Origin of the sequence: Amycolatopsis sp. 195334CR, assembly GCF_017309385.1 — a bacterium.
Lineage (GTDB): Bacteria > Actinomycetota > Actinomycetes > Mycobacteriales > Pseudonocardiaceae > Amycolatopsis.
In genome coordinates, this window is the sequence record NZ_JAFJMJ010000002.1 from 940,323 (window position 1) to 997,387 (window position 57,065).

53 protein-coding genes (2 of these 53 cut by a window edge) are annotated in these 57,065 nt (G+C 70.6%); 33 read left to right on the forward strand and 20 right to left on the reverse strand.

Annotated elements, in window-relative coordinates; genetic code table 11:
• Together JYK18_RS27420 and JYK18_RS27425 are read left to right on the forward strand one after the other, a co-directional pair.
• Window positions 1-616: the end of an aminotransferase class V-fold PLP-dependent enzyme gene (locus JYK18_RS27420; RefSeq protein ID WP_206806349.1), read on the forward strand. Its footprint begins 1,109 nt before the window's first position; only the last 616 of its 1,725 coding nucleotides appear in the window; its start codon lies beyond the left edge, outside the window; the stop codon is at window positions 614-616.
• Between the two features lie 42 nt (window positions 617-658).
• Window positions 659-979: a helix-turn-helix transcriptional regulator gene (locus JYK18_RS27425; RefSeq protein WP_206806350.1), complete on the forward strand. Its 321-nt coding sequence runs from the start codon at window positions 659-661 to the stop codon at window positions 977-979.
• Between the two features lie 3 nt (window positions 980-982).
• On the opposite strand, the gene JYK18_RS27430 is transcribed toward JYK18_RS27425, so the two are convergent.
• The gene (locus tag JYK18_RS27430) at window positions 983-2,029 is read right to left on the reverse strand and encodes a potassium channel family protein (RefSeq protein ID WP_206806351.1); all 1,047 of its coding nucleotides are present in this window, start codon (window positions 2,027-2,029) and stop codon (window positions 983-985) included.
• A gap of 183 nt (window positions 2,030-2,212) precedes the next feature.
• Here JYK18_RS27430 and JYK18_RS27435 point away from each other — a divergent pair, with 183 nt between their 5' ends.
• Both JYK18_RS27435 and JYK18_RS27440 read left to right on the forward strand, forming a co-directional pair.
• Window positions 2,213-3,289 (forward strand): dihydrofolate reductase family protein, encoded by a 1,077-nt coding sequence (locus JYK18_RS27435; RefSeq protein WP_206806352.1) that lies wholly within the window; start codon window positions 2,213-2,215, stop codon window positions 3,287-3,289.
• A 17-nt stretch (window positions 3,290-3,306) separates the two neighbouring features.
• Window positions 3,307-4,257, forward strand: coding sequence for a DNA polymerase domain-containing protein (locus tag JYK18_RS27440; protein WP_206806353.1), 951 nt, complete (start codon window positions 3,307-3,309; stop codon window positions 4,255-4,257).
• Here JYK18_RS27440 and JYK18_RS27445 read toward each other — a convergent pair.
• Genes JYK18_RS27445 through JYK18_RS27455 form a run of 3 tightly spaced genes read right to left on the reverse strand, consistent with a single transcriptional unit; the run spans window position 4,254 to window position 9,252 of the window.
• Entirely contained in the window at window positions 4,254-5,324 is a 1,071-nt protein-coding gene (locus JYK18_RS27445; RefSeq protein ID WP_206806354.1) for a hypothetical protein, read from the reverse strand. The genes JYK18_RS27440 and JYK18_RS27445 overlap by 4 nt on opposite strands.
• Window positions 5,233-7,563, reverse strand: coding sequence for an NACHT domain-containing NTPase (locus JYK18_RS27450; protein ID WP_206806355.1), 2,331 nt, complete (start codon window positions 7,561-7,563; stop codon window positions 5,233-5,235). Before JYK18_RS27450 ends, JYK18_RS27445 begins: the two co-directional genes overlap by 92 nt.
• A gap of 39 nt (window positions 7,564-7,602) precedes the next feature.
• Window positions 7,603-9,252, reverse strand: a complete 1,650-nt coding sequence (locus tag JYK18_RS27455) for a UvrD-helicase domain-containing protein (RefSeq protein WP_307796086.1) — start codon at window positions 9,250-9,252, stop codon at window positions 7,603-7,605.
• A 112-nt stretch (window positions 9,253-9,364) separates the two neighbouring features.
• On the opposite strand from JYK18_RS27455, the gene JYK18_RS46950 reads away from it, so the two are divergent.
• Window positions 9,365-10,474, forward strand: a complete 1,110-nt coding sequence (locus tag JYK18_RS46950) for a hypothetical protein (RefSeq protein ID WP_242582129.1) — start codon at window positions 9,365-9,367, stop codon at window positions 10,472-10,474.
• A gap of 552 nt (window positions 10,475-11,026) precedes the next feature.
• Here JYK18_RS46950 and JYK18_RS27465 read toward each other — a convergent pair.
• Window positions 11,027-12,265, reverse strand: coding sequence for a hypothetical protein (locus JYK18_RS27465; RefSeq protein ID WP_206806357.1), 1,239 nt, complete (start codon window positions 12,263-12,265; stop codon window positions 11,027-11,029).
• A 126-nt stretch (window positions 12,266-12,391) separates the two neighbouring features.
• On the opposite strand from JYK18_RS27465, the gene JYK18_RS27470 reads away from it, so the two are divergent.
• The 3 genes from JYK18_RS27470 (at window position 12,392) to JYK18_RS27480 (ending at window position 15,479) form a co-directional block, all read left to right on the forward strand.
• Window positions 12,392-13,417, forward strand: coding sequence for a hypothetical protein (locus tag JYK18_RS27470; protein WP_242582140.1), 1,026 nt, complete (start codon window positions 12,392-12,394; stop codon window positions 13,415-13,417).
• A gap of 111 nt (window positions 13,418-13,528) precedes the next feature.
• Window positions 13,529-14,803, forward strand: coding sequence for a DUF4365 domain-containing protein (locus tag JYK18_RS27475; protein WP_277992348.1), 1,275 nt, complete (start codon window positions 13,529-13,531; stop codon window positions 14,801-14,803).
• Between the two features lie 34 nt (window positions 14,804-14,837).
• A complete protein-coding gene (locus JYK18_RS27480) occupies window positions 14,838-15,479 on the forward strand; it encodes an ATP-binding protein (RefSeq protein WP_206806359.1) in 642 nt (213 codons plus the stop codon).
• On the opposite strand, the gene JYK18_RS27485 is transcribed toward JYK18_RS27480, so the two are convergent.
• Complete coding sequence (locus JYK18_RS27485; RefSeq protein WP_206806360.1) at window positions 15,401-16,078, reverse strand: MBL fold metallo-hydrolase; 678 nt, start codon at window positions 16,076-16,078, stop codon at window positions 15,401-15,403. The two genes, JYK18_RS27480 and JYK18_RS27485, sit on opposite strands and share 79 nt — an antisense overlap.
• Before the next feature lie 191 nt (window positions 16,079-16,269).
• On the opposite strand from JYK18_RS27485, the gene uvrA reads away from it, so the two are divergent.
• Genes uvrA through JYK18_RS27500 form a run of 3 tightly spaced genes read left to right on the forward strand, consistent with a single transcriptional unit; the run spans window position 16,270 to window position 20,495 of the window.
• Window positions 16,270-19,131, forward strand: coding sequence for an excinuclease ABC subunit UvrA (gene uvrA / locus JYK18_RS27490; RefSeq protein ID WP_206806361.1), 2,862 nt, complete (start codon window positions 16,270-16,272; stop codon window positions 19,129-19,131).
• A gap of 22 nt (window positions 19,132-19,153) precedes the next feature.
• Window positions 19,154-19,609 carry an SRPBCC family protein gene (locus tag JYK18_RS27495; RefSeq protein WP_206806362.1) on the forward strand — a complete coding sequence of 152 codons (456 nt, stop codon included), beginning with the start codon at window positions 19,154-19,156 and terminating at the stop codon, window positions 19,607-19,609.
• A 13-nt stretch (window positions 19,610-19,622) separates the two neighbouring features.
• The gene (locus tag JYK18_RS27500) at window positions 19,623-20,495 is read left to right on the forward strand and encodes an alpha/beta fold hydrolase (protein ID WP_206806363.1); all 873 of its coding nucleotides are present in this window, start codon (window positions 19,623-19,625) and stop codon (window positions 20,493-20,495) included.
• Between the two features lie 71 nt (window positions 20,496-20,566).
• Here the strand turns inward: JYK18_RS27500 and JYK18_RS27505 are convergent, their stop codons facing one another.
• Window positions 20,567-21,886 (reverse strand): cation:dicarboxylate symporter family transporter, encoded by a 1,320-nt coding sequence (locus tag JYK18_RS27505; protein WP_206808155.1) that lies wholly within the window; start codon window positions 21,884-21,886, stop codon window positions 20,567-20,569.
• 193 nt (window positions 21,887-22,079) lie between these two features.
• Here JYK18_RS27505 and JYK18_RS27510 point away from each other — a divergent pair, with 193 nt between their 5' ends.
• The 4 genes from JYK18_RS27510 to JYK18_RS27525 all read left to right on the forward strand — a co-directional run bounded on the left by JYK18_RS27510 (window position 22,080) and on the right by JYK18_RS27525 (window position 25,881).
• Window positions 22,080-23,672: a sensor histidine kinase gene (locus JYK18_RS27510; protein ID WP_307796087.1), complete on the forward strand. Its 1,593-nt coding sequence runs from the start codon at window positions 22,080-22,082 to the stop codon at window positions 23,670-23,672.
• Complete coding sequence (locus tag JYK18_RS27515; protein ID WP_206806365.1) at window positions 23,669-24,340, forward strand: response regulator; 672 nt, start codon at window positions 23,669-23,671, stop codon at window positions 24,338-24,340. The genes JYK18_RS27510 and JYK18_RS27515 overlap by 4 nt, the downstream gene beginning before the upstream one ends.
• Window positions 24,341-24,421: 81 nt before the next feature.
• Window positions 24,422-24,925 (forward strand): SigE family RNA polymerase sigma factor, encoded by a 504-nt coding sequence (locus tag JYK18_RS27520; protein ID WP_206806366.1) that lies wholly within the window; start codon window positions 24,422-24,424, stop codon window positions 24,923-24,925.
• The gene (locus JYK18_RS27525) at window positions 24,922-25,881 is read left to right on the forward strand and encodes an LCP family protein (protein ID WP_206806367.1); all 960 of its coding nucleotides are present in this window, start codon (window positions 24,922-24,924) and stop codon (window positions 25,879-25,881) included. Before JYK18_RS27520 ends, JYK18_RS27525 begins: the two co-directional genes overlap by 4 nt.
• Here JYK18_RS27525 and JYK18_RS27530 read toward each other — a convergent pair whose 3' ends face one another.
• Window positions 25,882-27,240, reverse strand: a complete 1,359-nt coding sequence (locus JYK18_RS27530; protein ID WP_206806368.1) for a serine hydrolase — start codon at window positions 27,238-27,240, stop codon at window positions 25,882-25,884. It lies immediately after the preceding gene.
• Window positions 27,241-27,336: 96 nt separating this feature from the next.
• On the opposite strand from JYK18_RS27530, the gene JYK18_RS27535 reads away from it, so the two are divergent.
• Window positions 27,337-28,059: a TetR/AcrR family transcriptional regulator gene (locus JYK18_RS27535; protein WP_206806369.1), complete on the forward strand. Its 723-nt coding sequence runs from the start codon at window positions 27,337-27,339 to the stop codon at window positions 28,057-28,059.
• A 74-nt stretch (window positions 28,060-28,133) separates the two neighbouring features.
• On the opposite strand, the gene JYK18_RS27540 is transcribed toward JYK18_RS27535, so the two are convergent.
• From JYK18_RS27540 to JYK18_RS27575, 8 genes are all read right to left on the reverse strand, one after another.
• A complete protein-coding gene (locus tag JYK18_RS27540; protein ID WP_206806370.1) occupies window positions 28,134-29,528 on the reverse strand; it encodes a beta-N-acetylhexosaminidase in 1,395 nt (464 codons plus the stop codon).
• Complete coding sequence (locus JYK18_RS27545) at window positions 29,525-30,433, reverse strand: carbohydrate ABC transporter permease (RefSeq protein ID WP_206806371.1); 909 nt, start codon at window positions 30,431-30,433, stop codon at window positions 29,525-29,527. The genes JYK18_RS27540 and JYK18_RS27545 overlap by 4 nt, the downstream gene beginning before the upstream one ends.
• The gene (locus tag JYK18_RS27550; protein ID WP_206808156.1) at window positions 30,430-31,299 is read right to left on the reverse strand and encodes a carbohydrate ABC transporter permease; all 870 of its coding nucleotides are present in this window, start codon (window positions 31,297-31,299) and stop codon (window positions 30,430-30,432) included. The genes JYK18_RS27545 and JYK18_RS27550 overlap by 4 nt, the downstream gene beginning before the upstream one ends.
• Window positions 31,300-31,349: 50 nt before the next feature.
• Complete coding sequence (locus tag JYK18_RS27555) at window positions 31,350-32,645, reverse strand: extracellular solute-binding protein (RefSeq protein ID WP_206806372.1); 1,296 nt, start codon at window positions 32,643-32,645, stop codon at window positions 31,350-31,352.
• Between the two features lie 160 nt (window positions 32,646-32,805).
• Window positions 32,806-33,933: a lactonase family protein gene (locus JYK18_RS27560; RefSeq protein ID WP_206806373.1), complete on the reverse strand. Its 1,128-nt coding sequence runs from the start codon at window positions 33,931-33,933 to the stop codon at window positions 32,806-32,808.
• 52 nt (window positions 33,934-33,985) lie between these two features.
• Window positions 33,986-35,383, reverse strand: a complete 1,398-nt coding sequence (locus JYK18_RS27565) for a GntP family permease (RefSeq protein WP_206806374.1) — start codon at window positions 35,381-35,383, stop codon at window positions 33,986-33,988.
• Window positions 35,380-36,978, reverse strand: coding sequence for an amidohydrolase family protein (locus tag JYK18_RS27570; RefSeq protein WP_206806375.1), 1,599 nt, complete (start codon window positions 36,976-36,978; stop codon window positions 35,380-35,382). Before JYK18_RS27570 ends, JYK18_RS27565 begins: the two co-directional genes overlap by 4 nt.
• A gap of 10 nt (window positions 36,979-36,988) precedes the next feature.
• On the reverse strand, window positions 36,989-38,287 hold the full coding sequence (locus tag JYK18_RS27575; RefSeq protein WP_374195068.1) for an amino acid deaminase: 1,299 nt from the start codon (window positions 38,285-38,287) through the stop codon (window positions 36,989-36,991).
• Between the two features lie 153 nt (window positions 38,288-38,440).
• On the opposite strand from JYK18_RS27575, the gene JYK18_RS27580 reads away from it, so the two are divergent.
• From JYK18_RS27580 to JYK18_RS27590, 3 genes are read left to right on the forward strand one after another with little or no spacing between them, the layout of a single operon-like run.
• Entirely contained in the window at window positions 38,441-39,385 is a 945-nt protein-coding gene (locus JYK18_RS27580) for a sugar kinase (RefSeq protein WP_242582936.1), read from the forward strand.
• Complete coding sequence (locus JYK18_RS27585; RefSeq protein WP_206806376.1) at window positions 39,382-40,143, forward strand: IclR family transcriptional regulator; 762 nt, start codon at window positions 39,382-39,384, stop codon at window positions 40,141-40,143. The genes JYK18_RS27580 and JYK18_RS27585 overlap by 4 nt, the downstream gene beginning before the upstream one ends.
• A gap of 5 nt (window positions 40,144-40,148) precedes the next feature.
• Window positions 40,149-40,535 (forward strand): RidA family protein, encoded by a 387-nt coding sequence (locus JYK18_RS27590; protein WP_206806377.1) that lies wholly within the window; start codon window positions 40,149-40,151, stop codon window positions 40,533-40,535.
• An 82-nt stretch (window positions 40,536-40,617) separates the two neighbouring features.
• On the opposite strand, the gene JYK18_RS27595 is transcribed toward JYK18_RS27590, so the two are convergent.
• From JYK18_RS27595 to JYK18_RS27605, 3 genes are read right to left on the reverse strand one after another with little or no spacing between them, the layout of a single operon-like run.
• Window positions 40,618-41,616, reverse strand: a complete 999-nt coding sequence (locus JYK18_RS27595) for a 1-aminocyclopropane-1-carboxylate deaminase (protein ID WP_206806378.1) — start codon at window positions 41,614-41,616, stop codon at window positions 40,618-40,620.
• Window positions 41,616-42,266 (reverse strand): GntR family transcriptional regulator, encoded by a 651-nt coding sequence (locus tag JYK18_RS27600; RefSeq protein ID WP_374195069.1) that lies wholly within the window; start codon window positions 42,264-42,266, stop codon window positions 41,616-41,618. The genes JYK18_RS27595 and JYK18_RS27600 overlap by 1 nt, the downstream gene beginning before the upstream one ends.
• 57 nt (window positions 42,267-42,323) lie before the next feature.
• Window positions 42,324-42,698: a DUF1844 domain-containing protein gene (locus tag JYK18_RS27605; RefSeq protein ID WP_153033748.1), complete on the reverse strand. Its 375-nt coding sequence runs from the start codon at window positions 42,696-42,698 to the stop codon at window positions 42,324-42,326.
• A gap of 223 nt (window positions 42,699-42,921) precedes the next feature.
• On the opposite strand from JYK18_RS27605, the gene infC reads away from it, so the two are divergent.
• From infC to pheT, 6 genes are all read left to right on the forward strand, one after another.
• Window positions 42,922-43,551 (forward strand): translation initiation factor IF-3, encoded by a 630-nt coding sequence (gene infC / locus JYK18_RS27610; protein ID WP_206806380.1) that lies wholly within the window; start codon window positions 42,922-42,924, stop codon window positions 43,549-43,551.
• A 73-nt stretch (window positions 43,552-43,624) separates the two neighbouring features.
• Complete coding sequence (gene rpmI, locus JYK18_RS27615; protein WP_113692815.1) at window positions 43,625-43,819, forward strand: 50S ribosomal protein L35; 195 nt, start codon at window positions 43,625-43,627, stop codon at window positions 43,817-43,819.
• A gap of 63 nt (window positions 43,820-43,882) precedes the next feature.
• Window positions 43,883-44,263, forward strand: coding sequence for a 50S ribosomal protein L20 (gene rplT, locus JYK18_RS27620; RefSeq protein ID WP_153033747.1), 381 nt, complete (start codon window positions 43,883-43,885; stop codon window positions 44,261-44,263).
• A gap of 11 nt (window positions 44,264-44,274) precedes the next feature.
• The gene (locus tag JYK18_RS27625) at window positions 44,275-45,093 is read left to right on the forward strand and encodes an RNA methyltransferase (RefSeq protein WP_307796088.1); all 819 of its coding nucleotides are present in this window, start codon (window positions 44,275-44,277) and stop codon (window positions 45,091-45,093) included.
• A 138-nt stretch (window positions 45,094-45,231) separates the two neighbouring features.
• Window positions 45,232-46,299, forward strand: coding sequence for a phenylalanine--tRNA ligase subunit alpha (gene pheS / locus JYK18_RS27630; RefSeq protein ID WP_206806381.1), 1,068 nt, complete (start codon window positions 45,232-45,234; stop codon window positions 46,297-46,299).
• Entirely contained in the window at window positions 46,299-48,827 is a 2,529-nt protein-coding gene (gene pheT, locus JYK18_RS27635) for a phenylalanine--tRNA ligase subunit beta (protein ID WP_206806382.1), read from the forward strand. Before pheS ends, pheT begins: the two co-directional genes overlap by 1 nt.
• A gap of 394 nt (window positions 48,828-49,221) precedes the next feature.
• Here pheT and JYK18_RS27640 read toward each other — a convergent pair whose 3' ends face one another.
• A complete protein-coding gene (locus JYK18_RS27640; RefSeq protein WP_206806383.1) occupies window positions 49,222-49,908 on the reverse strand; it encodes a DNA alkylation repair protein in 687 nt (228 codons plus the stop codon).
• Between the two features lie 127 nt (window positions 49,909-50,035).
• Between JYK18_RS27640 and JYK18_RS27645 the strand changes: the two genes are divergently transcribed.
• The 8 genes from JYK18_RS27645 to argH form a co-directional block, all read left to right on the forward strand.
• On the forward strand, window positions 50,036-50,506 hold the full coding sequence (locus tag JYK18_RS27645) for a helix-turn-helix domain containing protein (protein WP_206806384.1): 471 nt from the start codon (window positions 50,036-50,038) through the stop codon (window positions 50,504-50,506).
• A 562-nt stretch (window positions 50,507-51,068) separates the two neighbouring features.
• Window positions 51,069-52,097 carry an N-acetyl-gamma-glutamyl-phosphate reductase gene (argC, locus tag JYK18_RS27650; RefSeq protein ID WP_206806385.1) on the forward strand — a complete coding sequence of 343 codons (1,029 nt, stop codon included), beginning with the start codon at window positions 51,069-51,071 and terminating at the stop codon, window positions 52,095-52,097.
• Window positions 52,094-53,245, forward strand: coding sequence for a bifunctional glutamate N-acetyltransferase/amino-acid acetyltransferase ArgJ (gene argJ / locus JYK18_RS27655; protein WP_206806386.1), 1,152 nt, complete (start codon window positions 52,094-52,096; stop codon window positions 53,243-53,245). The genes argC and argJ overlap by 4 nt, the downstream gene beginning before the upstream one ends.
• On the forward strand, window positions 53,242-54,162 hold the full coding sequence (argB, locus tag JYK18_RS27660; RefSeq protein WP_206806387.1) for an acetylglutamate kinase: 921 nt from the start codon (window positions 53,242-53,244) through the stop codon (window positions 54,160-54,162). The genes argJ and argB overlap by 4 nt, the downstream gene beginning before the upstream one ends.
• Window positions 54,159-55,352, forward strand: coding sequence for an acetylornithine transaminase (locus JYK18_RS27665; protein WP_206806388.1), 1,194 nt, complete (start codon window positions 54,159-54,161; stop codon window positions 55,350-55,352). The genes argB and JYK18_RS27665 overlap by 4 nt, the downstream gene beginning before the upstream one ends.
• Before the next feature lie 6 nt (window positions 55,353-55,358).
• Window positions 55,359-56,288, forward strand: coding sequence for an ornithine carbamoyltransferase (gene argF, locus JYK18_RS27670; RefSeq protein ID WP_206806389.1), 930 nt, complete (start codon window positions 55,359-55,361; stop codon window positions 56,286-56,288).
• A complete protein-coding gene (locus JYK18_RS27675; protein ID WP_153033737.1) occupies window positions 56,285-56,779 on the forward strand; it encodes an arginine repressor in 495 nt (164 codons plus the stop codon). The genes argF and JYK18_RS27675 overlap by 4 nt, the downstream gene beginning before the upstream one ends.
• Before the next feature lie 42 nt (window positions 56,780-56,821).
• On the forward strand, window positions 56,822-57,065 hold the beginning of the coding sequence (gene argH, locus JYK18_RS27680; RefSeq protein WP_206806390.1) for an argininosuccinate lyase. It continues 1,172 nt past the right edge of the window; only the first 244 of its 1,416 coding nucleotides appear in the window; it begins with the start codon at window positions 56,822-56,824; its stop codon lies off the right edge, out of view.

Sequence of the window (57,065 nt, forward strand, 5' to 3'; positions counted from 1 at the left end):
GGTGGGCGGTCCGCCATCGCGGGTCGCGGGTGAGGTGGACGACGTGCTCTCGGCGCTGATCCCGGCGGTGGACGGGCTCGCCGCGATGCTGGGGCCGGGCAACGAGGTGGTGCTGCACGACCTGTCACGGCTGCCGGATTCGATCGTGGCGATCGCGGGCGGGCTGACCGGCCGGGACGCCGGCGGGCCGATGACCGACCTGCTGCTCGGCCTGGTGCGCCGCGGTACCACGCAGGACCTGATCAACTACGAGACGCACGGCCCGGATGGGCGGCCGATCCGGTCGTCGACGATGTTCCTGCGCGACGCGAGCGGCACCGCGGTCGGCTGCCTGTGCGTGAACAGCGAAACCACCGGCGCCGAGGACACCGCGGCGGTCCGGCGGGAGAGCTTCCCGCCGGACGTCGACAGCCTGCAGCGGTTCCTGATCGAGCGGGCGGTGGAGAAGGTGGCCATCCCGGTCGAGCTGATGAAGAAGCCGCACAAGGCCGCGGTGGTGCGCGAGCTGGACGAGGCGGGGTTCTTCCTGATCAAGGACTCGGTGGACTTCCTGGCCGCCGAGCTGGAGGTGACCAGGTACACGATCTACAACTACCTCAACGAAACCCGCAAATGAGCCACGGTGGCGTGTGACCTTTCGGTCACGTATCCTGGTCCGATGACCGACGACGACCGGGTGTTCAAGGCACTGGCCGACCCGACGCGCCGGTTCCTGCTCGACCTGCTCTTCGCCCGCGACGGGCGCACGCTCACCGAGCTGGAGTCGGAGCTGGAGATGTCGCGGTTCGGTGTGATGAAGCACCTCAAGGTGCTCGAAGAGGCGAACCTGGTGCTGACCAAGCGGTCCGGCCGGGAGAAACTGCACTTCCTCAACGCGGTGCCGATCCGGCTGATCCACAACCGCTGGATCGACAAGTACACCGAGCAGCAGATCTCCGCACTGGCCGAGCTCAAGGCCGACCTGGAGACCAACTCCTGAGCGCTAGTCGCTCCCGATCCCGGTGCGCTGTCCGCGCAAGGCGGCACGCAACTGGCTCGCGCTGATCCGGTTCCGGCTCACGAAGTAGAGCACCGTTCCCGCCGGCAGCGCGGTGTCCCACGACGGGCTGACCAGCAGGCTGTCCGGGGTCCGCGCGGCCAGCACCGTCGCGTTGTGCTGGCGCCCCAAGGCCGTCTGGCAGTCGCCGAACGCGGTGGCGTCGGGGAGCCGCAGCGAGTACGTGTTCCCGTTGCCGCCGTGGGTCATCAGTTCCTCGTAGACCTGCGTGATCCCGGGGTCCTGCAGTTCCTCGGTCAGCATGTGCGGGTTGTGCCACTGCACGCAGTGGAGCGCATCGCTGACGTACCGGAAGTGCGCCGCCCGGTCGAGGTCGCGCAGGGCGACCACCACGTGCGCGCCGGTCTTCAGGTGGTCGACCGTGACCGCCACGGCCAGCGCCTCGTTGTCGTCGCGGGCGTCGATGAGCACGGCCCGAGCCCGGTGCACGCACGCCCGGCGCAGCACGCTCTCCGCGGTGAGGTCGCCGCGGACGAATTCGACCGTGCGCTCCGGCAGCGGGTTCGCCTCCACCTCCGGCCACGCCGCGAGCACCAGCCGGAGCGAGGCGTCGGAGTGCAGTTCGTCGAGGATGCGCTCGGTGCGGCCGGGCGTGTAGCCGAGCACCACCACGTGGCCGTCCACCTCCAGCGTGCCGGATCCGTGCATGCGGCGGCCCCTCCGTTTCTCGATCATCGACGCCAGCTGGGCGAACAGCGTGGTCAGCGTGGCGATCCCGCCGATGATCACGTACCCGCCGACCACGTGGCCCCAGGTGGACTCGGGGTAGAAGTCGCCGTAGCCGACCGTCGACGCGGTGACCACGAACCACCACCAGAAGTTGGCGGGGTGCACCAGGTCGCTGCCCGCCGGTTCGGCCAGCACCATCAACGGCCAGCTGGTGGCGAAGACGAAGAGCACCACGGCCAGCGGCGGCAGCCCGACGCGGGAACCGAGGACGCGGCGGATGAGCCGGATCAGGAACACGGGCATCCGATACCTCCCCTTCGCCTTGTTCCGCCAGGTTCCGGACACCGTAACCGCGCACTGCTCCATTCGTGGCGCGAATGGCGTCACGGGGTCATCACATCCCAGCCGCGGGTTGACGCCGTGCACGTGGCGGCCTATGGTCAACGCAATCGTTGATAAACAAGTTGGTTGACAAAGGAGCTCGAGATGACCGGTACCACGATCACCGCCCAGCCCGGCACCCCGTTCATCGAGGTGGTCCGCGAGTTCGACGCGCCGCCGGCGCTGCTCTTCCGCGCCTCGACGGACCCGGAGCTGGTGGCCCAGTGGCTGGGGCCGCGCGAGGTCGAGATCCGCGTGTTCGAACACGACGCGCGGCCCGGCGGGCGCTACCGGTACGTGCACGTCGACCGCGAGGGCGAGCACTACTTCAACGGCGTCTTCCACACCGTCGTGGCGGACGAGACCATCGTCCGCACCTTCGAGTACGAGGGCTGGCCCGGCAACGTCAGCCTGGAGTCGTCCACCTTCGAAAGCCTCGACGGCGGCCGCACCCGGCTGTCCATGCGCAGCGTCTACCCGACCGTCGAAGCCCGCGACAGCATGGTGGAAAGCGGGATGGAGCACGGCATCCGCGACTCGATGGACCGCCTCGCCGCGCTGGTGGGCCCGGCCAGGGGGCAGGTCGTGGTGGACATCTCCCTGTCGCTGGACGGCTACGTCACCGGTCCGGACGCCAACGAGCAGCAGGGCCTCGGCGTCGGCGGCGACGACCTGCACCTGTGGGCGATGGGCGAGCGCGCGAACGAGCGGGACAAGGAGGTGCTCGACGCCTCCTACGCCCGGTCCGGCGCGGTGATCATGGGCAGGCGGCTGTTCGACATCATCGACGGGCCGAACGGCTGGAACGACGAGGTCGGCTACGGCGCCGAACGCGACCAGAGCGACGCGCCGCCGGTGGTCGTGCTCACCCATTCGGTGCCGGAGAAGGTGCGCCTGTCGCGCCGGTTCATCTTCGTCACCGACGGTCTGGAGAGCGCGCTGGAGCAGGCGCACGCGGTCGCGGGCGGCAAGGACGTGGTGATCATGGGCGGCGGCGAGACCTGCGGCGCGTTCCTGGACGCCGGGTTGGTGGACGAGCTGGTGCTGCACGTGGCGCCGGTGGTGCTCGGCGGCGGCACGCGCCTGTTCCCGGACGGCACGCACCTGCGGCTCGACCGGGTCGGCTCGGTTTCCACCCCGGCCGCCGAGCATCTGACCTATCGTGTGCGCAGGAGTTCCTGACCGGACGAGGTGGGCCGATGGCTGCGGAGGAAGAGCGCGACGGGGTGCCGCTGACCAACCTGGATCAGCCGCTCTTCGACGGGTCCGGGGCGACCAAACGGGACCTCGTCGACTACCTCGACGCCGTGGCGGACCGGATCATCCCCGGGTTGCGCGGCAGGCCGCTGTCGGTGGTGCGGGTGCTGCGCGGGCGGGCGCCGTTCATGCAGAAGAACGTTCCGAAGAACACGCCGGAGTGGGTGAAGACCGTGGCGCTGTGGGCGGACAGTTCGAAGCGCGAGGTCTCCTACGCCCTGTGCGACGACCGGCCGACGCTGCTGTGGTTCGCCAACCAGCGCGCGGTGGAGTACCACCCGCTGCTCAGCCTCGCCGAGCGGCGCGTCCACCCGACGCACCTGGTGCTGGACCTGGACCCGCCGGCCGGGGACAACTTCGACGTGGTGGTCCGGGCGGCGTTCCTGGTCCGGGAGGCGCTGGCGAACGACGGCCTGCGCGGGGTGGTGAAGACCAGCGGTTCGAAGGGTGTGCACATCTTCGTACCGTTGGCCTCGGACCAGGCCATCGACGACGTCGCCGCCGCGACCCGCGCACTGGCGGCCCGCGCCGAGCGCATCGACCCGGTGCTCGCCACCACGGCCTTCATCCGCGAAGACCGGGAGGGCAAGGTCTTCCTGGACTCCACCCGCGCCGGCGGCGCGACGGTCGTCGCCGCGTACAGCCCGCGCCTGCGGGAGGGCACCACGGTCTCGTTCCCGGTTTCCTGGGACGACCTGGATCGCGTGAAGCCCGCGGATTTCACCGTCCACACCGCACTGAACCTGCTCGGTGATGCCGACCCGTGGGCAGCGCAAATGCCTGAGCCGCAAAGCCTTCCGGCGGATCTGGTGGAGGAGGGCCACACGATTCCGATCGCCCGAGTGCAGGCCATGCACGAGGGAAAGCGAAGGGCCCGCGCCCGCCGCACCTAGTCGGGAAGGCGCTCGGTGCTGCTGACCGTAACGGTGCTGGAGACTCCGAGCGCGCTCCCGTTGTAGGCATTGCCGCTGTGCGTGACGATCAGGTCCTGCTTCGGGCCCAACCGCCCGAGATCGAGCCGGTGCCCGGTGCGCTGCAGGTTCAGGTAGCGCAGGGACGGGAGCTCGGCGAGCGGGCTGAGATCGTCGATCCACTCGCAGTCGATCACCGCCAGCGTGCGGAGCTTCTCCAGCCCGGCCAGCGGTTTCAGGCTGTCGATGGTGAGCCCCTGCAGTTGGAGGCTGCGCAACTCGCGCATTTCCCTGAGCGGTTTCAGGTCGCGCACACCGCCGCACCAGCGCAGGGTGAGTGAGCGCAGGCTGGACGCCGCCAGGTGGGCACCGGAGATGGTGAGTTCCGGGCAGTCCATGAAGGTCAGCTTGGTCAGCGAAGGCAGGTCGTCCAGACCGGCCAGAGTGGACAGATCGCTGCACGCGTCGAGGTGCAGCCCCCGAAGCTGGTCGTGCGCGCCGAGGTCGGCGAGCACGCGCATCGCGTGACAGCGCCGGATCCCGAAAGTCTGGAGCTTCGTCAGCTCGGCGAGCAGGGTCTTCGCTTCCCGCAGCGTGTAGTTCTCCCCGCTGAGCTTCTCGAGGCGCCCGCATTCCAGCAGCGCGTCGATTCCGGTCACCCCCAGGCACGACTCCAGTGCGATGGACCGCAGGGCGGGCATGCTCGCTATCGCGCTGATGTCGCTCAATTTCGGCGCGTTCCGGACCTGGAGTTCCGCGATGCGCTGGTGGCCGCGGAGGAACGCGAACGATTCAAGCCCTGGGTTGTCGGTGAGCCACAGCGCCCTCAGCTTCTCGTTGGTGGCGAGGAGGTGCTCCTCGCTTTCGCTCAACGAACCGGTGAAGTCGCCCGAAAAACTGACGAGGTGGGGAACGAGCGGAACTCCGGGCAGCACCCTGGGATCGGCGACGCGCAGGTCACCGTCCAGCAGCGGGGCGGCGGCCATCACCTTGCCGGCGTAGTGCTCCGGGTTGAAATAGCTCCACATCCGGACCAGTTCCCGTTCCACCGGCCCGCGTCCGTCGCGGGCAAGGGCGGCGAGCACGGGCAACGCACGCGGTCCCGCCACCAGACCTGCCGTCTGCACGGTCGCCGCGGCCTCTGCCTCGCTCAGCCGACCGGAGGTCCGGAGCAGGGGAAGTACTTCGTTGCCCATGGCTGCGAGGGTGCGAGCCTCGTCCGCGGTGCGCGGGGGGGATCACCTCGCGAAGGCGGGCGATGATCTCCTCGTGCAGGGCGGGACTCAGCTGGGTCGTGGTTTCCAGGCAGGCGATCGTCAGCAACTGCAACCCCTTGCGGCGCTTGGCGGGCAACCCGGGTTTCCGGCTGGCCGCCAGGATTTCGCTGAGCAGCTGTTCCCGCTCACGCTGCCGCGCGTGCCCGACCGCCATGATGATCACTTCGCGGTACGAGTCCTCGTGAGCGTGGTTCACCAGCATTTCGATCGAGTCGGTGTCCACGATCCGCTTGGCGGCCAGGTATTCCTGGAACGTCTTGTGCACGAAGTCGACCTGGCCCGCGCTGAATTCGCGGAGCAGCCCCGAGCGCAGGAGCAGGTGCGAGTAGACGTGCCCCGCGTCGAGGTCCTTGCCCGGCATCTGGCGCAGGCAGGCCGTCAGCCGGTTGACGACCCGCTCCCGGGAGGCGTTGGTCAGCTGGTTGAGCGTGTACCAGTGCGCGAGGTCTTCCAGCAGAAGCAGTTTCTCAGACGGGCTGAGCACCACGCGGGTCTCGTCGGGGATCCGCCGTTCGGTGTCCCGGCGGCTGAGCAACATGTCGAGCGCGGTGCGGTACAGGTCCATCCGGCCGCGGGGCAGCTGCGACCGCCGGTCGTGGTTGAGGGCGCAGACCAGCGCGCAGAGCAGGGGATTCGTGACCAGCATCCGCAGCGCCTGGTTGCCGTCGATGGCCGCGAGCAGTGAACCCTGGTAGGCGGTGAGGTCGGACTGGTCGCCTGGCGGGGAGTCCACGCGAATCGCGTCGTGCCAGTGCCGGACGAAGGCGCCGATGTGCGACCGCGACATCGGCTGCAGCGCGGCCGCGGTGAAGCCCTCGCCGTCCAGCCAGCCGTCGGCGATCGCCGGTGGCCGGGAGGTCACCACGTACCGCGACTTGGGGAACGCGCCGACGAGGTCGGAAAGCCACTCCTGGACCATGCCGCGTCGCTGCTCCGGCACCTCGTCCACGCCGTCGACGAGCACCAGTCCCCGGCCCGAGGACAGCACGTCCCACGCCCACCGCTGGGGCATGTGGTCCTTGAGCTGCCAGGCGACCGTCGACAGCAACTCGCCCGGGGTGGGCAGGTCCTTGTCGGCGTACCGGCGCAACTGCACGAAGAACGGAACGAGACCGTTCCAGGACGACAGCGAGGATTCCAGTGAGCCCTGGGCGCATTTCACCGCGAGCCACCGCAGCAGGGTCGTCTTGCCCGACCCCGCCTCACCGCGGATCAGCGTCCGCGGGCTCCCGGCCAGCGCCGCTTCCACGGTTTCGTCGTCCTCGTCGTCGCTGTCACCGGTCGAAGTCATGAGACCGACGTACGCCACGCTCAGCGGATACCGCCGGGTCGGCCGCGAAGTGGTCACGCCGAACAGCTCGACCTGGTCGAGCTTGCGCGAAACCTCGCGCAGGTATTCGAGTTCGAACTCGGCGGTGTTGTCGGTGGGAGACAGCGCCCCGCGTTCGGGCATCCGGTCGAGGATCTCGCGCAGGTGGTCGATGATCTCGTTGTCGCGTTCCAGCAGTTCGCTCAACGCCCGGCCCTGGAAGCTGGGCAGGGTCGAGATCACCTCGGTCAGGTAGGCGATCACCTCCCGCAGCACGAGGTCGAAGAAGCCCTCGCCGGCTTCGCTCAGCCCCAGTTGCCTGCGGACCGTGGCGGCGGACGGCGCGACGAGGCGTTCGACCGCGGTCGACGAGACGCCCGCGCCCAGCACGCGCACATCGGACAGGTCCGCCGCGTCGATCGCCTGAGCCACGCCGTTCAGCGCGGCGGTCCGCTCGTTGTCGTCCAGACGACGGAACTCGGCGAGTACGAGTGGCTGAAGGCGCTCGGCCACCGTTTCCGCCAGCTGCTCGAGCTGCCGGACGAGCCTGCGTTGCGGCACCAGGCCGAGATGGCGTGCTTCCACGAGCTCGACCAGGCTCAACTTGCGTTCGGCGTCCGACCGCCGGGTCCGCAGCCAGGCCCCGCCGGCCGACTTGGCGATCGAGGTGCCGATCCGGAGCAATGTCGCCTCGACGCTCACGCACTCTCCTCGTCGTTGCCAACCCGTCGCCGGGCGAGTCTATCGATCGCGCTGGTGCCGTTTCAGCCATTGGGGAGTGCAGCAGAATTCGCAGGGTTCGAGCTCTCCCGGATTCACCGAAGCCCAGGCGATCGGGACCTTGTCGTGCACGTTCTTGCCCTGCCGGTGAGACCGGTCCTGCCCCTTCTTCAGCCAGTCGCACCGCGGATCGTTGTGGTAGGCGTTGCCGCCTTGCGTGCGGTAGCCGTGGGGGAGCGTGCCGAGGGGCGGTTTCTTGCAGGTCGCACACCACTCGATCGGCATTTCGTGCACGCATTCGCGCTCGGCGGGTTCCTCGGCGGGGGAGTCCTCGGTGACGACCGCCCACCAGAGGAAATCCCGGGCGCGCGTCGCCGCGACGAGGCGTTGCCGGTTGCGCAACTGTTCCTGCTCGTCGTCGGCCGCTTCGTCCGTGACTTCGACGACCAGCACGGCTTGGAAGTCCAAGCCCTTGGCGCGGTGGACCGTGCCCACCTTCAGCGTGTCGTCCGCTTCACCGCGGTACTTGTCGAGCTGGGTCATCGGAATTCCGGCTTCGCGCAACGGTTTGGTGCACAGCGACAGATCCTGGTGGTGGAAGACCACGACCGCGGTCCGGCCCAGCGGCACGGGAAGCTCATCGAGCCGCGCACGCAGGGCGGCGCCGACGTCCGCCCTCGGCCCGCGCCAGGTCAGGCTGGTCCCGCCCGAGTTGACCGATTCGACGTCCAGCAGGGCGACGCCGTTGGCGCCGTCGAGATCGTCGACCTGGTTGTTCGCGTCGAAGCGCTGCGCGAACTCCAGCACCCCGGCACGGTTGCGGTAGTTGATCCGCAGGACTTCACCGCGGCCCTGAATGGGGATCCCGGCGTCGGAAAGCCGCCAGCCGCCCGGGTAGACCTGTTGCTGCCCGTCGCCGACGAGCAGCAGCCGGTCCGGACCGTCACCGGCGAGCTGTCGCAGGAACCGCAGCCCGGCCAGGGTGATGTCCTGGACCTCGTCCACCGCCACCGCCGCATAGGGTTCGGCCAAGGGGCGCTCAGCCAGTTCGGCCGTCGCGATGCCGACCATGTCGTTGTAGTCGTGTATCCCGCGTTCGGCCAGTTTTTCTTGGTAGGCGAGGTAAAGCTGCCAGATGAGTTCCTTTTGCCCGGCGGTGAGGCGCCCGCGGCCCCGCCGCGAAACACCCACGTATTCGTCGAATGACGTGATGCCGCGGCCCTTGATGACCCGGTCCACCTCGGTCCGGGCGTACTCCTGGCCGGGGGTCGCCCGCTCCAGTGCCTCGCGGCGCGGTCCCCACGCGCGGGAGAACGCGGTCGTGATCTGCCCGGAGTCGACGTTGAGCCGATGACCGCGGGCGCTGAGGAACCGGCTCATCCAGGCGTGCAGGTTGACGAACTCCACCCGTTCGGCGACCTCCGGTGCCAGGCGCCGGAAGGACGCTTCGATGACCGGGGGCAGGGTTTTCACGAAGGTGGTGAACAACAGGGGGCCGGTGGTGCGCCGGGCCAGGTGCCGGAGGCGGTGCAGCACGACCACGGTCTTCCCGGTGCCCGCCGGGCCGCTGATCCGGGCCGGGCCGTGGTACCGCCGGGTCACGATCTCCAGCTGGTGCGGGTGCAGGAAGGTCAGCCAGGAGTCGAACGCCCCGGCCTGGGCCGCCGCCACCTGGTCGGCGGTGAGCTCTTCGGCGACCAGCAGCCCGTCGGGCTCGGGTGCGCGTTCCGGCGGGCGGACCTCGAGCGCGGCGTAGTCGGGAAGGCGCTGTGCCGCCTGTGCGGTGATGGTCGACCTGCCTGCGGGTCAAGTGCGCCGAGTCGCGCCGGAAGAGCTCGTCGAGCTGGGTTTCGCCGAGCTCCCAGTACGGGCGGGCGTTCCGGTGCGAAGGTGCGGTTCCCCGGCCGGTGCTGATCAGCACCAGGTGGACGGCGGTGCCGGCGACCACCTGGTGGCGGTGGTCGCGGATACCGGCCAGCCGTTCCTCCGCGTGGCGGCGGATCGCGTGCGTGGCGCTTTCGCCGGGCGGGTGGTCGGTGACCACGATGGCGTAGACCCCGGTGGGGCCGAACAGGAACGCGTCGGCCCTGGTGTCGTCGTCGGCCGGAAGGGAGCGTCGCAGGAGGAGCGACGAGCTTCGCACGAGCAGTCCTTCGAACACCCGGCGGCGCAGGGGAGAGAGGCCCGGAAGCGCTCGCTTCAGCCGCTCGGACGCCTCCTGCGCCACCAGCCTGGTGGCGTGCTTGCTCAGATTCACGCGGCCTCCCCGAACACCCCGTTCCCGCTCGGCCACGGTAGGTCGAAGATCGTTCTCCGTGGACCTTTCGGCGGAATTACCCTCCGGATGCCGCAGCCGGTGCGCCGATCCCTGCACTCGGTGCAACCGTCACCTGGGTGGGTAGTCCGCCGTCACCGGTTAGGGGGCTTTTCGGCGCTGCTCGGGGTTCGTGGTGCTGCACTTCTGATCATGAACCGATCGACGAAGTTCTCCCGCAGACTGATCACGCTGGTGGCCGGGTGCCTCCTGCTCGCAGGCGTCCCGGCGACCGCCGCCGCGGCGGCGCCGCTCCACCCGGCCGGAGCCGAGGTGCTCAAGGGGGTGAAGGTCCACGCGAAAGCCGACAAGGACAGGGTCAAGGTCAACGAGAAGGTTCGCGTCCGTGGCTCGCTGGAGATACCGGCCCGCGCGGAAACGGCCGAGACGGTCATCATCCAGAGCCTGCAGGCGGGGGTGTGGGTGGACCTGCGCTCGACCTCGTGCCGGCCGAACAGCTCGTTCTCGCTGAGCCTGTCGTTCAGCGTTTCGGCGCAGTTGACGCTGCGCGCCTACCACCCGGCCACCACGCTGTACGCGAGCGCGGTGTCGGAAACCTTCCTGCTGCTGGTCGTCTGACCGACGGGGCTGGCGGGGTCGCCTCATGGCGGCGGAAACTCATCGGCGATGTCGGCCGCGTCGTGCACGAGTTGCTCGTCCGTGCGGCCGGCGCCGCCTCGGCGACCACCACCAGCGCCCCGTCCCGCCGGGAGTCGTAGTAGCGCCCGGTGAACTCGATCCCCGCGAGCCCGACCAGCCCGCCGCCGGCGGCGACACGTTCCCCGTGCCGCCGACGTCGACCAGCGAATTGAACTCCGCGGTCTTCGCCATGCGCACGCAGGCAATGGAGATCGCGATGTCGTTGCCCTGCTCGTCAGGAATGAAGCCCTGGACGTCACCGAAGGAGTGCCGGGCTAAGTTCAGTCCGCGCCGGGCATTCTGCTTCGGTTCAACCAGTTGAACTGAAGCGTTGTGCTGTTCCGCTTTGCTACCTCCTTAACGTTCGGCTTCCGTGGCGATAGTGGACACCCCGCCGATTCCCGAAAACGCGACCACGCAAGGTCATCAACCCTCGAACAGAGCATTCGGCGGGTGCAAAACTGCACTCGGTCGACCGCGAATTCCGCGGGTTCAGTCGATCCTGATCGCGAAGATCGATCCATCCGCGGTGGCCGAGTACGACTCTCCGCTGCCGGCTTCCACGGGGCGGTCCTGTTGGGACAACCGCCTCGCGAACGCCGCTTGGGCTTCGGTGATGGTTCCGGCGCTGCCGTTGCTGAGTTGCCGGTCGATGGCGGCGTCGATCCCGTACCTGACCGTGAAACTCCGCCCGGCGAAGGTGAAAGTGACCCTGGTGCCGCGTGCCAGCCCGTATGGGGTGTCGAAGTCGGTGCGATCCCGTGACTGGCGGTCGAGGCGGTCGAGCATGACCGTCGGCGCCCATTGCTCGAGCGCCCCCAGATTGCCCCCGAAGTCCGCGAGGGTCGCCCAGGCCGCCCGCACCGACGCGGCGGCCAGTGCGGTCGGCGACCAATCCGCCACGTCGTCAGTGAGCCGGAAACCGCGGGATTGCTCGATGGTGGCCGGATCGACCACGTGCGAAAGCTCGTCTCCCTCATCGGGGTCGAGCGCGAGATAACTCATTCGATCGTTCGGGATGACGCTCGTCGCGAGGCCGGTCGGCACCCGTCCGCCGACCGAGACGCCGCCGAGTTGGGTAAGTGCCTTCGCGATCTGTTTCACCGCGTGACTCCGCGTCTTGGTCCCTTTGCACTCCAAGGTTCGAATCACGAACCGGTGCGTTGCCGAAGGATCCTGGGCGATGAGGAGGTAGTCGGGACGCGTCGTGGCCACCTTCCGCACCACCTGCCGCGCGCCGCCCGCGTAGATGACCCGATCGTCGAGCGCGGCGTCGATGTCGACGATGCTGATCGGAACTCTGGCGCCGACGGTCCGTTGGAGCCAGCGGGTGGCCAGCACCGCGCCGAACGCGATTCCCATCTCTTCCGACGTCACCCGCCGCTGATTACCCACGATTCGCCGACCGGCTTCACTCACCGTGAGCCCCGGCGGGATGGACTTGTCCGCTTCTTCGTGGTCGAAGAAACCCACGTAACGCGTGAGGGCCCATTGCGCGTAGAAGTCGAGCAGGTTGGCGTGGTAGCGCGGTTGGGTCACGTAGGACAGCTGGTGCAAAGCTTCCGCGGGCCGGAGGCGGATTCCGCCGTGCAGGCCGCGTGCTGGTGACAGGGCCTTGTCGGAGGGGACGAACTCGGCTGCTTCGGTGACCCGGTGTAGAAGTGCATCATCGCTCTGCCCGCGCAGGAGGGCAGGTGAGTCGATGATCGACAGCGCCCGGTTAAGATCCACAATTCAGTGTTTCAGCCCGCCTCGGTCTGACCAATCAGATTCACGCTATCCAGCGTGCCGGTGCTTCGGTACCGTGGTCGGTCAGGTAAGGAGCCCGGGATCGGACCTGGGCCACCGCCGACTTCCTTGGCATGGAGCGCGGGAAAGCACCTGCGCCACCGCCCCCTGTTCTCGGGACTTCTGAGGGGCGTACCTATGACCATTTACTCGCAGCACGCCAATCGCGGGAAGCAGCAGATCCTGGCCACGTACCGCGGATCGAACGGTGTCGTGTCGCTCACCGTCACCAGTGTGGAGGACGCGGCGCTCGCCGCCCCGATCGTCGACGCGCTGAACCGGATTTCCGCCTGTGCCACCGTTCCCGTCAGCGTGTGGGACGAGCGGGGCGGGCACTTTCGTAGCTACCCGGCCGGCCACCTCGCCGCGTTGACCGATCCGGGTGCCCGCCGTCACCTGATCGAGGGTGCGCACAGCCTTTGGTACGAGCAAGCCATGGCGCTCCTGCACCGCGCCCTGGCCGATCTCGACACCGCCCTCGCCGCCGTCCCGGCGCCCGTGCGGACCGCGGTCGGGGCGGAGTTGGCCGCCGAATCTCGTGCGCTGCAAGAAGAACTGGCCGAGTACACCGACGGAATCGAGCCGTCGGAACCGGAGAAGCGTCGGTTCTGGGAGTTCCAGGCTCCGCTCGTGGAGGCCATCCTCGACCCAGCTGATCGCGAAGCCCTGGACAACCTGGAGCGAGAGCTGGACCGAACCCAGCTGGCGCGCGCCATCGCCGATCTGCGCCTGCTCCTCGACGCCCACGCGGAAACATCCAACGGCGAAGCGCAGTTGCTCATCGACAGGTTCGAGATCAGCGACGACCCCTACAGCGACGGCGGATACTTCCTCAACGTCCAGGCCCCGATCCCGGACCGGCCCGCCTGGAACGTCGAGCTGTGCCGATGGGTGCCGGACAACCGGACCGACGGCGACACCGGCGAACCGGTGCTCGACTGCGCCCGGTCCGATCCACCCGCCGTCGAGGAAATCGTCGCGCTGCTGGACCGGAGTGACGGGCAGGCCGACGTGCTGGCCGCCTGGGCCGCAACCCCGGTCGGCGACGCGCTCGCCGGAACGGCTTTTGTTGTCACCCAACGATATGGAGACTGACCGACCGGCCAAAGCGCTACGGAATGGGGAAGGCGCACCCAGCCGACGCATCGAAACGAGTGACTCGGTCGCCTCGCACCACGATCCTGGAGGGCTTGTTGCCGAAGGTGCCTGACGCAGGGCGAGAACCAGCACGTCACGTTCACCCAGGCGGGTGAGGTCACCGGCGACATGGTCAAGATCCAGGTCAAGGGCGGCCGTTCGTGGCGCAGGGCCGAGGGGTACGCCGTGCCGGTCGGTGACCACGGCGGCGTCTGGGCCGATGGCAACCTCCCGGTGCTCTGCGTTGTGCACGACCCGGACACCGACGGTCTGTACTGGGCCAATGTCACCAAGCAACTGCTGTTCGCGCGGCGCCACGGCGAGGTGCTCAAGACGATCACCATCAGCCAGGACCAGAAACTGGACGACGAGTCCCTGGCGGACTTCGTCGCCGAGGTCAGAAGCTATCTGAGCCGCTATCGGGGCAACCGGATCATCCAGGCCCAGTTGGGCGACATGGCGGGCGTCGAGTTCGGTCCGTCGGACATCGTGCAGCACCACGTGAACGTGTACGGCGAGGATCTGATCTTCTGGCAGCGCCGGGGTGAGGGATTCGCCACCCTGCTCCACAGCGACCTTGACTGGCACCCGGAGTACATCGGCCCGGAAAACTTCCACCCCCAGGGCCGTCCAGGCCTGCTTCCCGGCATGTCCGTGGTGGCGGACACGATACTGAGCACAGCGGAGGCCCAGTGGCTGGCGGCTTGCTTCGACGCGGCTCAGTGGGCTCGCGAACCCGCCGTCGGCGATCCGCCGCTGAACACCAACATCGACGCCCGAGACCACTATGTGGCCAGACGAGTCGAACACCACCTTCGGATCGAACCCGACGCGTTGACCCGGTCGATCGAGAAGCTCCGCACCCAAATGGCGACCGACCACGAGCTGGCCATCCTCGCCAAGGAACTGGAGGCCGGGACATGCGCCGAAGCGCTCTCGAAACCGTGGCGGGAGATGTCGGACGAGGCACGTCGGCTCGTCACGTTCTACCTGGTCGAAGAAGTACACGCGGGCGCACCCGCGCTGCCGATCGATGAGCAGTTCCGGATCGTCTGGCGATGTCCCCGGCCGGCCGCGGAATACGGTTTCGACGCGCGGGTCGGGCGCCCGAGTACCCGCCGGTCGTCGAACCGGGAGGTCGTACCGGCTTCCCAGCTCAGGGCGGGTGACAGGATCTACTGGCTGAGCCGGCAGGGGAACGAACGCGGCCGGACCGTGTCGGCCGTCTGGGATTCCGAGGACACCCCCGGAACCGTCTGCGTGCGTTTCGATCAGCTGACGTTGGGTGACACCTTCTGGCCCGAGGAATGGTTCGCCCGGAAGGTGTCCACCAAGCCGCGGTGATGGAGGCTTCAGGCACTGACGATCGGAAGCAGCGATGACCACGAACCACCGCGGCGCCACCCTCGTGGCCACGATCGGCGCGCCCGGCGCCGGCAAGAGCACGTGGCGCACGCGCTGGTGCGAGGCAAATCCGCACGCCGTGGTGGTCAACCTCGACCGGATGCGCGCCGCCGTGTCGTGGTGTGGGTGCCTGATGAACCAGGCCGCCTCGCCCTATGCGCTGGAACTTGCCACCGTTGCGGCGAGTGCCGCGCTGGCCGCCGACAGGGTCGTGCTGTGGGACGCCACCTCAGCCGACGTCGCAGCCCGTCGGCGGCTGCTGGTGCTCGCCGCCGAGCATGGTGCGCGCACGGTCGCCGTCGTGCATCAGCCGCCGGTTGCCACCGTGCTCGCCCGCAACGCCGCTCGATCGGCGAAGCGGTGCGCCTGCGGCCACGCGCGCCGCGTCCCCACCGACGTGGTGCTCGACAAGCACGCCGCGATCGAGGCCGCCGTGCCGTCGCTCGCCGAGGAGGGGTGGCACGTGGTCACCATCGCGCAGAACCGCCGCGGCGAGGAACCGGCCTTCCCAGTCGAATGGGGGGCTCCGGTGACAGCTCACCAGCCGCGGGAACGCCACTCCTCCAGGTGCGGGCGCTGTTCGCCGAGCGTGGAGTCGTCGCCGTGGCCGGGGTAGAACCACGTCTCGTCGGGCAGCTCGTCGAAGATCCGGGACGACACGTCGTTGATCAACGACTCGAAATCCGACGGCGAGCCCGTCTTGCCGACCCCACCGGGGAACAGCGAATCCCCGGTGAAGAGGTGCGGGTGGCCCGAGGGGTCCCGGTAGAGCAGGGCGATCGAGCCCGGCGTGTGGCCCCGCAGGTGGATGACCTCCAGCTCGCACTCGCCCACGGTCAGCTTGTCCCCGTGCTCGACCAGGAAGTCGGGCGGGACCGGCAGCGGCGAGGCGTCAGCGGGGTGGGCGGCGGTGTTCGAGCCGTTGGCCCCGGCCACCGCGCCCAGCGCCTGCCAGTGGTCGGCGTGCTGGTGCGTGGTCACTACCGTGCGTAGCGCCGGGCGGTCGGGACCGTGCCCGATCAGGTCCGAGATGCGCTCCGGGTCGTTGGCCGCGTCGATCAGCAGGGCCTCCCCGCTGGACCGGCAGATCAGCAGGTACGCGTTGTTGTCCATCGGCCCGACGGACAGCTTCGTGATGGTCAGCTTCGGCAGCGTCCGGCGGGCGGCGTCGCCGCCCGGCTCGACATGGCCGGTGTAGGTGTCCACGACGTTCACGGCTCGAACTCTAGTACGAATCACCTCACCCGATCGAAACCGCCGCGCGGGGGCACGTACTCTCGAACCCGGCGCGAATTCGCAGCCCCACCAGGCGGGACCTCGAGTGTCCGAAACTGTCGGTGGTGCGACCTAGCATGACGGCGGCCGCCTCATACCCGGCCGTTCCGAATCCAGTGAAGGGACCTCGCGTGGCTGATCGCCTCGTTGTTCGCGGTGCCCGTGAGCACAACCTCCGCGGTGTCGACATCGACCTGCCGCGGGACAGCTTGATCGTGTTCACCGGCCTGTCCGGTTCGGGCAAGTCGAGCCTTGCCTTCGACACGATCTTCGCCGAGGGCCAGCGGCGTTACGTGGAGTCACTCTCGGCCTACGCCCGGCAGTTCCTCGGCCAGATGGACAAGCCCGACGTCGACTTCATCGAGGGCCTCTCGCCCGCGGTGTCGATCGACCAGAAGTCCACCTCGCGCAACCCGCGCTCGACGGTGGGCACCATCACCGAGGTCTACGACTACCTCCGCCTGCTCTACGCCCGCGCCGGCAAGCCGCACTGCCCCAAGTGCGGCGAGGCGATCAGCAAGCAGACCCCGCAGCAGATCGTCGACCAGGTGCTCGACATGGAGGCCGGGGTCCGCTTCCAGGTGCTGGCGCCGGTGGTCCGCGGCCGCAAGGGCGAGTACGTCGACCTGTTCGCCAACCTGCAGCAGCAGGGCTACTCCCGCGTGCGCGTGGACGGCGCGGTGCACTCGCTGACCGACCCGCCGAAGCTGAAGAAGCAGGAAAAGCACGAGATCGGCGTGGTGATCGACCGCCTGACCGTGAAGACCAGCGCCAAGCAGCGGCTCACCGACTCGATCGAGACCGCGCTGCGCCTGGCCGACGGGCTGGTCGAGCTGGAGTTCGTCGACCTCGACGAGAACGACCCGCATCGCATCCGCGGCTTCTCCGAGCACCTGGCCTGCCCCAACGGCCACCCGCTGGCCGTGGAGGACTTCGAGCCGCGCTCGTTCTCCTTCAACTCGCCCTACGGCGCCTGCCCCGAGTGCACCGGCATCGGCATCCGCAAGGAGGTTGACCCGGAGCTGGTGGTGCCGGACGACGAGCTCTCGCTCGGCGAGGGCGCGGTCGCGCCGTGGGCGGGCGGCCAGAGCGCCGAGTACTTCCAGCGGCTGCTCGAATCGCTGGCCGAGACCATCGGCTTCCGGATGGACACCCCGTGGCGCCGCCTGCCTGCCAGGGCGCAGAAGGCGGTGCTGCACGGCGTCAACGAGCAGGTGCACGTCCGCTACCGCAACCGCTACGGCCGCCAGCGCTCCTACTACGCCAACTTCGAGGGCGTCATCCCGTTCCTCGAACGCCGCCAGGAGCAGACCGAGTCCGAGTACATGCGCGAGCGGTACGAGGGCTACATGCGCGAGGTGCCGTGCCCGGCCTGCCAGGGCACCCGGCTCAAGCCGGAGATCCTCGCGGTCACCCTGGAGCACGGCAAGCACGGCCCGCGCTCGATCGCCGAGGTCTGCGCGCTCTCGGTGGACGAGGCCTCGGAGTTCCTCAACGGCCTGTCGCTGGGCAAGCGCGAGTCGATGATCGCCGGCGCGGTGCTCAAGGAGATCCAGGCCCGGCTGCAGTTCCTGCTCGACGTCGGGCTGGACTACCTCTCGCTGGACCGCGCCTCCGGCACGCTGTCCGGCGGCGAGGCGCAGCGCATCCGGCTGGCCACGCAGATCGGCTCCGGCCTGGTCGGCGTGCTCTACGTGCTGGACGAGCCGTCGATCGGCCTGCACCAGCGCGACAACCACCGGCTGATCGAGACGCTGACCCGGCTGCGCGACCTCGGCAACACGCTGATCGTGGTCGAGCACGACGAGGACACCATCCGCTCCAGCGACTGGGTGGTCGACATCGGCCCCGGCGCGGGCGAGCACGGTGGCCACATCGTCCACAGTGGACCGTACAAGAAGCTGCTGAAGAACAAGCAGTCGCTGACCGGGGACTACCTGTCCAAGCGCCGCGAGATCGACATCCCGGAGATCCGCCGCCCGATCGACCGCAAGCGCCAGCTCACCGTGGTCGGCGCGCGCGAGCACAACCTGCGCGGGCTGGAGGTGTCCTTCCCGCTGGGCTGCCTGGTCTCGGTCACCGGCGTCTCCGGCTCGGGCAAGTCCACCCTGGTCAACGACATCCTGGCCACCGTGCTGGCGAACAAGCTCAACGGCGCCCGCCAGGTGCCCGGGCGGCACACCCGGATCAAGGGCCTGGACAACGTGGACAAGCTGGTGCGGGTGGACCAGTCGCCGATCGGCCGCACCCCGCGGTCGAACCCGGCCACCTACACCGGTGTCTGGGACCACGTGCGCAAGCTGTTCGCGGCCACCACCGAGGCGAAGGTGCGCGGCTACCAGCCGGGCCGGTTCTCCTTCAACGTCAAGGGCGGGCGCTGCGAGGCGTGTGCCGGCGACGGCACGATCAAGATCGAGATGAACTTCCTGCCGGACGTCTACGTGCCGTGCGAGGTGTGCAAGGGCGCGCGGTACAACCGCGAGACGCTCGAGGTGCACTACAAGGGCAAGACCGTCTCGGACGTGCTGGACATGCCGATCGAGGAGGCCGCGGAGTTCTTCGAGCCGATCAAGGCGATCCACCGGCACCTGGCCACCCTGGTCGACGTCGGCCTCGGCTACGTCCGGCTCGGGCAGCCGGCGCCGACGCTGTCCGGCGGTGAGGCGCAGCGCGTCAAGCTGGCCAGCGAGCTGCAGAAGCGGTCGACCGGCAAGACGGTCTACATCCTCGACGAGCCGACCACCGGCCTGCACTTCGAGGACATCCGCAAGCTGCTCGGCGTGATCAACGGCCTGGTGGACAAGGGCAACTCGGTGATCGTGATCGAGCACAACCTGGACGTGATCAAGACCTCCGACTGGCTGATCGACATGGGCCCCGAAGGCGGGTCCGGCGGCGGCACGGTGGTCGCGCAGGGCACGCCGGAGCAGGTGGCGGCGACCGAGGGCAGCTACACCGGGGAGTTCCTCCGGGAGATCTTGCCGGTGGTCTGATCGTTCCCGCGATAATGGCCGCGTGCGGCTGAACGACTACCGCTTCCGCGACACCTGGCTGGTCGGGGCCCCCGTCCGGCCGGTGTTCGCCACCCTGGTCGATCTCGGGGCCTATCCCGAGTGGTGGCCCGACGTGCGCTCGGTGCGCCAGGTGGACGAGCAGACCGCGGAGCTGGTCTGCCGCGCGCGGCTGCCCTACGCCCTGACGATCACCATGACCAGGGCCGAGGAGAACGAGCGCGAGGGCAGGCTGCGGGTGGACCTGCGCGGTGACCTGGTGGGTTCGCTCGGCTGCCTGCTCTCCACCCAGGACGGCGCCACCCGGCTGGACATCACCCAGCACGTGGTGGCGGCGAAACCGCTGCTGCGCCGGCTGTCGCCGGTGGCCGCGCCGGTGTTCCGGGCGAACCACGCGCTGATGATGCGCCGCGGCAGGCGGGGCCTGGTGCGACGGGTGGGCGCGCCGCCGAAGAGCTGATTGACTGGTTCCCATGGGGAGAATCGGTCATTTCACCACGGTCGGGGGACGGGCCCGCTACTTCGCCGCGTACGAGGAGGCGATGCGCGAGTGCCCGGGGGAGCGGGTGGAGCTGGACGTGCCGAGCCGGTTCGGCACCGTCCGCGTCTACCGCTACGGCGAGTCCGGGCGCCCGCCGATCGTGCTGCTGCACGGCTCGCACGCCAGTTCGGCGATGTGGGCGCCCAACCTGCCCGGCCTGCTCGCCGAGCGCACCGTCTACACCGTGGACACGCTCGGCGAACCGGGTGCCAGCGTGCAGACCGTGCCGATGCGCGACGGCGCCGATCGCGCGCGGGCGCTGGAGGACGTGTTCGAGGAGCTGGGCCTGACCGGGTTCCACCTGGCGGGGCTGTCCGCCGGTGGCTGGCAGGTGCTGAACCAGGCGCGGCACTTCCCGGGCAGGCTCGCCTCGATCGCGTTGTTCGACCCGGCGAACACGCTGGGCAAGCTCACCAAGCGGTTCTTCGCCGGGGCGACCGTGGCGCACCTGCTGCCCGGTGACGCGGCGATGAAGCGGTTCCTGAGCTGGACCGCGGGCGGTGTGCCGTGGCTGGACGAGCCTTCGACCCGGGTGCTGCTCACCGGGATGAGCGAGTACCGGTCGGGGTTGCCGTTCCTCGGTTACCCGGGTGACGAGGTGCTGCGCGCGGTTCAGCTGCCGGTGCTGGCGCTGCTCGGCGGCAGGAGCGTGGTGCACGACGCGGAGGCGGCGGCCGAGCGGGCGCGGACGCTGTTCCCCCGCGCCGAAGTCGAGCTGTGGCCGGAGGCGACGCACGCGCTGCTCGGGGAGCAGCCCGAGCGGGCGGTCAAGCGGCTGCTGGAGTTCGCCGCCGAACACGACTGAAAAGGACTGACGCGGTGCGAGCCCTGGGGGAAGCTCGCACCGCGTCAGTCGCGGCGGTGTCGGGGGAGGGCTTACTTCACCGCCGCGGGTTCCCGCTCCGGCGTGGCTTCGTCACCGTCGGCGGGTTTGTGGTCGTCGACCAGGGTGGCTTCGTTGAACGGGTCCTGCCCGGCGAACACCCGGTTGGCCTGGCCGCGGTCGAACTCCTTGGTCCACGAGCCGATCAGCACGGTGGCCACCGCGTTGCCGGCGAAGTTGGTCACCGCGCGGGCCTCGGACATGAACCGGTCGATGCCGAGGATGAAGCCGACGCCGTCGACCAGCTCGGGCCGGTGCGACTGCAGGCCACCGGCCAGCGTGGCGATCCCGGCGCCGCTGACCCCGGCCGCGCCCTTGGACGCGATGATCATGAACACCAGCAGCGAGATCTGCTCGGTCACCGGCAGCGGGCTGCCCTGCGCGGTGGCGATGAACAGCGTCGCCATGGTCAGGTAGATGGCCGTGCCGTCGAGGTTGAACGAGTACCCGGTGGGCACGGTGATGCCGACGACCGGCTTGCTCACGCCGAGGTGCTCCATCTTCGCGATCAGGCGCGGTAGCGCCGATTCCGAGGACGAGGTCGACACGATCAGCAGGAACTCGCGGCCGAGGTAGCGCAGCAGCGAGAACAGGTTGACCCGCGCGCCGAACCACAGCACCGAGCCGAGCACCACGAACACGAAGAGCAGGCAGGTGGCGTAGAAGCCGAGCATGATCACGGCGAGGCTCTTCAGCGCGTCCCAGCCGGTTTCCCCGACCACCGCGGCGATCGCGCCGAACGCGCCGACCGGCGCGGCCCACATGATCATCGCCAGGATGCGGAAGACCAGCCGCTGGATGTGCTCGATGCCGCGCAGCACCGGCTGCCCGGCGCGGCCCATCTTCTGCAGCGCGAACCCGGCGAGCAGGGCGACCAGCAGGGTCTGCAGCACCGAGCCCTCGGTGAACGCCGAGACCAGGCTCTCCGGGATGATGCCGAGCAGGAAGTCGACCGTGCCTTCGGAGCCCTCGGCCTGCTGCTGCGCCTTCGCGGCGGCCTCCGGCGACAGGCTCAGCCCCTCACCTGGGTGCAGGATGTTGCCGACCACCAGGCCGATGCCCAGTGCGAAGGTGGACATCGCGAGGAAGTAGACGATGGCCATCAGGCCGACCTTGCCGACGCTGGCCGCCTTGGCCACCGAGCCGATGCCGAGCACGATGGTGCAGAAGATGATCGGCGAGATCATCATCTTGATCAGGTTCACGAACCCGGTGCCGAGCGGCTTGAGCTCCTTGGCCAGATCCGGCGCGGCGAAGCCGACCACCACGCCGAGCACGACGGCGGCGATCACGGCCAGGTAGAGGTAGTGCATCCGATCCCGGCGCTTGCCGGGCGGAGCCGAGCCGGCGGTGGTCGTCGGTTCTGATGGCACCGTTGCCTCCAAGTTGCGTCAAGGTTTCCGGTGACTATGCGGACCCGCGTGAGCGGGGTCACGGTTGTGTTCATTTCGTTCACGAAGCGCGCCACATCGACGGCCCGCGCGGGCGGTGTGCTGGTATGTGGGCGTGTCGAACCGGTGGAGCCTCGCGCGCCAGCTCCTGCTCGTGCAGGTGGTGCTGGTCGCGGCCCTGGTCGGCGGCGGGGTGACGCTGGCCTATGTGGACGCCGAGCGGGCCACCGAGGACCGCGCCACCGAGGAGGTCACCACGGTGGCGGTCACCGTGGCGGACTCGCCGAGCGTGCGGACCGCGGTGCTGGGGCCGGACCCGAGCGCCGAGCTGCAGCCGTTCGCCGAGCGGGTCCGCGCGGACACCGGGGTCGACTTCATCACGATCATGGACACCGGCGGCATCCGCTACACCCACCCGAATCCGGCGCTGATCGGCCAGCCGTTCGTCGGCAACACCGCGGCCGCGCTGCGGGGTGAGGTGTTCACCGAGACCTACACCGGCACCCTCGGACCGTCCAAACGCGTCGTGGTGCCGGTGACCGCCGAGCCGGGCCGGGTGATCGCGCTGGTCAGCGTCGGCATCACGGTCAGCACGATCAGCGCGGAACTGCGCGAGCGGGTGCTCACCGTGCTCGCCGTGGCCGGGCTGGTGCTGGCGGTGGGGTTCGCGGGCAGCCTGCTGGTCAGCGCGCGGTTGAAGCGGCAGACACGCGGGGTGGCACCGTCCGAGCTGAGCGCGATGTTCGACTACCACGAAGCCGTGCTGCACGCCGTGCGCGAGGGCCTGGTGCTGATCGACGCCCGCGGGACCATCGCGCTGATCAACGACGGCGCGCGGGCGCTGCTCGGCCTGCCCGCCGACGTGCAGGGCACCCCGGTGGCCGAGACCGGGCTGCCGGGCGAACTGGTCGCGGCGCTGCTGTCCGGGGAACCGCGGTCCGACGAGATCCACGTGACCGACACCGGCGTGCTGCTGCTCAGCGCGCAGCCGGTGCGTTCGCGCGAGCGCTCGCTGGGCAGCGTGGTGACCATTCGCGACCACACCGAACTGCAGACGCTGACCGGCGAGCTGGACACCGTGCGCGGGTTCGCCGAATCGCTGCGGTCGCAGGCACACGAGTCGGCCAACCGGCTGCACACCGTGGTTTCGCTGGTGGAGATGGGACAGCCGGAGGAGGCCGTGCGGTTCGCCACCGCCGAGCTGGAGATCGCGCAGCAGCTCACCGACCAGGTGGTCGGCGCGGTGTCGGAGCCGGTGCTCGCGGCCCTGCTGCTGGGCAAGGCGGCCGAGGCGAGCGAACGCGGCGCCGAGCTCACGCTCACCCCGGACACCGCGATGGACTCCGGCACCGGCGAACTGGACACGCGCGACCTGGTGACGATCCTCGGCAACCTGGTGGACAACGCGATCGACGCGGCGATCGCCGGCGCGGGCCAGGGCAGGCCGACGGTCTCGGTGACCGTGCGGCAGGAGGACGGCGAGTTGCTGCTGCGGGTCGCGGACACCGGTCCCGGCATCGATCCGGACCGCGCCGAGGAGGTGTTCCGCCGCGGCTGGTCGAGCAAGCCCGCCGACGGCCCGGCCGGGCGCGGGCTGGGCCTCGCCCTGGTCGGCCAGGCGGTGCGCCGCCACGGCGGCACGATCGAGGTCAGCCGCGACGTCGGCGCGGTGTTCACCGTGCGCCTGCCCGAGCGGGGTGCCCGTTGATCCGGGTGCTGGTGGTCGAGGACGACCCGGTGGTGGCCGAGGCGCACCGGCGCTACGTGGAGCGCGTCGCGGGCTTCACCGTGGTCGCGGTGGTGCACTCCGGCGGGGACGCGCTGCGGACCTGCGAGCGGATGCCGGTCGACCTGGTGCTGCTGGACTTCTTCCTGCCGGACAGCCACGGCCTCGCGGTGTGCCGGGCGCTGCGGGCGGCCGGGGTGGCGGTGGACGTGATCGCGGTGACCTCCGCGCGGGACCTGGCGGTGGTGAAGGCGGCGGTGTCCGTCGGCGTGGTGCAGTACCTGCTCAAGCCGTTCACCTTCGCCTCGCTGCGGGAGAAGCTGGAGCGGTACGCGCGCTTCCGCGACCGCTTCGCCGAATCCGGTGAGGTCAGCGGACAGGCCGACGTGGACGGGGTGCTGGCCACGCTGCGCACCCCGGACCACCACGCGCTGCCCAAGGGCATGAGCGCGCAGACGCTGGAGGCGATCACCGAGGCGCTGGCCACCGCGGCCGAGGGGCTGTCGGCGGGCGCGGCGGCCACCGTGGTCGGGGTGTCGCGGGTGACCGCGCGGCGGTACCTGGAGTACCTGGCCGACAGCGGGCTGGCGCGGCGGGAACCGCACTACGGGCAGGTGGGCAGGCCGGAGGTCTGGTACCGCCCGGCGTGATGCCGGTCACATCGTTCAACAACCGCGGTGCCCGGCGGGGTTTCCCGTGCGCCCAGTTCAACCAGGCAGAAGGGAGCTGTGGTGCCGGACGGGTTCGACCAGTTCGCCGCCGATCGGCTCGATCGGCTGCTGCGGTACGCCACCGCGGTGACCTGTGACCGCCACCTCGCCCAGGACATCGTGCAGGACGTGCTGCTGCGCGCCCAGCGCCGCTGGTCCCGGATCGAGCAGATGGACGCGCCGTACCTCTACGTCAAGCGCATGGTCACCAACGAGTACCTGTCGTGGCGGCACCGCCGCGCGGCCAGGGACATCGCTTCGTCGCAGCGCACGCTCGACGCGCTGACCCCGCCGGTCGGCGACCCGGCGGTCCAGCACGCCGAACGCGACGCGATGCGCGCGCGGATCGCCGTGCTGCCGCGCCGCCAGCGCGCGGCGCTCGTGCTGCGGTTCTACGAGGACTGCACCGACCAGGAGATCGCCCAGGTGCTCGGCTGCACGGAAAGCACCGTGCGCAGCCACATTTCCCGCGCGCTCGGCACCTTGCGCGCGGACAGCCGGATTCCCGCGGAGGTGACGCGATGAACGAGGAACAGCTGATCCGCCAGGCGATCGCCGACGAGGCGGCGCGGGCGGTGCCCGCCGAGGAGGTGCTGGCCGGGATGCGCTCCCGGCGCGAGCGCCGCCCTCGCCGGCCGGTGCTGCCGGTGGTGGTGGCCGGCCTGGCGGCCGCCGCGGCGGTGGTGGTCACCGTGGTGGTGGTCCAGCCGTCCGCCGATCCGGTGGCGCCGGTGGCCGCGGCCCCCACCGGGACCGACGTCCTGCTGGTCGGCACGGACGAAAACGGGCACGCCGACGCGATCGTGCTGTCCAGGCTCGATGCGGACGGCGTGGTGCGCGGGGTGTCGCTGCCGCGCGACACCTGGACCGGCCAGTCGAAGCTGAACGCGACCTACGCCGAGCGCGGCATCGAGGGCCTCACCGCGGCGGTGGAGGCGCTGACCGGGGTGAAGCCCGCGCACCACGCCGTCGTCGACATGGCGGGCTTCGCCCGGCTGAGCGAAGCGGTCGGCGGGGTCGAGGTCTGCCTGCGGAACGCGACGAGCGATCCGCGCACCGGCGCGTCGTTCCCCGCCGGTGCGCAAACGCTTTCGGGCGAGCGCGCACTGAACTTCCTGCGCCAGCGGGTGGGCCTGCCGAACGGCGACCTCGATCGCACCACCCGGCAGCGCGCCTTCCTCGGCAGCCTGGTCGGCAAGCTGTCCGGCGCTCCCGCGGACGTCGCGAAACTGGTGCAGGGCAACGTGCGCACCGACCCGGCGTGGGACGTGGGGGAGTTCGCCTCGCGGGTCCGGGGCGCCGGTGACCTGGCCGTCATGCCCACGCTCGGCGAGCGGCAGGTCAACGGGATGTCCGTGCTGGAGGCCGATCCGGCCGCCGTGAAGTCCTTTGTGGACAACCTGTTCCGCGGGGTGCAGGGTGGCGGGCCGGAGAGCGGCCCGGGGACCGGGCCGGGTGGCGCCGCGCCCTGCGTGAACTGATCAGGCCCGGGGCGCGGCGCGCATGCCGGAGTACAGGCAGAGCGTGCCGTCGGGCAGGGTGGCGAACACGATCGGCATCCAGTCCCCGGCGAACGCGCCGAGCCCCGGGGCGGCGAACACGGTCTCCGAGACCGGCACCAGGTCCAGTTCCATCGGCGGCGCGAAGTGCGCCATGCCGCCGACGAAGGCGTACCGCAGGTGCGGCTTTCCGTCCACAGAGGACACGGTGAGCTCCACGCCTTCGCGGCGGTAGATCCCGTGGTACTGGGCGAAATCCACGGCAGGCGGCTGCTCGGCGGGCGCGAACGAGGCGGGCATCCGCGCGCCGGCCAGTTCGCCGAGCAGCTCACCGAGCAGGTCCGCGTACAGGTGCCGGGAGTGGCCGCCGTTGGCCAGCAGCACGGCGGCCACCCCGGCGTGCGGGAACACCCGCAGGTAGGAGTACTGGCCGGTGGCCGCGCCGTCGTGGCCGTAGCCGGTGACGCCGTCCCAGTCGTAGAGCGTCCAGCCCAGGCCCCAGCCGTCGGAGCTGACCGTCCACCGGTCCGGCACGTCGACCGCGTGCCGCTGCATCTGGGCCACGCTCGCGGCGCCGAGCACGCGGGTGCCGTCCGGTGCGGTGCCACCGTCGAGGTGCAGCTTCGCCAGCCGGACCACGTCGGCGGCGGTCGAGCACAGCGTGCCGCCGTACGGGCCGCCGGAGCGCGGGATCAGCGTCCACGCGGGCATGGGTTCCTCACCCTCGTGGCCCATTGCGGCGCGGAAGCACAGCACGTCCTCGGGCAGGGTCACCGAACTGGTCATGCCGAGCGGGGTGAGCAGGCGGTCGCGCAGCGCGTCGTCCCAGCTCTGGCCGGTGAGCACTTCGATGATGCGGCCGAGGATGTTGTACCCGGTGCTGCTGTAGGAGATCGCGACGCCGGGCGCGACGTCCTGGCCGACCTCGCCGCAGGCGTCGACGTAGCGTTCGAGGCAGTCGTCGTTTCTGCCGGTGTCCAGGGTGAAATCGCCGCTGATGCCGCTGGTGTGGGTCAGCAACTGGCGCGCGGTCACGGTTTTGGTCGCCTCGGCGTCGGCCACCGCGAACTCCGGCAGTACGTCGCGGACCGGGGCGTCGAGGTCCAGCTTCCCGGCTTCGGCCAGCTGCAGCACCAGCGTCGCAGTGTGCACTTTGGACACCGAGCCGAGCTGGAACACCGAATCGGTGGTCGCCTCGACGCCAGTGCCGTTGTGCAGCACACCGCTGGCCAGTTCGTGGATCTCGCCGTCGACGAGCACGGCGAGCGTGGCGCCGGGTACCTGGTGCGCCGCGCGCAGCTCGTCGAACCGGGTCTGCCAGCGGGTGAGGTCGAAGGTCATCGCATGCTCCTGCGTACGTTGTTCCGGTAATGCGAACACTGTACGCATCGAGTTCGCCGTACGTCAATGCGCACACCGTGCGCTACAGTGCGGGCCATGACGGGTGACGAAGTGGTGGCCTCGGTGTGGACGCGGCCCCGGCGCGGGCGCGAGCAACCGGCGCTGAGCCGGGAGCAGATCGTGGCCGAGGCGGTGCGGTTGCTCGACGCCGACGGGCTGGAGGCGCTGAGCATGCGCACGCTCGGCAAGGCGCTGAACGCCGGGGCGACCTCGCTCTACCGGCACGTGGCGAACAAGGACGAGCTGATCGAGCTGGTCGTGGACGAGGTCTACGGCGAGATCGAGGTGCCCGAGATCGGCGCGGGCGGGTGGCGCGAAGCGGCCGTGGGCTGCGCGCGGAGCGTGCGCGCGATGATCGTGCGGCACCCGTGGATCGCTTCGGCGCTGGGCAACGTCGGGCTCTCGCACCTCGGCCCGAACGTGATGTCGTTGAACGACGGCATGATCGGCCTGTTCGAGGACGCCGGGTTCTCGTTGCCGGAGGCGGATCGCGCGCTGGGCGCGATGTTCTCGTTCGTGATCGGCATGGGCATCACCGAGGCGGCGTGGCTGAGCATGCTCGCGCGCAGCGGGAAGACCGAGCGGGAGTGGGGCGACATCCTCCGGCCGACGGTGGAAGCCGCGACCGCGCCCTACCCCCGCCTGCACCGGCTGTTCGTCGAATCCACCGCGGACGCCGACCTGACCGAAGAACGCGAGGACAGCTTCGACTACGGCCTTTCCCGCGTACTCGACGGCATCGAAGCCCGCCTGAGTTAACCGAAGCTGATGTCACGAAGGTGGCTTTCGAGACGCGCGACGTCTCGAAAGCCACCTTCGTGACATGGGCTCGCTCAGCGCGGGCGGCCGGGAACCCCGGGCCGGGTCTGCCACGGGTGCGGCCCGTCCAGTGGGCGGTATTCGACGCCCAATGCGTCCAGCCGGGGCAGGTGGGCCTCGGTGAGCCGGGCCGAGAACTCGTCGAAGTCACGCGGGCCGCTGGACCACACGACCTCGGCGAAAGCGCACAGCCGCGGGAAAACCGCGTAGTCGACCCGCCGCGCGGTGTCCAGGTGCTCGCTCCACACCTGCGCCTGCGCCCCCAGCACCCGGGGCCGCGCCTCCTCCGGCATCTCCGCCGGATACGGCTCGTAGGCGTAGAAATCCGCCAGCGTGCGCAGGAAACCGACCGGGATCGGCTCGTCCGGGTGGTCGGCCTGCCGGTGGTCCAGGTACACGTGCTGCTCCGGGCACATCACCACGTCGTGCCCGGCCGAGGCGGCGACCACCCCGGCCTCCTCACCCCGCCACGAGCCGATGATCGCCGAGGTGGCCGGCTTGCCGTCGAGGATCTCGTCCCAGCCCAGCGCCCGCCGCCCCCGGCTTTCCAGGTGCTCGATCATCCGGTCGACGAACCACGCGTGGCGCTCGGTCACCCCCGGCACCTCGTCACCGCCGATGGCGATCACCTCGCTGGGGAAGATCTCCAGCACCGCGTCCAGCACCTCGCGGTAGAAGTCCACTGTGGACTCCGTGGGGTCGAGCAGGCGCGGGTTGATCCCCCACGAGGTCCACACCTCGACCGGCTCGCCGCCACCCAGTTCCGGGTAGGCCGCGATGGCCGCCTGCGAATGCCCCGGCACGTCGATCTCCGGCACCACGGTGATCTGCCGCTCGGCCGCGTAGGCGACGATCTCCCGCAGGTCGTCGGCGGTGTAGAAACCGCCGTGCGGCCGCCCGTCCCGCTCCGGCCCGTCGTGCCTGCCGACCATCGACCCGTGCCGCCAGCCACCGACCGAGGTCAGCTTCGGGAACCGCGGGATCTCCAGCCGCCAGCCCTGGTCGTCGGTCAGGTGGAAGTGGAGCACGTTCAGCTTGTGCGCGGCGAGCAGGTCGAGGAACCGCAGCACCTCGGCCTTGGTGCGGAAGTTGCGCGCCACGTCGAGCAGGCAGCCGCGCCAGGCGAACCGCGGGTGGTCGACGACCACGCCGCAGGGCACCGGGTCCGGGGTGAACCCGGCGGCGCGGAACGCGGACGGACCGCGCAACTGCTTGAGCGTCTGCATCCCGTAGAACCGCCCGGCCGCGTCGGACGCGCTCAGCGTGATCGCGTCCGTGGTGATCTCCAGCCGGTAGCCCTCGGCCGGGATGCCCGCGTCCTCGCGGTGCGTCACGGTATCCACAGTGGACACGCCGGTGCCGGGGGAGACCGAGACCGGCCGGGGGAGCAACCCGTCGAAGCCGGTCACCCCTTCACCGCCCCCGCCATGCCCGAGACCAGTTTCCGTTGCACCAGCAGGAAGAACACCAGCACCGGAATGGTCATCAGCGTCGAACCGGCCATGATCGCGCCCCAATCGTTCTCCTCGGGTTTGAAGAACACCAGGATCCCCAGCGGCAGCGTCTGGTTGCTGGTGTCGGAGATGATGAACGTCTTGGCGAACAGGAAGTCGTTCCAGGCGTGGATGAACGAGAGCACGCTGGTCGCCACCAGCCCGGGCGCCACCAGCGGGAACAGGATCTGCCAGGTGAACCGGAACCGGCTGGCACCGTCCACGGTGGCCGCCTCCTCCAGTTCGGCGGGCACCGCGGCGACGAAGCCCCGCAGCATCCAGATCGCGAACGGCAGGGTGAAGGCCAGGTGCACCAGCACCAGCGAGCCCAGTTCGTTCAGCCCGAACGCGGGCGCCACGTCCCCGACCGAGCGCATCAGGAAGAACAGCGGGATGGTCAGCGCCTCGATCGGCACCATCTGCGCCACCAGCAACATCACCAGCAGCACCGTGCGGCCCTTGAAGCGGAACCGGGTCAGCGCCACCGCGGCCAGGAACGACAGCAGCATCGACAGCGCGACCACCACCACCGCGACGATCACGCTGTTCACGAAGTACCGGCCGAGCCCGGCCGACCCCAGCACCCGCTCGAAGCTGTCGAAGCTGGGGGAGAAGGTCCACGGGCGCGGGTTCGCCGACTGGATCTCCCCGGCCGGTTTGAGCGCCGAGAGCACCATCCAGTACAGCGGGAAGGCCACGATCCCGGCCACCACCACGGTGATGATCTCGGCGATCAGCCTGCCCGGCCGCCGCGGCCGCCGCTTCCGCGGTGCCCGCGCCGGGGTCCGCACCACCGGCGGCGCGGTCGCCGTCGCCGTCATAACAGCCCCGCTTCCCGTTTCTGCGACCGGACGTAGAGCGTGGTGATCGACAGCAGCAGCAAGGTCATCACCACCCCGATCGCGGCGCCGAGGCCGTAGTCGGCCCCGGCGAAGGCTTCCTGGTAGGCGTAGACGTTGAGCACCAGGTTCCGCCCGGCCAGCCCGCCCCCGTTGGTCATCACGTAGATCTGGGTGAACACCTTGAAGTCCCAGATGATCGACTGGATGGTGGCGATCATCAGCACCGGCCGCAGGATCGGCAGCATCACCGAGGTGGCGATCCGCGTCCACGACGCACCGTCCAAAGTGGCCGCTTCGAGCACCTCCTCCGGGATCGCCTTGATCCCGGCGTACATGGTGATCAGCACGAACGGGAAGGAGCACCAGATCACCTCGGCGGCGACCAGCCCGAACGCGCTGTAGGTGTCGAAGGTCCACGAGTGCTTCGCCATCGACTCGAAGCCCAGCCCGGACAGCACCTCGTTGACCAGGCCGAAGTCGGTGTCGAAGAGGAACAGCCAGATGTAGGACCCGGCCAGCGCCGGCGTCGCCCAGGCGCCGAGCGCGGCGATGAACAACAGCATGCGCGGCAGCGCGCGCACCCGGCTGGCCAGCACCGCGAGCGTGGTGCCGACCAGCAGGCTGCCGATCACGCACACCCCGGCGAAGCCGATCGTCTTGACCAGCACGGTCCAGAACTGCGCCTCGCCGAGCAGCTTGGTGTAGTTGCCGAAGCCGATGAACTCCAGCGGTGCCCGCCCGGCCGCCTGCGCCTGGCCGTAGTCGTAGAACGAGATCAGCACCAGCTGGTAGATCGGGTACGCCAGCACCGCGAGCAGCAGGATCGCCGCGGGCAGCAGGTAGATCGCCGCCGCGCGGGGCCGGGACCGGGAGGATCTGCGTCGCCATCGGGCCCCTACGAACCGAACGCGTTGTTCATGCGCTCGCTCGCCCCGGCCAGCGCGCCGTCGATGTTCTGCTCCCCGGTGACGATCTGCTGCACCGCGGTGGGCAGGATCTTCTGGGCGTCGATCTTGGACCAGGCCGGGGTGGCCGGCACGAACTTGGTGCCCGCGGTCAGCGTGTCCGCGAACGGCTTGAGGAACGGGTCCGTGGTGGCCAGCTGCTGCTGCACGCTGCCGAGCGTGGGCAGGTTCCCCATCGCGGTGTACATCTTGGCCTGGTACTTGGCGTTGCCCAGGAGCTGGGTGAACTGCACGGCCAGCGTCTTGCGCTTGGTCGCGCCGAACACGCCGAGCAGGTTGCCGCCGGCGAAGGCGGGCGCGATCGAGCCCGGGTCCTTGCCCGGCAGCGGCACCACCGCGTACTTGTCCTTCATGCCCTCTTCGACGGCCTTGCGGTTGAAGTCACCGCCGACGGTCATGCCCGCCTTGCCCCCGGAGAAGGCCTGCACGCTCTGCGTCCCGGTGAGGTTGGCGCACTGTTCCGGCGGGCAGATGTCCGGCTTGATCAGGTCCGCGTAGGCCTGCACGCCCGCCTTGGCCTCACCCGAGGTGAGCGAGGCGGACCAGCGCTCGCCGTCCTGGCGGGCGATCTCGCCGCCGTTGGCCCACAGGAACGGCAGCATCGCGTAGGTGTACTGGCCGCCGACCGAGATGCCGTAGAGGTCCGGCTTGGCCTGGCGGATCTTGCGCGCGGTCTCGGTCAGCTCGGCGATCGACTTCGGCGGCTGCAGGCCGAGTTCGGTGAACACGTCGGTCCGGTAGTACAGCGCGCGGATGCCGGTGAACCACGGCAGGCCGTAGACCTTGCCGTCCACCTTCGCCGTGTCGAGCACGGTCGGCAGCAGGTCGGCGCCCTCGGCCCAGCCCTGGATGTCCGCGGTGAGGTCGGCGAAGGCGCCGGTCTCGGCGTAGCTGGCGGCGTCGGTGTTGCCGAACTCGGCCACGTCCGGCGCGTTGTTCGGGTCGTTAAAGGCGCCGGAGAACTTGTCCGCCCGGCCTTCCACGGCGACCCACTGCACCTCGACCTTGACGCCGGGGTGGGCGGCCTCGAACTCGGCGATCGCCTCGTTCACCACGGCTTCCTTGGGCTGGCGCTTGGCTTCGTCGAACAACCACACGCGCAGGGGGCCGGTCTGCTCGTCGCCGCCTTCGGCCGGACCGCTGGACTGGGTGGGCGCGCACGCGGAGGCGGTGAGCCCCGCGGCCAGCGCCACCGCCGCGACCACGCGGCTGAGTCTTCTGTTCATCAAGCACTCCGTTGCACTATTCGCAATGGGCGTTTCGCTATTAGCAACGAATCGTAGAACTGTGCCCCCGCCCACACAAGGGTCTAGACCACCCGGGGATTGCTATGAGTGGGGCATTACTAGCGTTCAATGCAAGTAATGCCCCACTCATAGCGTTCAGTTACCGGAAGAGCACGAAGGCGATGTGGTTGACCGCGAGCGAGCCCGCCGGTTTACCGAGCAGGCCGGTCGCCGGGTCGCGCGGCAGCCAGGTCACCGTGTTCGAGCGCTGGTTCGCCACGTAGACCCACCGCTCCGACGGGTCGAGGGTGAAGTGCCGCGGCCAGGCACCACCGGTGGTGGCGTTCTCGCCGAGCCGCTTGATCTCCGCGCCACCCGCGCCGACGCCGAAGGTGGCGATGGTGTCCTCACCGCGGTTCGAGGCGTAGACGAACCGGCCGTCCCGCGAGATGGCGATCTCCGCCGGGTACTGGGGGACCGGCGCGGTCGAGGGCACCGTCGGCACCACGGCCCCGGCGGTGAGCTTGCCCGCGTTCGCGTCCCACGCGGCGACGGTGATCTCCGCGCGCAGTTCACCGAGCACGTAGGCGTACTTGCCGTTGGGGTGGAACACCAGGTGCCGCGGCCCGGCCCCGGACGGCAGCTTGAGCTGCTGGTTCAGCTTGAGCTTGCCGGTGCCGAGGTCCAGTTTGTACACGTAGACCGAGTCGGTGCCCAGGTCGACCGCGACCACCCACTTGCCGCTGGGATCGGTCACCACCTGGTGCGCGTGTGCTTCGCGTTCCCCGCCGCTGTGCTTGACCACGTCGGTCGGCGGACCCGCCTTGCCACCGCTCTGGATGGGCAGCACGGACACCGTGCCGTCGGTGTAGTTGGCGGTCAGCACGAACTTCCCGCTGGGATGCACCGACAGGTGCGTGGTGCCCGCGCCGCCGACCGACTGGCTGCCCAGCACCTTCGGCGGGTTCGCCGCGCTCAGCGTGGTCACCTGCCCGTCCGGCACCAGCTCGTTGGTCGAGTACAGCTTGTCCTTCGACACCGCCAGCCACGAGGCGTCGGGCACCCCGGGCACGGTCGCGCCCAGCTTCAGCGCGGGACCGCTGCCCCGCGTGGCCACCTGCAGGCCGACGCCCGGCGGCTGGCCCCAGGTGGTGTAACTGCCGAGGTAGACCACGCACCCCGCCCTTTCCGTGCTCGCGGCCGCGCGGCCGGTGAGCATGCCGGTCACGCCGACGGCGCCTGCCGCGCCGACGGCCCCCAGGAACTTCCGGCGATCGAACCCCACCATCCATCCACTCCTTTTGTTGTGTGAATCGTTGTGGCGGCTTTTGGGTACTGCGTCAGACGAACGCCATGATCAGTGCGGCAACGGCGAAACCGGCGACCGAGAGCACGGTTTCCAGCACTGTCCACGTTTTCAGGGTGTCGGCCACCGAGATGCCGAAGTAGCGCGAGACGATCCAGAACCCGCCGTCGTTGACGTGCGAGGCGATGATCGAACCGGCCGCGATGGCCACCACCAGCAGGGCCAGCTGCACCTGCGAGTAACCGAGTTCGGTGACCGTCGGCGCGATGATGCCGCTGGTGGTCACGATCGCCACGGTGGCCGAGCCCTGGGCGATCCGCATCCCGCAGCTGATCACGTACGCGGCCAGGATCACCGGCAGCCCGGCGCTGTCCAGCGAACCGGCGACGGCCTTGCCGATGCCGGTGGCCGAGAGCACCGCGCCGAAGAACGCACCGGCGCCGACCACCAGCAGGATCATCGCCACCGGCCGCAGCGCGGTGGCCGAGAGCTCGCTCAGCTGCTTGCCGGTCATCCCGCGCCGGGTGCCGAGCAGCCAGGAGGCCAGCAGCACCGCGATGGTCAGCGCCACCGCGGGTGTGCCGATGAACGCGGCGATGCCGGACAGCGTGGTCGAGTCCTTGGGCAGCCAGATGCTGCCGAACGTGCCGACCAGGATCAGCACCAGCGGGACCGCGATGATGAACGCGACCAGGCCGAGCGACGGCGGGTTCTCGTGCTCGTCGTCGCCGTTCTCCACCAGCATTTCCTCGGGTACCGGCAGCACGATCTTCTTGCCGATCCACGAGGAGTACAGGACACCGCCGATGAACCAGGCGGGCAGCCCGCAGATCGCGCCCATCAGGATGACCCAGCCGAGGTCCACGCCGAGCAGCCCGGCCGCGGCCACCGGACCGGGGTGCGGCGGCAGGAAGGCGTGCGTCACCGAGAGCCCGGCGAGCAGCGGCATGCAGTACAGGATGATCGACTTGCCGCCCTGCTTGGCGGCCACGTAGACCAGCGGCGCCAGCACGAAGATGCCGATGTCGAAGAACACCGGGATGCCGAAGATCAGCCCGGCCACGCCCATCGCCAGCGGGGCGCGCTTCTCGCCGAAGGCCCGCAGCAGGGTCGCGGTCAGCACCCGCGCGCCACCGGACTTCTCCAGGATGGCGCCGAGCAGCGTGCCCAGCCCGATGATCGCCGCGATGTGCCCGAGGATGCCGCCGAAACCCTTTTCCAGCAGCGAATCCGAGGCCTTCTGCGCGGACCCGACCAGGGTGCCCACCGGCACGCCCGCGGCCAGCGCGGTGAGCAGGCCCACCACGATCAACGCGATGAACGGCTCGAGCTTGAGCTTGATGATCGACAGCAGCAGTACCGCGATGGAGAGCGCGGCGAGGGTGAGCAGGCCGGCCGTGGAGTGCTGCAGCCAGTCGATGAATCCGGTCATGTGGTCGTGCTTTCTCGCTTGCGGAGTGAATGCCCGGCGAGCGCGCCGGTGGCGCGGCCGTCGTCGATGGCGGCGACCCCGTTGACGAAGACGTACGGGATGCCGTCCGCCCGCTGCCGGGGTTCGTCGAAGGTGGCGGTGTCGGCGACCGCGTCGGGGTCGAACAGCACCAGGTCCGCCGCGTGCCCTTCGCGCACCAGACCGCGATCGGCCAGGCGCAGGCGCTTCGCCGCGCGCCCGGTGAGGTGCGCGACGCAGTCGGCGAGGTCCAGCACGCCCAGTTCGCGGACGTACCTGGCGAGGTAGCGGGGGAAGGTCCCCCAGGCCCGCGGGTGCGGGCGCGCGCCGACGAGCAGCCCGTCGCTGCCGCCGGTGTGCGTGACGTGCCGCATGATCGCCTGCACGTTCTCCTCGTGCCCGACGTGCATCAGGCAGGAGGTGCCGAGGCGTTCGGAGATCAGCACGTCGAAGTACAGCTCGGCGGTCGGGCGCCCGGCGCGGCGCGCGGACTCGGCCACGCTGTGCCCGACCAGGTGCGCGTTGTCGGGGTTGCGCACGCCGTTGATCTCGATGGCCTCCCAGTCGATCGGCACGCCGTGGGCGCCGTCCGAACCGGTCTCCTCGATCTCGACGCGGATCCGCTCGCGGGTGCCCGGGTCGGCCAGCCGGTTCAGCGTCGCCTCCAGGCCGCCTTCGGCCGACCAGCTCGGCAGCAGCGCGGACAGGTAGGTGGCGCCCGGCAGGTAGGGGTAGGTGTCGAGCGAGATGTCGCAGCCGTCGGCGAGCGCGTCGTCCAGCAGCGCCAGCAACTCCGGCGCGCGGCCCTTGTTCACCGAGAAGTTCATCGTGGCGTGCGCGAGGTGCAGCGGGCAGCCCGAGCGCCGCGACACGTCGACCATCTCGGCGAACGCCTCCAGCGCACCGGCGCCGTAGCTGCGGTGGTGCGGGCTGTAGTACCCGCCGTGCCGCCCGACCACGGCGCACAGGTCCACCAGTTCCTCGGTGCTCGCGTACATGCCCGGGGTGTAGGTCAGCCCCGAGGACATGCCGACCGCGCCCTCGTCCAGCCCGGTGACCAGCAGTTCGCGCATCCGGTTCAGCTCGTCCTCGGTGGCCGGGCGGTCGTCGAAGCCGACCGCCAGCATGCGCACCGAGCCCTGCGGGATCAGGTACGCCGCGTTCACCGCGATGCCCCGGTCCAGCCGGTCGAGGTACTCGCCGACCGAGCGCCAGTTCCAGTCGAAGCCGGGCGGGTCGTCGTTCCACCCGGCGAGCTGGGCGCGCAGGGCGGCCAGCGTCGCGTCGTCGACCGGGGCGTAGGACAGCCCGTCCTGCCCGAGCACCTCGGTGGTCACGCCCTGGGACACCTTGGCGAGGTGGTCCGGTTCGGCCAGCACCTGGATGTCGGAATGGGAGTGCATGTCGATGAACCCTGGCGAGAGCACCAGTCCGGTGGCGTCGATCCTCCGGCCGCCGCTGAGCGAACCGGGCGCGCCGATCGCCGCGACGCGGCCGCCGTCGATCCCCACGTCACCGGTTTCGAGTGGTGCGCCGGTGCCGTCGGCGATCCGCGCGCCGCTGATCACGAGGTCCATGTGCGGCCCCTTAGAAGTAGGTGCGGACGAAGTCGACGACCGTGCGGCCGTCGGCGTCCACGACGGGGAGGAGCGGCCATTTGTCGAACACCGTGCACGGGTGCGAGAGCCCGAACCCGATCCAGTCGCCGACCGCGACCGGGGAACCGGGCGGCAGCGCGAGAAAGGTGTGCTGGTCGTTCATCGCGGTGACGGTGTGCCCGGTCAGCGCGTCCACCCGGTCGTCGGGGCCGCGGCGGAGCTGGGGCTCGGGCAGTCCTTCGTCGAAGGAGGCGTCGCGCTTGCCCATGGTGAGCAGCGCCAGTTCGCTCGACGGCTTCGAGGTCACCTGGGCCCAGGCGCGCAACGCGGACCGGAACGGCTCGGCGCCGGTGGTGCGCGGGTGCTCGCCCAGCGGGGAGATGCCGCGGTAGAAGCCGTCGTCGTGGGTCAGGTAGGCGCCGCTGCGCAACACCGGGCGAACCTTGATCCCGGCCGGCCAGCCGGTGGTGATGCCCTCGGCGACCTGGTCGAAGTAGGCGCTGCCGCCCGCGGTCACGATGATCTCGTCGACGTCGGCGAACAGCCCGCGTCCGTGCAGGTCCACCGCCAGCTCGCGCAGGTCGTCCACATAGGACTTCACCCGGGCCTGGCTGGCTTCGCTGGCGTCGTGCGCCAGCGCGCCCTCGTACCCGGCGACCCCGGCCAGGCGCAGCGCCGGGCTGGCGTGCACGGCCTCGGCCACGGCGATCGCGGTGGCGCGGTCGCGCGCGCCGGTGCGGCCGCCGTCGGCGCCCAGCTCCACCAGCACGTCCACCGGCCGCGTCCCGTTGAGTGCGGCGCTCATCTGCGCCACCCCGGCGGTCGAATCGGCCCAGCAGGTGAACTCGAACGCCGGGTCGGCGTCCAGTTCGGCGGCCAGCCAGGCCAGCGCGGCCGGGTCCACCAGCTGGTTGGCCAGCAGCACCCGCGAGACGCCGAACGCGCGGTAGACCCGCAGCTGGCCGGCGTTCGCCGCGGTGATGCCCCACGCGCCGTGCTCGATCTGGCGGGCGAACAACGCGGGTGCCATCGTGGTTTTCCCGTGCGGTGCCAGTTCCACGCCGTGCCCGGCGCACCAGGTGGCCATCTCGCGCAGGTTGTGCGCGAGCGCGTCCTCCGCCAGCACCACGACCGGGCCGAGGAAGCCGTCGGTGAACAGGTCCGGTTTGGCCGCCGCGGCGTCACCGATCCGGCGGCCGGACAACGCGGCCGGGATCGACTTGAATCGCCAGTCGACGGTCTCGTTCCGGGCGCTCCCGAGTGCGGCCTCGTTGATCTCGCAGCTCACCAGTCAGCCTCCAAGCGTTGCATATGTTGCAACGGGCGTTGCGCATATTGCGTGGCATAGGTGTAGCATCCGGGTCGCCACTGGTCAACGGCGAGAAAACGCGGGGAGTCGGGTTTGTCCAACCTGCCGGAAGTGCTCTGCATCGGCGAGTCGATGGCGCTTTTTGTCCCTGGTGAAGCCGGGCCACCGCACCACGTGCGGACCTGGCAGCGCACGATCGGCGGCGCGGAGTCCAATGTGGCCTGCCACCTCGCCGCACTCGGCCTGCGCAGCCGCTGGGCCAGCGCGGTCGGCGACGACCCGTTCGGGCGCGCGCTGCTGGAGGAGATCGCGGCCGCGGGCGTGGACGTCGGTGGCGCGGTCGTCGACCCGGCGCGGCCGACCGGGCTGTACGTCAAGGAGAGCAGTTCCGGCGGCAGCCCGGTGCGCTACTACCGGACCGGTTCGGCGGCCTCGGCGATGGGCCCGGACCTGCTGGCGGGCCTCGACCTCGGCGCGGTCGGGGTGATCCACCTGAGCGGGATCACCCCGGCGCTGTCGGCCACCTGCGCCGCGCTCGTGCGCGAGGTGCTGGCCCTGCCGCGGGCGGGCACGCGCGTCTCGTTCGACCTGAACTACCGCCCGAAGCTCTGGTCCGGCCGCGACCCCGGCGCCGAACTGGCCGCGCTCGCGCGCCAGGCCGACATCGTGCTCGCGGGCGACGACGAGGCCGAAATCGTCTGGGGGAGCGGGGATCCCGGGGTGCTGCGCAAGCGCCTGCCGGAACCGGAGACCCTGGTGATCAAGCACGGCGCGCGTGGCGCCACCCTGCTCGAAGGCGATCGCGAACCGGTGTTCGCGCCCGCGCTGGCGGTGGACGTGGTCGAGCCGGTCGGCGCCGGTGACGCCTTCGCCGCCGGGTTCCTCGCCGCCACCCTGCGCGGGGAGGACCCGCTGACCCGGCTGCGCTCCGGCCACCTCCAGGCGGCCTCTACGCTGCGCACGCACGACGACGTGGGGCCGCCGCTGCCCCGCGACGTGGTCGCCGGCCTGCTCACCGCCGACGAGCGGACCTGGGCGGCGACCCGGCTGACCGACGAGGGAGTGGTGCGCGCATGAGCCAGAGCCTGGACCGGGCGCTCACCCTGCTGGCCGGGATGGCCAAGGAGCACAAGACCCTCGACCAGCTCGCCGAGGAGGTCGGCGTGCACAAGTCGACCGTGCTGCGGTTGCTGCGCACGCTGGAGCAGCACCACTTCGTCCGCCGCGACGGCACGCGGTACTACCGGCTCGGCACCGCGTTGTTCGACCTGGCCAACCAGGCGCTGGAGGGCTACGACGTCCGCCGCGCCGCGCAGCCCGCGCTGTCCGCGCTCAACGCGCGCACCGGGCACACCGTGCACCTGGCCAGCTACGACGACGGCGAGGTGGTCTACATCGACAAGTACGAGGGCCGTCATTCGGTGCGGATGTACTCGCGCGTGGGCAAACGCGCGCCGCTGCACTGCACCGCGGTGGGCAAGGTGCTGGTCGCCTCGTTCCCCAGGGACCGGCGGCATGAGGTGGCTCACCGCATCGACTACGTGCGGATGACCGCGAATACGATTTCCTCGGCGGCCGGTTACCTGGCCGAACTGGAGCAGGTCGAACGCCGCGGGTACGCGGTCGACAACGCCGAGCACGAGGACTTCATCCACTGCATCGCCGCGCCGGTGCGCGGTGCGGGCGGCGAGGTGCTGGCCGCGGCCAGCCTGTCGGTGCCCAAGGTGCTGCTGGACTACGAAGGACTGCTCGCGCTGGTACCGGACCTGGTCTCGGCCGCCGAGGATGCGTCCATCCACAGTGGATGGACGGGAGCGAGGAACACGGAAGGATGAGGCACATGGGCAAGGTCGCGATCAGCACGGAGAACGCCCCCACGCCGGTGGCGAACTTCGCGCAGGCCGTTCGGAAGGGGAACATCCTGCAGCTGGCCGGCCAGGTCGCCTTCGAACCCGGGACGAACAAGATCGTCGGGGATTCGGTCGGCGAGCAGACCCGGCAGACGTTCAAGAACCTCACCGCCGTGCTGGAGGCGGCCGGGGCGAGCTGGGACGACGTGGTGATGACGCGGGCGTACCTGACCGACACCGCGCACTTCGCGGAGTTCAACGAGACCTACAACGAACTCATCGGCGAACCCGCCTTCCCGGCCCGCACCACGGTCTACGTGGGCCTGCCGGCCGGCCTGCTGGTCGAAATCGACCTGCTCGCCGTCATCGGCGACTGAGCCAACGTTGTGAATGTGGCTTTCACTGCACGTCCCGCAGTGAAAGCCACATTCACTGCATGTCACGCTGTGAAGGCCACATTCACGGCAGTTCGCTGTACGCGCTCAAAGCGGGCTGCCCGCCCAGGTGCGCGTACAGCACCTTCGAGTCCTTGGGGATTTCGCCGCGGGCGACCAGATCGATCAGGCCCGCCATCGACTTGCCCTCGTACACCGGGTCGGTGATCATCCCCTCCAGCCGCCCCGCCGTGCGCATGGCGTCCACAGTGGACTCGTCCGGCACGCCGTAGATCCCGGCGTGGTACCGCTCGTCGAGGATCACCTCGGCCGGTTCGCGCGGGGTGCCGATCAGCGAGGCGGTCGCCTTCGCGATCCGGTCCACCTGCGCCCGGGTTTCGGCGGGCTTCGCCGAAGCGTCGATGCCGATGATCCGGCGCGGCCGCTCGCCCAGCGCGGCGCCGGCGATCATGCCCGCCTGCGTGCTGCCGGTCACCGAGCAGACCACGATCGTGTCGAAGTGCACGCCCAGTTCCCGTTCCTGCGCCTCGACTTCGACCATCCAGTTCGCGAACCCGAGCCCGCCGAGCCGGTGGTCCGACGCCCCGGCCGGGATGGCGTACGGCTTGCCGCCGCCCGCCTCGATCTCGGCGATCGCCCGTTCCCAGCTCTCCTTGAACCCGATGCCGAACCCGGCGTCGACCAGCCGGACGTCCGCGCCCATCAGCCGCGAGAGCTGGATGTTGCCCACCCGGTCGTACCCCGGGTCCTTCCAGTCGACCCAGCTTTCCTGCACCAGCACGGCTTTCAGCCCGGTGCGCGCGGCGGCCGCGGCCACCTGCCTGGTGTGGTTGGACTGCACCCCGCCGATCGAGAGCAGCGTGTCGGCCCCCGTCGCGAGCGCGTCGGCGACCAGGTACTCCAGCTTGCGCGTCTTGTTGCCGCCGTAGGCGAGGCCGGAGTTGACGTCCTCGCGCTTGGCCCAGATCTCGGCGCCGCCGAGGTGCGCGGTGAGCCGGTCGAGCCGGTGCACCGGCGACGGGCCGAACAGCAGCGGGTGGCGGGGGAACGAGTCGAGGGACATCAGCTTTCCTCTCCGGCGGCCATCAGGTCGCCGAGTTCGGCCCAGATGCGGCCGGTGATCCGGGTGGCTTCGGCGGTGTCACCGGCCGCGCAGGCTTCGATGAGCTGTTCGTGCCGCCGGACCGACCGGTGCGCGGGCAGGCTCGCGAACCGCGCGCGTTCGAGGCGGCGCAGCAGGGGGGTGTAGCGGTCGAGCGTCTCGGCCACCGCGCGGTTCCCGCAGGCTTCGACCGGGACCTCGTGGAACTCGTCGTCCGCCTCGATCGCCGCGTCGACCTCACGGGCTTCGATGGCGGCGGCGAACTTCGCGTTGGCCGCGCGCATCCGGTCCAGGTGCGCGGGGCCGAGCCGGGCGGTCCGCACGGCGAACTCGTGCAGCGCCCTGGTGAGTTCGAGCGCGTCGCGCACGTCGTCGCTTTCCAGCGGCGCGACCCTGGTGAAGCTCTGCGGCTTCGACTCGACGAGCCCTTCGGCGGTCAGCCTGGTCAGCGCCTGCCGCACCGGTGCGCGGGAGAGACCCAGCTCGGCGGCCAGGTCGTGCTCGCGCAACTGCTGCCCGGGCGCCAGCTCCCCGACGATGATCGCGCGCCGCAGGAGCTCATACGCCTCATCGCGCAGCAATACCCGGCGAACCGGCTTCAGGTTGCTCACATCTAACATGTTAGCTGCCGCGAACAGGGACCACCAGGGTCCCTCGAGGGCTGTGACTCAGTGCACGGGGCCGGTGTACTTCTCGCCGGGGCCCTGACCGGGCGCGTCCGGCACGGCCGAGGACTCGCGGAAGGCCTTCTGCAGTGACTGCAGCCCGTCGCGCAGCGGGCCTGCGTGCGCGCCGAGGTACTCCGCCGACGACGTGACCAGCCCGGCCAGCGCGGTGATCAGCCGCCGCGCCTCGTCGAGGTCGCGGCGCGGGCTGGTGTCCGGGTCCTCGTCGGCGAGGCCGAGGCGTTCGGCGCCGGCCGACATCAGCATCACCGCGGCCCGGCTGATCACCTCTACACTGGGGATGGTCTCGAGCTCGCGGATGCCGTCGGCGTCCGTTCCGGGGGAATTCTGAGGCTGGTGTCCAGCGTTGTCCGACACGTCTGGTACCCTTCCACGAGCGACCAGCCCCTGAGTGATCGGGGGCGGCAAGTGGAGCCCCGCTCCCACCCGCGTCGCCGCTCGAGGCGGCCGGGTCCGGTCTCGCGAAACGGTGTGACCCTGTTCGGTCATAGCCGTCGCGAAGGCAGCCGACCACGTGTCGGCGGCCGATCGGACGAGGGCCCCGCGGCCGCATGCAGATGCGGAAGCCGGGGCCTTTGGTATGTGGGCACCAGGTCGAACGAGCAGAGCAGAACATTACTCGGACCAAGGAGGCCCCATCAGCTCCGAGACGCGCATCAACGAGCGCATCCGCGTTCCCGAGGTCCGGCTGGTCGGACCCAACGGGGAGCAGGTCGGCATCGTCCGCATAGAGGACGCACTCCGGCTCGCCCAGGAAGCGGACCTGGACCTCGTCGAGGTCGCCCCGCAGGCACGACCGCCGGTCGCCAAGCTCATGGACTTCGGCAAGTTCAAGTACGAGAGCGCCCAGAAGGCCCGCGAGTCGCGCCGCAACCAGCAGCTGACCGTCATCAAAGAGCAGAAGCTGCGCCCGAAGATCGACCAGCACGACTACGAGACGAAGAAGGGCCACGTGTCCCGCTTCCTCGCGGCTGGTAACAAGGTCAAGGTCACGATCATGTTCCGTGGCCGGGAGCAGTCCAGGCCGGAGCTCGGCTTCCGCCTGCTGCAGAAGCTGGCCGACGACGTCCAGGAGCTCGGCTTCGTGGAGTCCTCGCCCAAGCAGGACGGCCGCAACATGATCATGGTGCTGGCGCCGCACAAGAACGTGAAGCCGCAGAAGGCGCAGGCGAAGGCCAAGGAAGCCGAAGCCGAAGCCGCGGATTCCTGACCTCGCCCCCAGGGCCGGCACAGTCAGCAGCACACCGTGAATTCGGTGTGCTGCCGCACGAAAGAGGATGAATATGCCCAAGAACAAGACGCACAGCGGGACGTCCAAGCGAGTCCGCGTCACCGGCACCGGCAAGATCCGCCGTCAGAAGGCCGGCCGCCGTCACCTGATGGAGAAGAAGGCCAGCAAGGTGACCCGCCGCCTCGAAGGCACCACCGAGCTGGCCAAGGCCGACGTCAGCCGCGTCAAGCGCCTCCTCGGCCGCTGACCGCACTTGCTCTGAACACCCCGGGGCGCTCCGAGCGCCCCCCGAGATCGACAGGATGGACCCGTGGCACGCGTCAAGCGGGCGGTGAACGCCAAGAAGAAGCGTCGCACAACTCTCGAACTGGCCAGCGGTTACCGGGGTCAGCGCTCCCGGCTCTACCGCAAGGCCAAGGAGCAGACGCTTCACTCCCTGAACTACGCCTACCGGGACCGCCGTGCCCGCAAGGGTGACTTCCGCCAGCTGTGGATCACCCGCATCAACGCGGCCGCCCGGGCGAACGGTGTGACCTACAACCGGTTCATCCAGGGCCTCAAGGCCGCCGGTGTCGAGGTCGACCGCAAGATCCTCGCGGACCTCGCGGTCAACGACGCCGCCGCCTTCACCGCGCTGGCCGAGCTGGCCAAGCAGAACGTGACGACCGGCGAAGAGAAGAAGTCGGCCTGAGCACCACCGGCGTGAACCAGCGACCCGGGGACGGTCCGCCCGCACTGTCGGGCCACAGGACCCCCCGGGTCGTTGCTGCGCGCAGGCTCACTTCCCGCGCCGGCCGCACCGAGGCGGGCCGGTTCCTCGCCGAGGGCGCCCAGGCGGTGCGCGAGGCGCTCGCGCACGGGACCGTGCACGAGTTGTTCGTCACCGAAGCCGCCGGGGACAAGCACCCCGAACTGGTCGCTTCGGCGGCGGACGCGGGTGCGCGGATCTCGCCGATCACCCAGCGCGCGGCCGAGATGCTCTCGGAAACCGTGTCGCCGCAGGGGCTCGTCGCGGTCTGCGAACTGGTCGACGTGCCGCTCGCCGAGGCGTTGTCGGGCGCGCCACGCCTGGTCGCGGTGCTCGCGGGCATCGCCGACCCCGGCAACGCGGGCACCGTGCTGCGGGTGGCCGACGCCGCCGGTGCGGACGCGGTGGTCTTCGCCGGGGACACGGTCGACCCGCACAACGGCAAGTGCGTGCGTGCCTCCACCGGCAGCCTGTTCCACCTCCCGGTGTCGCGTGAGCGGGACGTCGCCACCGCGATCGAGGCCTGCCGGGCGGCCGGGCTCCGGGTGTTCGCCGCCGACGGGTACGCCGAGGCAGGCCTGGAGTCCGCCGACGACCTCGCCGAACCGTCGGCGTGGGTGCTCGGCAACGAGGCGCACGGGCTGTCCGCCGAGGTGCTCGCGCTCGCCGACCGGGGCATCCGGGTGCCGATCTACGGCAAGGCCGAGAGCCTCAATCTGGCCACCGCGGCGAGCTTGTGCCTCTACGCCAGCGCGATGGCGGCACACCGTTAGACTGGGCTGCTGTTGATCTTTCAAGAAATCCGCTTCGAGCAGGGGTTCACCGGCGGAGTGATTCGCCGGTCACCTAGACTCTGCGGCTGAACGCGCACGTGCGCCCGCGAACCCGTCCCGAGTGGACGCCGAGGAGCTATGTCCGAAGCCAACGACAGCCAGGAGCCGGCCACCGCCGGCGCGCTGGCCCCGGAAACCCTGCAGGCCGCCGTCAAGTCCGCGGACACGGACTTCGCCGCGGCGGCGGACCTCGACGCCCTCGCCGCGAGCAAGCCGGCGCACCTGGGTGATAACTCCCCGCTGATGCTGGCCCGCCGCGAGATCGGCGGCCTGCCCAAGCAGGAGAAGGCCGAGGCGGGCAAGCGGGTCAACGAGGCCAGGCAGGCCATCCAGGGCGCCTTCGACGCGCGCCGCGCCACGCTGCAGGTCGAGCGGGACGAGCGCGTGCTGCGCGAAGAGGCCGTCGACGTGACGCTGCCGTGGGAGAAGGTGCAGGCGGGCGCCCGGCACCCGATGACCACGCTCGCCGAGCGGGTCGCCGACGTTTTCGTCGGCATGGGCTACGAGGTCGCCGAAGGCCCCGAGCTGGAAGCCGAGTGGTTCAACTTCGACGCGCTGAACTTCGGCAAGGACCACCCCGCGCGGCAGATGCAGGACACGTTCTACGTCGGCCAGGAGGACTCCGGCCTGGTGCTGCGGACGCACACCTCGCCGGTGCAGGCCAGGACGCTGCTGCACCGCGACCTGCCGGTGTACGTGGTCTGCCCGGGCCGCACCTACCGCACCGACGAACTGGACTCCACCCACACCCCGGTGTTCCACCAGGTCGAGGGCCTCGCGGTGGACAAGGGCATCACCATGGCCCACCTCAAGGGCACGCTGGACGCCTTCGCGCGCGCCATGTTCGGCGAGCGCTCGAAGACCAGGCTGCGCCCGCACTTCTTCCCGTTCACCGAGCCCTCGGCCGAGGTGGACGTGTGGTTCGAGGAGAAGAAGGGCGGCCCCGGCTGGGTCGAGTGGGGCGGCTGCGGCATGGTCAACCCCAACGTGCTGCGGGCCTGCGGGGTGGACCCCGAGGTCTACTCCGGCTTCGCCTTCGGCATGGGCCTGGAGCGCACCCTGCAGTTCCGCAACGGCATCCCGGACATGCGCGACATGGTCGAGGGCGACGTCCGGTTCACCCTTCCCTTCGGAACGGAGGCGTAGTGCGAGTTCCAGTCAGCTGGCTGACCGAGCACGTCGAACTCGGCGAGGCCGTCGGGCCGCAGGAGCTGGTCGACGCCTTCGTCCGGATCGGCATCGAGGTCGACGGCGTGCACTCGCTCGACGCGGTCACCGGTCCGCTGGTGATCGGCCGCGTGGTCGAGATCGAAGAGCTCACCGAGTTCAAGAAGCCGATCCGGTTCTGCCGGGTCGAGGTGGGCGAGGAGCACGCGCCCGAGGAGGAGGACGGGGCCGCCGAGCCGGACCCGACCGCGATCAAGACCCGCGGCATCATCTGCGGTGCCACGAACTTCGCCGAGGGCGACCTCGTCGTGGTGGCGCTGCCGGGCGCGGTGCTGCCCGGCGGCTTCGCCATCGGCTCGCGCAAGACTTACGGCCGGATCAGCGACGGCATGATCTGCTCGGCCCGTGAACTGGGCCTCGGCGACGACCACTCCGGCATCCTGGTGCTGCCGCCGGGTACCGCCGGTCCCGGTGACGACGCCGCCGAGGTGATCGGCCTCGCCGACACCGTGCTGGAGTTGGCGCCGACCCCGGACCGCGGCTACGCGCTGTCGATCCGCGGCCTGGCCCGCGAGCTGTCGAACGCGTTCGACGCGCCGTTCGGCGACCCCGGCCTCAGCGAGGTCCCGGTGGCCGAGGGCGAGGCCTGGCCGGTCCGCATCGAGGACCCGGAGGGCTGCCCGCGCTTCGTGCTGCGCCGCGTCACCGGCTTGGACGCCTCCGCGCCGACGCCGTGGTGGATGCGGCGGCGGCTGATGCTGGCCGGGATGCGGTCGATCTCGCTGGCCGTGGACGTGACGAACTACGTCATGCTGGAGCTGGGGCACCCGCTGCACGCCTTCGACACCACCGCGATCCAGGGTGAGCTGGTGATCCGCCGGGCGAAGCCGGGGGAGAAGCTGACCACGCTGGACGACGCCGAGCGCGAGCTCGACGGCGACGACATCGTCATCGCCGACGACTCCGGCGTGATCTCGCTGGCGGGCACCATGGGTGGCGCGAGCACGGAGATCACCCCCGAGAGCACCGACGTGCTGCTCGAAGCCGCGCACTGGGACCCGCCGTCGATCAGCCGGACCGCCCGCAGGCACAAGCTGTTCTCCGAGGCGGCCAAGCGGTTCGAGCGGTTCACCGATCCGCTGCTGCCGCCGGTGGCGGTGGAGCTGGCCGCGCGGCTGCTGCGCCAGTACGGCGACGGCCGCATCCAGCCGGGCCGCACCGACGCCGGTCAGGTGCACCCGAACGCCGAGATCACCATGCCGATCAACCTGCCGGACCGGGTGGCCGGGGTGCGCTACGACCGCGGGGTCACCGCGCGCAGGCTCGCCCAGATCGGCTGCAAGGTCGGCATCGCCACCTCCGACGACGGGGCCGCGCTGGTCACCGCCGTGCCGCCGAGCTGGCGGGGCGACCTGGTGCAGCCCGCCGACCTGGTCGAGGAGGTGCTCCGGCTCGAGGGGTACGACAGCATCCCGTCGGAGCTGCCGACCGCGCCCGCCGGGGCCGGGCTGACCGAGGCCCAGCGCCGTCGTCGCACGGTTTCGCGTTCGCTCGCCGCGGCGGGGTACGTCGAGGTGCTGCCCTTCCCGTTCGTGGCGAAGTCGGTCTGGGACGCCTTCGGGCTGCCCGAGGACGACGTGCGCCGCCGCGCGGTGAAGGTGCTCAACCCGCTGGAGTCCGAAAAGGACGAACTGGCCACCTCGCTGCTGCCCGGTCTGCTGGAAACCTTGCAGCGCAACGTTTCCCGCGGGTTCCGCGACGTCGGCCTCTTCCAGATCAGCCAGGTCGTGCTGCCGCCGGAGCGGCCGGTCGCGATGCCCGAGCTGGGCGTCTGGGAGCGCCCGTCCGACGAGGAGCTGGCCGCGCTGGAGGCCGCCGTGCCCGCGCAGCCGGTGCACGTCGCCGTGGTGCTGACCGGGCACCGCGAACGCCCGGGCTGGTGGGGCAAAGGCCAGGAGGCCTCGTGGGCGGACGCCGTGCAGGCGGCCCGCACCGTCGCCGCCGCGGCCGGCGTGGAACTGGAGCCGCGGGCGGCGGACCTGCTGCCCTGGCACCCCGGCCGCTGCGCCCGGCTGTTCGTCGGCGACTGGCCCGTCGGGCACGCCGGTGAGCTGCACCCGAAGGTGATCGAAGCGCTCGGCCTGCCCAAGCGGACCGTGGCGATGGAGCTGGACCTCGACGCGATCCCGCTGCACGAGCGCCGCCCGGCGCCCGCGGTGTCGCCGTACCCTCCGGTGCTGCTGGACGTGGCGCTGGTCGCGGACAGCTCGGTGCCCTCGGCCGAGCTGGCCGACATCCTGCGCGCTGGCGGCGGCGAACTGCTCGAGGACGTCGCGCTGTTCGACGTCTACACCGGAGAGCAGGTCGGCGAGGGCAAGCGGTCGCTCGCCTACAAGCTGCGGTTCCGGGCGCCGGACCGCACGCTCAAGGCCGAGGAGGCCACCGCCGCCCGCGATGCCGCAGTCGCAGCAGCCGCCGACCGCTTCGGGGTCACCCTGCGCGCCTGACCATTCAGCTTCCCCGCGCACTCCGCGGGAGGCAGGGCCCAGCGCTCGCTCAGCTTCCCGCAACCCCGCGGGGAGCCGGGCCCAGCGGTCGTTTGGCTTCCTGCCCATCAGCGGGAAGCAGGGCCCAGCGGTCGCTTTCCGCGCACACGCGGGGAGCCGGGGCCAGCGATCGCTCAGCTTCCAGCTCCCCCGCGGGAAGCCAGGGGGCCTAGCGGTCGCTCAGCTTCCGGCGCACCAGCGGCAAGCAGGGCCCAGTGGCCGCACAGCTTCCCGCACCCCAATTGGGGAGCCGGGGGCCAAGCGGTCGTCAGCCTTCCGCGCTCCCGCGGGGAGCCGGGCCCAGCGGTCACTCGACTTCCCGCGCACCCCGCGGGAAGCCGGCCTCACCGGCTGTTCAGTTTTTCAGGTGCTTGAGCGCCTCCCTTCGCGACAGCGGGGAGAGGCCGCCGTGGTTCCCGGCGAAGGCCAGTACCCACTCCGGGTCGGTCTTCGCCAGTTCCCGCAGCGCCCAGCCGATCGCCTTGCGCAGGAAGAAGTCCGGCTCGTCGATGCTGGCCTCGATGGCCGTGGTGAGCAGCGCCGTGTCGGTGGCGGACTTCGCCCCGATCTGGCAGATGATCGAGGTGCGGCGGCGCCAGTGGTCCTCGTCCACGGCCCACCGCCGCAGGATCGGCTCCAGCACACCGGGTTCGGCTCGCAGCAGTGGCCCGACCCGGCGGATGGCCACCTCATCGACGTAGTCCCACCACGCCCCGGTGACGATCATCTCCTCGTACAGGTCGAGCAGGCCCGGTGACTGCCAGGACCGGTAGGCGCTGTGCCCGGTCAGATCGATGGCCAGGTAGCGCTCCTCGCGGTAGGTCGCTTCACGCCACAGTTGTAATGCGACCGCGGTGAACTCCGCGACGTCGGCGAGCGGGTGCGCGCGGAAGAGCCGGTTCGCCAGCTTCCGCCGGGCCGGGGTGGCCACCCCGCGGTAGGGCATCGCCGACTTCATGTACCGCTGCATCTGCGGTGCCTTCTCCGCGTCGGCCAGCTCGGCGAGCCCGGCCCTGGCGGCCGCCACGAGTTCTGCGCTCATCCCCCTCCTTCCCCTCGCCCGCCACTGTAAGCACCCCACCCGACAGTTTTCCGCCACCGCACCCCGCGACCACACGATTACCGCCGGTGTCCGGAAACTGTCGGACCCCGTGGCTAGCGTCCGGCGCATGACAGTTTCCGAACAGCACCGGACCGAGATCCGGACCGAAACCGCTACCTACACCGTCGAAGCCACCTCGTTGCCGGAGGCACGCGTGGCGGTGGACGTCAGTGCCGCCGGGCCGCAGGGCGAACCCGTCGCCGACGGCCACCTGGAACTCGACGCCGCCGCCGCGGCGACGCTGGCGAACGTGCTCGCCAAGGCCCTGCGCTCAGCGGGTGCCCTCGGCCGCACCGGTGCCCGAAGACCAGGCCCGCGCCCGGCCCACCAGGGCCAACCCTGGTCGCCGACGCTGGACGAGGACCTGGAACGCCGCTGGCTGGCAGGCGAGCCGGTCGAAGCCATCGCGGAGGCGTTCGGCCGCAGCCCGGGCAGCATCCGAGCCCGCCTCCCCAGGGTGGGCTGCGACCCGGAGGCCCCCGGCGCCTACCTGCCCGACCCACCGAGCCGCCGGGAGGTGACGGCCATGAACCCGTAACCCCGCGCGGGCTCCTGCCGCCCTCGGGTTCTCGGCGGCCCTGGAGACGGCGGCGATCGCCGGTCACTCGCGAAATCCGCGAGCCACCCCAAGGCGATCGTCGCCACTCCGGCTGCCCACACGGAGCCCGCCCCGGCCTCAGTCCGCCCACGGCTCGGCCCGCCCGCAGTCGGGCGCGGCTGCAGGTCGGCCCAGACACGGTCCAGCCCGGCCCGTGTCTGGCTGGCCGCAGTCAGATCGGCCACAGTCTCGCCCGGCCGCAGTCGAGCCCGGCTGCCGTCCGGCGCGCGGGCCACGGTCCGGCGCGGCCGTCGTCGTGCCCGTCCACAGCCCTGCGCGGCCGCGGTCGGGCCCGGCTGCCGTCCGGTGCGGGGCCACTGTCCGGCCCGCCCGCAGTCCGGCCTGCGCGAAGCCAGGTCCGGTCACAGTGCAGCCGGGTCACTGGCCAACCCACCGACCCACCGAAACTCGCGACCATAAAAGGAGGCCCACCCGGGTAACCACAACAAACCACTCCGACCCCAGTTTGTTTAGAATTGCGTCGGCGTGCATAATCATGCGTATGACGGTGAAGGCGGCGGTGGCCGGCGCCAGCGGGTACGCGGGGGGCGAACTCCTGCGCCTGCTGCTGGTCCATCCGGAGATCGAGATCGGGGCACTGACCGCGGCGAGCAGCGCGGGGGACCGGCTGGGCAAGCACCAGCCACACCTCGTGCCACTCGCCGACCGGGTGCTCGCCGAAACCACGGCGGACACCCTGGCCGGCCACGACGTGGTGTTCCTCGCCCTGCCCCACGGGCATTCCGGCGAGATCGCCGCGCGCCTCGGTGAGGAGGTGCTGGTGGTCGACCTCGGTGCCGACCACCGGCTCCGCGACGCCTCGGACTGGCAGCGCTGGTACGGCGGCGAGCACGCGGGCACCTGGCCCTACGGCCTGCCCGAACTGCCCGGCGCCAGGGAAAAGCTGTACGGCACCAAGCGAATCGCCGTCCCCGGCTGCTTCCCGACCGGCGGCTCGCTGGCGCTCGCGCCCGCGTTCGCCGCGGGACTGGTCGAGCCGGAGGCCCACTTCGTCTCGGTGACCGGCACCTCCGGCGCGGGCAAGAGCCTCAAGCCGCACCTGCTCGGCTCCGAGGTGATGGGCTCGGCCAGCGCGTACGGCGTCGGCGGGGCGCACCGCCACACCCCGGAGTTCGCGCAGAACCTCGGCCTGGTGGCGGGCGAGCGCGTGACCGTCTCGTTCACCCCGGTCCTGGCACCGATGCCACGCGGCATCCTGACCACCGCCAGCGCGCCACTGCGCGCCGACACCGACCCCGACGCGATCCGGGCCGAGTACGAGAAGGCCTACCACGACGAGCCGTTCGTCCACCTGCTCCCCGAGGGCAGCTGGCCGAGCACCGCCGCGGTGCTGGGCTCGAACGCGGTCCAGCTGCAGGTGACCGTGGACGCCGACGCCCGGCGCCTGGTGGTCATCGCGGCACTGGACAACCTGACCAAGGGCACCGCCGGCGGTGCCGTGCAGTCGGCCAACCTGGCCCTCGGCTTCGACGAGGCCACCGGACTTTCCACCGTGGGAGTAGCACCATGACGATCACCGCTCCGCAGGGCTTCCGCGCCTCGGGGGTGACCGCGGGCCTCAAGCCCAGCGGTAAACCCGACGTCGCCCTCGTGCTCAACGAGGGCCCGTCCGACGTGGCCGCGGCCGTGTTCACCACGAACCGCTGCAAGGCCAACCCGGTGCTGTGGAGCGAGCGCGTGCTCGACGACGGCCGCGCCCGCGCGGTCGTGCTGAACTCCGGCGGCGCCAACTGCTACACCGGCCCGGAGGGCTTCCAGAACACGCACAGCGCCGCCGAGCAGGTCGCCGCCCGCCTGGACCTCGGTGCCATCGAGGTGGTCGTCTGCTCCACCGGCCTGATCGGCGAGCAGCTGCAGGCGGACAAGCTGCGCACCGGCATCGACGCCGCCGTCGACGCGCTGTCGGCCGACGGCGGGCCCGCCGCGGCCGAGGCGATCATGACCACCGACACCCGCGCCAAGGAGGCCGTGCGCCAGGGCAACGGCTTCACCATCGGCGGCATCGCCAAGGGCGCGGGCATGCTCGCCCCGGCGCTGGCCACCATGCTCGTGGTGCTCACCACCGACGCCGACGTGGATTCGGCCACCGCCGACGCCGCGCTGCGCGAAGCCACCCGCCTCACCTTCGACCGGCTCGACTCCGACGGCTGCATGTCCACCAACGACACGGTGGTCCTGCTCTGCAGCGGTTCGTCCGGGGTGAAGCCGGGCCCGAACGAGTTCGGCGAGCTCCTCCGCGACCTCTGCCACGACCTGGCCCAGCAGCTGCTCGGCGACGCCGAGGGCGCCGACCACGACATCGCCATCGAGGTGGTGAACGCGGCCACCGAGCAGGACGCGGTGGACGTCGGCCGGGCCATCGCGCGCAGCAACCTGTTCAAGACCGCGGTCTTCGGCAAGGACCCGAACTGGGGCCGCATCCTGGCCTCGGTCGGCACCACCGAGGCGGTGTTCGAACCGGACCGGCTGGACGTGGCGTTCAACGGCGTCTGGGTCTGCCGCAACGGCGAACCGGGCGAACCACGCGACAAGGTGGACCTGAACCCGCGCGAGGTCACCGTGACCGTCGACCTCAAGGCGGGCGTGGCCGCGGCCACCATCTGGACGAACGACCTCACGCACGCCTACGTGCACGAGAACTCGGCGTACTCGACGTGACCCCGTCCGAATCGGTGATCAGCGCCGACGAACGCCTGGCCACCGCCGCCGAGAAGGCGGGCGTGCTGGTCGAGGCCCTGCCGTGGCTGCAGCGCTTCCACGGTGCCACCGTCGTGGTCAAGTACGGCGGCAACGCGATGATCGACGACGAGCTCAAGCGCGCCTTCGCCGAGGACATGGTGTTCCTCCGGCTGGCCGGGCTGCGCCCGGTGGTGGTGCACGGCGGCGGCCCGCAGATCAGCGCCATGCTCGGCCGCCTCGGCATCGAGGGCGAGTTCAAGGGCGGCCTCCGGGTGACCACCCCGGAGACCATGGACATCGTGCGCATGGTGCTGGTCGGCCAGGTCAGCCGCGAGCTGGTCGGGCTGATCAACGCGCACGGCCCGTACGCGGTCGGCATCTCCGGCGAGGACGCGCGGCTGTTCACCGCCGAGCGCAAGCAGGCGACGGTGAACGGCGAGGCGGTGGACATCGGCCTGGTCGGCGAGGTGGCCTCGGTCAACCCGGACGCGGTGCTCGACATCGTCAACGCCGGCCGCATCCCGGTGGTCTCCACCGTCGCCCCGGACGTGGACGGCGTGGTGCACAACGTCAACGCCGACACCGCGGCCGGCGCGCTCGCCGCCGCGCTCGGCGCGGAGAAGCTGGTGGTGCTCACCGACGTCGAGGGCCTCTACGCGAACTGGCCCGACCGGTCCTCCCTGGTGGATCGGATCCGGGTGGACCGGCTGGAGCAGCTGCTGCCCGGCCTGGCCAGCGGCATGATCCCGAAGATGGAGGCCTGCGTCCGCGCGATCCGCGGTGGCGTCCGGCGCGCGCACGTGATCGACGGGCGCCTCGCGCATTCGGTGCTGCTGGAAGTCTTCACCAGCCAGGGGATCGGCACCATGGTACTGCGGGAAGGAGAGCCGGAATGACCATCCAGTCCAATGAGGACGGTCAGCAGCGCTGGCGCTCCGCGCTGATGGACAACTACGGCACGCCGAAGCTCACGCTGGTGCGCGGCGAGGGGGCCACGGTGTGGGACGCCGACGGGAAGTCCTATGTGGACCTTCTTGGCGGGATCGCGGTGAACGCGCTGGGCCACGCCCACCCGGCGGTGGTCGAGGCGGTGAGCGCGCAGGTCAAGCTGCTCGGCCACACCTCGAACCTCTACGTCAACCCGGTCACCGTGGAACTGGCCGAGGCCCTGCTCGACGTGGCCGGGCTGCGCGGCGACGGCAAGGTGCTGTTCGTGAACTCGGGCGCGGAGGCCAACGAGGCCGCGCTCAAGATCAGCAGGCGCACCGGCCGCACCAAGGTGATCGCCTGCGAGGGCGCCTTCCACGGCCGCACCATGGGCGCGCTCTCGCTCACCGGCCAGCCCGCCAAGCGGGACCCGTTCGTGCCGCTGGTACCGGGCGTCGAGCACATCCCGTTCGGTGACGTCGAGGCGCTGCGTGCCGCGGTGGACACCGAAACCGCCGCCGTGTTCCTCGAACCGATCCTCGGCGAGGGCGGCGTGGTGCCCGCACCCGACGGCTACCTGCGCGCGGCGCGGGAGATCACCCGCGAGGCGGGCGCGCTGCTCGTGCTCGACGAGGTGCAGACCGGCATCGGCCGCACCGGCGCGTGGTTCGCCCACCAGCACGACGGCGTGGTGCCGGACGTGATCACCCTGGCCAAGGGCCTCGGCGGCGGCCTGCCGCTGGGCGCGGTGATCGGCGTCGGCGCGGCGGCCGACCTGTTCGGCCCCGGCCACCACGGCACCACCTTCGGCGGCAATCCGGTGGCCTGCGCGGCCGGGCTCGCGGTGCTGCGCACCATCGCCGCCGAGGGGCTGAACGAGCACGTCGCCGCACTCGGCAAGGACATCGCCGCCGGTGTGGACCAGCTCGGCCACCCCCTGGTGACCGGCGTCCGAGGGCAGGGCCTGCTGCTCGGCATCACGCTGGCCGAACCGGCGTCGGCGGCGGTCGCCCAGGCCGCCCAGGACGCCGGTTACCTGGTCAACCCCATCCAGCCCGACACCGTCCGACTGGCTCCCCCGCTGACCCTGAGCGCGGAGGAGGCGGCCGGTTTCCTGGCCGCGCTGCCCGCCGCGCTCGGCACCACCACCCAGGACTGAACAACCATGCCAAGGCACTTCCTCCGGGACGACGACCTCACCCCCGACGAGCAGCTCACCGTGCTCGACCTGGCCGACCGGCTCAAGGCCGAGCCGCTCAGCTCTCGCGCGCTGGAGGGCAAGTCGGTCGCGGCCATCTTCGAGAAGAACTCGACGCGCACCCGGCTCTCCTTCGACGTCGGCATCGCCCAGCTCGGCGGGCACCCGGTGATCGTGGACGGCCGGTCCATGCAGCTCGGCCGCGAGGAGACCATCGAGGACACCTCCCGCGTGCTCTCGCGCTACGTCGACGCCGTGGTCTGGCGGACCTTCGCGCAGAAGCGCATGGACGCGATGGCCTCGGTCTCCTCGGTCCCGGTGATCAACGCGCTGACCGACGAGTTCCACCCCTGCCAGGTGCTCACCGACCTGCAGACCATCCGCGAGCGCAAGGGGAAGCTGTCCGGGCTGAACCTGGTCTACCTCGGTGACGGCGCCAACAACATGGCGCATTCGCTGCTGCTCGGCGGCACCACCGCCGGGATGAACGTGCGCGTGGTCTCGCCCGAGGGCTTCCAGCCGGACCAGCAGGTCATGCTGGACGCCAAGCACCGCGCCAGCGACACCGGCGGCAGCGCCACGGTGTTCACCGATCCGCACGCCGCGGTCGACGGCGCCGACGTGCTGGTCACCGACACCTGGACCTCGATGGGCCAGGAGAACGACGGGCTGGACCGGGTCGGCCCGTTCCGCTCGCTCCAGGTCAACGCGGCGCTGCTGGAGCGGGCCGCGCCGGAGGCGATCGTGCTGCACTGCCTGCCCGCCCACCGCGGCTGGGAGATCACCGACGAGGTGCTCGACGGCCCGGCCAGCGCGGTGTGGGACGAGGCGGAGAACCGGCTGCACGCGCAGAAGGCGCTGCTGGTCTGGCTGCTCGAAAACGAGCGACGCCGATGAGCAGGGCGGCCCGGCAGGCCAGGATCATCGAACTGGTGTCCACGATGGCCATCCGCAGCCAGACGGAACTGGCCAAGCTGCTGGCCGCCGAGGGCACCGAGGTCACCCAGGCCACGCTGTCCCGCGATCTCGACGAGCTGGGCGCGGTCAAGCTGCGCGGCGCCGATTCGGGCGCGCCGGTCTACGTGATCCCGGAGGACGGCAGCCCGGTCCGCGGCGTGCAGGGCGGCACGGCCAGGCTGGCCAAGCTGCTCGCCGAGCTGATGGTCTCGGTGGACGCCTCGGGCAACCTGATGGTCCTGCGCACCCCGCCGGGCGCCGCGCAGTTCCTGGCCAGCGCGATCGACCGGGCCGCGCTGGAGGAGGTGGTCGGCTCGATCGCCGGTGACGACACGGTGGCGGTGATCGCGCGCGAGCCGCTGACCGGCAAGGGCCTGGCGGAGAAGTTCGCCGAGCTGGCGGACCGCTCGTCCACTTCGGACGGTGAGTAGGGTGCGCGGCGAAGCAAACCAGCGACGGGAGAGTGTGAGCGAGTGAGCGGGAAAGAGCAGCCGGTCCAGCTGTGGGGCGGCAGGTTCGCCAGCGGACCGGCCGAGGCCATGGCGGCGTTGAGCCTGTCGACGCACTTCGACTGGCGGCTGGCGCCCTACGACATCGCGGGTTCGCGGGCGCACGCCAGGGTCCTGCGCACGGCCGGGCTGCTCACCGAGGAAGAGCTGACCGGCATGCTGGCCGCGCTGGACACCCTCGCCGAGGACGTGGCCTCGGGCGCGTTCA

Bases quoted from the DNA above. Each gene is read 5' to 3' on its own strand.
- rpmI (WP_113692815.1), top strand. From the start codon at position 43,625: ATGCCCAAGAACAAGACGCACAGCGGGACGTCCAAGCGAGTCCGCGTC.
- JYK18_RS27590 (WP_206806377.1), top strand. From the start codon at position 40,149: ATGGGCAAGGTCGCGATCAGCACGGAGAACGCCCCCACGCCGGTGGCG.
- JYK18_RS27535 (WP_206806369.1), top strand. From the start codon at position 27,337: ATGACGGGTGACGAAGTGGTGGCCTCGGTGTGGACGCGGCCCCGGCGC.
- argC (WP_206806385.1), top strand. From the start codon at position 51,069: ATGACGGTGAAGGCGGCGGTGGCCGGCGCCAGCGGGTACGCGGGGGGC.
- JYK18_RS27640 (WP_206806383.1), bottom strand. From the start codon at position 49,908: ATGAGCGCAGAACTCGTGGCGGCCGCCAGGGCCGGGCTCGCCGAGCTG.
- argJ (WP_206806386.1), top strand. From the start codon at position 52,094: ATGACGATCACCGCTCCGCAGGGCTTCCGCGCCTCGGGGGTGACCGCG.
- JYK18_RS27645 (WP_206806384.1), top strand. From the start codon at position 50,036: ATGACAGTTTCCGAACAGCACCGGACCGAGATCCGGACCGAAACCGCT.
- JYK18_RS27560 (WP_206806373.1), bottom strand. From the start codon at position 33,933: ATGGTGGGGTTCGATCGCCGGAAGTTCCTGGGGGCCGTCGGCGCGGCA.
- JYK18_RS27570 (WP_206806375.1), bottom strand. From the start codon at position 36,978: ATGGACCTCGTGATCAGCGGCGCGCGGATCGCCGACGGCACCGGCGCA.
- JYK18_RS27500 (WP_206806363.1), top strand. From the start codon at position 19,623: ATGGGGAGAATCGGTCATTTCACCACGGTCGGGGGACGGGCCCGCTAC.
- JYK18_RS27480 (WP_206806359.1), top strand. From the start codon at position 14,838: ATGACCACGAACCACCGCGGCGCCACCCTCGTGGCCACGATCGGCGCG.
- JYK18_RS27440 (WP_206806353.1), top strand. From the start codon at position 3,307: ATGGCTGCGGAGGAAGAGCGCGACGGGGTGCCGCTGACCAACCTGGAT.
- JYK18_RS27565 (WP_206806374.1), bottom strand. From the start codon at position 35,383: ATGACCGGATTCATCGACTGGCTGCAGCACTCCACGGCCGGCCTGCTC.
- JYK18_RS27545 (WP_206806371.1), bottom strand. From the start codon at position 30,433: ATGACGGCGACGGCGACCGCGCCGCCGGTGGTGCGGACCCCGGCGCGG.
- argF (WP_206806389.1), top strand. From the start codon at position 55,359: ATGCCAAGGCACTTCCTCCGGGACGACGACCTCACCCCCGACGAGCAG.
- JYK18_RS27530 (WP_206806368.1), bottom strand. From the start codon at position 27,240: ATGACCTTCGACCTCACCCGCTGGCAGACCCGGTTCGACGAGCTGCGC.
- infC (WP_206806380.1), top strand. From the start codon at position 42,922: ATGTGGGCACCAGGTCGAACGAGCAGAGCAGAACATTACTCGGACCAA.
- JYK18_RS27525 (WP_206806367.1), top strand. From the start codon at position 24,922: ATGAACGAGGAACAGCTGATCCGCCAGGCGATCGCCGACGAGGCGGCG.
- JYK18_RS27430 (WP_206806351.1), bottom strand. From the start codon at position 2,029: ATGCCCGTGTTCCTGATCCGGCTCATCCGCCGCGTCCTCGGTTCCCGC.
- JYK18_RS27675 (WP_153033737.1), top strand. From the start codon at position 56,285: ATGAGCAGGGCGGCCCGGCAGGCCAGGATCATCGAACTGGTGTCCACG.
- JYK18_RS27425 (WP_206806350.1), top strand. From the start codon at position 659: ATGACCGACGACGACCGGGTGTTCAAGGCACTGGCCGACCCGACGCGC.
- JYK18_RS27595 (WP_206806378.1), bottom strand. From the start codon at position 41,616: ATGTCCCTCGACTCGTTCCCCCGCCACCCGCTGCTGTTCGGCCCGTCG.
- JYK18_RS27585 (WP_206806376.1), top strand. From the start codon at position 39,382: ATGAGCCAGAGCCTGGACCGGGCGCTCACCCTGCTGGCCGGGATGGCC.
- pheS (WP_206806381.1), top strand. From the start codon at position 45,232: ATGTCCGAAGCCAACGACAGCCAGGAGCCGGCCACCGCCGGCGCGCTG.
- JYK18_RS27555 (WP_206806372.1), bottom strand. From the start codon at position 32,645: ATGAACAGAAGACTCAGCCGCGTGGTCGCGGCGGTGGCGCTGGCCGCG.
- JYK18_RS27505 (WP_206808155.1), bottom strand. From the start codon at position 21,886: ATGCACTACCTCTACCTGGCCGTGATCGCCGCCGTCGTGCTCGGCGTG.
- JYK18_RS27665 (WP_206806388.1), top strand. From the start codon at position 54,159: ATGACCATCCAGTCCAATGAGGACGGTCAGCAGCGCTGGCGCTCCGCG.
- JYK18_RS27435 (WP_206806352.1), top strand. From the start codon at position 2,213: ATGACCGGTACCACGATCACCGCCCAGCCCGGCACCCCGTTCATCGAG.
- JYK18_RS27580 (WP_242582936.1), top strand. From the start codon at position 38,441: ATGGCGCTTTTTGTCCCTGGTGAAGCCGGGCCACCGCACCACGTGCGG.